The following is a 56690-nucleotide window of genomic DNA, read 5'->3' as shown; positions in this document are numbered from 1 at the left end:
GTGGAGAGGCCGTAGCCGGAGGTGTAGAAGACGGTGGGCCGGTCGGTCCCCTTGTGCAGCACGGTGATCCGCTGCTGGAAGGTCCCCTTGGAAGGGTGCCGGTGGTCCACCGGCTGCGTGTAGTTCAGGACGAAGAAGCGGTAGCCGGTGACCGGCTTCTCCTCGATCAGGCTCATCCCGGGTACCGCCAGGATGCGGTCCTTGATGTCCGGCTCGTCAGCGGTCGCGGTGGCGACTCCACCGCCGGCGGTGCCTATGAGCAACACCAGCGCCAGCAGCCATCTGAGCGCGTTGCGCATGCCCCCTCCTTCGGGGTTCGACGGGCGTCGCCCGTGAACCTATGAGGAGGAAGTGGCCCGCCGCCAGGGGGCGTTGGGCAAAGACCGGCGGCCCGGACCACCGGGGTCCGGGCCGTGGACGCGACAAGGGCGGCCGCCTAGGCGACTGCCTCGCTGCTCTCGTCCTCGCCGACGAAGGTGCGCCACAGCCCGGCGTACCGGCCGTCGGCGGCGAGGAGTTGCTCGTGCGTGCCGTCCTCCACGACCCGGCCGTGGTCGAGGACGACGACCCGGTCGGCGCGGGCGGCGGTGGTCAGCCGGTGGGCGACGACCAGGGTGGTGCGGCGTACGGCGAGCCGGTCGGCGGCGTGGTTGACCAGCGCCTCGGTGGCCAGGTCCAGGGCCGCCGTCGCCTCGTCGAGCAGCAGGACGTCCGGGTCGACCAGTTCGGCGCGGGCCAGGGCGATCAACTGGCGCTGTCCGGCGGAGAGGTTGCGGCCGCGCTCGGAGACGGAGTGCAGGTAGCCGCCGTCCAGCGTGGCGATCATGTCGTGGGCGCCGACGGCGCGCGCCGCGGCCTCCACCTCGGCGTCGGTGGCGTCCATCCTCCCGTAGGCGATGGCGTCGCGGACCGTCCCCTCGAAGAGGTAGGCCTCCTGCGGGACGACGCCGAGCCGCTGCCGGTAGGCGGTCAGGTCGAGTTCGCGGATGTCCTGGCCGTCGACGAGGACGGCGCCCGAGGTCGGGTCGTAGAACCGGGCGACCATCTTGACCAGGGTCGACTTGCCCGCGCCCGTCTCACCGACGAAGGCCACCGTCTGGCCCGCGGGGATCCGCAGGTCGATCCCGGAGAGCGCCTCGGCGCCCTCCTCGATGTAGCGGAAGTGCACGTCGCGGAAGGCGATCTCGCCGCGCAGCCGGCCGACGCCCCGCGGGGACTCGGCGGGCGGGGTGGCGGTCGGTGTGCGCAGCAGCTCGCGGATGCGGCCCAGGGACACGGAAGCCTGCTGGTAGCCGTCGAAGACCTGGGAGAGCTGCTGGACGGGCGAGAAGAACAGGTCGATGTAGAGGAGGTACGCCACCAGGGCGCCGGCGGTGAGCGTGCCCGCGCCGACCCGCTGGGCGCCGACGATCAGCACCAGGGCGGCGGCGACGCTGGACAGCAGCTGTACGAAGGGGAAGTAGACCGAGATCAGCCACTGGCCGCGCACGCGTGCCTGCCGGTAGGCGTCGCTGCGGTCGGCGAAGCGTACGGCGCCGCCGCGCTCGCCGCGGAAGGCCTGCACGACGCGGAGCCCGGCGACGTGCTCCTGCAGGTCGGCGTTGACGACGCTGACCCGTTCCCGGGCCAGCTCGTAGGCCTTGACGGACTTGCGGCGGAAGATCCAGGTGGCGACGAAGAGCACCGGCAGGGTGGCGAAGACGATCAGCGCCAGCTGCACGTCGATCACCAGCAGCGCGACCAGGATGCCGAGGAAGGTGAGCACGCTGACCAGCGCGGTGACCAGACCTGTCTGCAGGAACGTCGACAGCGCGTCGACGTCGGTCGTCATCCGGGTCATGATGCGGCCGCTCAGTTCGCGCTCGTAGTAGTCGAGCCCGAGCCGGTGCAGGTGGGAGAAGATCTTCACCCGGAGCGTGTAGAGCACCCGCTCGCCGGTGCGGCCGGTCAGCCGCGTGGAGCCCCACTGCGCCGCCCACTGCGCGCCGACGACGGCGAGGCCCAGCAGCGCGGCCGCCCAGACGGCGCCGAGCGCGGCCTGCCGCACTCCGGAGTCGATGCCGTGCCGGATCAGGACCGGCAGCAGCAGCCCGGCCAGCGCGTCCACGGTGACGAACACCAGGCTCAGCAGCAGGGGGCCGCGGAAGCCGCGCAGCAGACTGCGCAGGCCGAAGTCCTTCTCGACGGAGGCCGCCGCGTGCTCGTCGACGTCCGGGGTGTCCAGGGCCGGGGGCAGCGCCGCCACCTGCGCCAGCAGCTCGGGGGTCGCGGGCATACCCGCCATGGCCGAGGCCATGCCGCCCGGGCCGCCGCGCACGGCGGCCGGGGAGGGCGCCGCCTGCGACCGCCCGGTGTCCTCGTCGCGGTGCCGGCGGTCCTGCGGCCACAGGGCCGCGGTCACGCCGCCGTCCGCGGGCGCCGCGGCGGCGGGACGTGCCGCCGGGGCCGCGACCGCGCCCTCGCCGGGCCACTCGGCCAGGGGCACGACCTCGCCCGCCGGGTCGTGCGTGACGACGTCCGAGCCGAGCTCGTCGGGGTCGGTGAGCAGCCGCCGGTACAGCGGGCAGCGTGCCTCCAGCTCCTCGTGGGTGCCCACGTCGACCAGCCGGCCGGCCTCCAGCACGGCGATCCGGTCGGCGAGGGCGAGGGTGGAGCGCCGGTGGGCGATGAGCAGGGTCGTGCGCCCCGCCATCACCTCGCGCAGCGCGTCGTGGATCTCCGCCTCGACGCGGGCGTCGACGGCGGAGGTCGCGTCGTCGAGGACGAGCAGCCGCGGGTCGGTGAGGATGGCGCGGGCCAGGGCGACGCGCTGGCGCTGGCCGCCGGAGAGGGTCAGCCCCTGCTCGCCGACGACGGTGTCGTACCCCTCGGGCAGGGCGCTGATGAACTCGTCCGCCTGGGCGTGCCGGGTCGCGGTGAGGATCTGCTCGTCGGTGGCGTCGGGGTGGCCGTAGGCGATGTTGGCGCGGATGGTGTCGGAGAACAGGAAGCTGTCCTCCGGCACCAGTCCTATGGCGTCGCGCAGGGAGTCGAAGGTGAGGTCGCGCACGTCGCTGCCGCCGACGCGGACTGCGCCGCCGGTCACGTCGTAGAAGCGCGGCAGCAGCAGCGAGACGGTCGACTTGCCGCTGCCGGAGGCGCCGACGACGGCGACGGTCTCGCCGGGCTCGACGGTGAGCGAGAAGTCGTCCAGCACGGGGCGGGTGCGGTCGTAGCCGAAGCTGACGTGGTCGAACTCGACGGTGGCCGCGGCCTCGCGGGGCAGTTGCCCGGCGCCCTCCTCCAGGCTGGGGCGGGTGTCGATGAGTTCGGTGACCCGCTCGACGCCGGCCCGGGCCTGCTGGCCGACGGTGAGCATCATCGTGAGCATGCGCACCGGGCCGGTCAGCTGGGCGAGGTAGGTCGAGAACGCGACGAAGGTGCCCAGGGTGATCTGGCCCCGCACGGCCATCCAGCCGCCGAGCGCCAGCATGCCGACCTGCCCGAGCGAGGGCACGGCCTGCAGGGCGGGGCTGTAGCGGGCGTTGAGCCTGACGGTGCGCAGCCGGCCGGCGAAGAGCCGCTCGCTGACCGAGCGCAGCTTGGACATCTCCTGCTGCTCCTGGCCGAAGCCCTTCACGACGCGGACGCCGGTCACCGAGCCGTCCACGATCCCGGCGACGGCCGCGGCCTGGCCCTGCGCGTACCAGGTGGCGGGGAAGAGCCGCTTGCGGCTGCGGTCGGCGATGAACCACAGGGCGGGCGCGACGGCGAGGGCGATCAAGGTCAGCATCGGCGAGAGCACGAACATCACGACGATCGACAGGACGAACAGCAGGACGTTGCCGATCATCATGGGCGCCATGAAGAGCAGTCCCTGGATGAGCTGCAGGTCACTGGTGGCCCGGCCGACGACCTGGCCGGTGTTGAGCTCGTCCTGGCGCGCGCCGTCCAGCCGGGTGAGCGAGTGGAACATGTCGGTGCGCAGGTCGTGCTGCACGTCGAGGGCGAGCCGACCGCCGTAGAAGCGCCGCAGGAAGGTCATCAGGTAGACCACGCCCGCGGCGGCGATCAGCACGGCCGCCCAGGGGCCGAGCGGCTTGTCGTGCTTGACGATGACGTCGTCGATGATCAGCTTGGGGACGAGCGGCACGAGGGCCATCACGGCCATGCCGGCGAGCGAGGAACCGAGCGCGAGGCCCACGTTCCCCCGGTAGCGCCAGCAGTAGCGCATCAGCCGTCGGAGCCAGCCCTCGGCCGCCACGGCCTGCCCGGCCTTCGCTTCGTCCTTCGCCGCCACCCGGTGTCCTTCCGTCCCGTCCTTCTCGCCGGAGGATCACAACGCGCTGGAGTGCGGATTTCATCCTCCCGCAACAAAACTACGACGAGGGTCCGACAGCGCTCGGGCGGAGGTCCTACGACACAGCGCACCGAAACGTTTCGCCCGGTGGGACGGGCGGGCCCGGCCGGGGCCGGGCCCCGCCCGGTCACCCCAGGTGGGTCGGCGCGAACATCCGCAGGCACGCGGGGAGCACGACCACCGAGGGGCCTGGCGCCGCGAGGGCGTCCGCGAGGTCGTCCCGCAGCCGCTCGGGACTGGTACGGACCGCCGGGACGCCGAAGGATCCGGCCAGGGCGACGAAGTCCGGCCGGGCCAGTTCGGTCCCGGTGGCCTCGCCGAAGGCGTCCGTCATGTACTCGCGCAGGATGCCGTAGCCGCCGTCGTCGACGATCAGCCAGGTGACGGGCAGGCCGTACTGCCGGGCCGTGGCGAGCTCGGCGATCGAGTACATCGCGCCGCCGTCGCCCGAGACGGCCAGCACGGGCCGGGTGCGGTCCGCGGCGGCCGCGCCGAGCCCTGCCGGGAAGCCGTAGCCGAGGCCGCCCGCGCCCTGGGCGGAGTGCATCGGACCGGGCCACGCGGACCAGGCCCAGTAGGCGAGGATCGTCATGTCCCAGAAGCTGGGGGCGTCCTCGGGAAGGGCGTCCCGCACGGCGGCCAGCACGCTCCGTTCCAGGCCGAGGTCCTGGCTGTCGATCCGCTCCCGGACCCGCTCCAGCAGGGCCGCCACGGCCTCGGGCGCCGCTGCGTCGCGGCGTTCGTCGACGGCCGCGGCGAGCGCGCCGAGGGCGAGCCGGGCGTCGGCGTGGATGCCGAGCGCCGGGTGGTTGGACTCCAGCTTGCCGAGGTCGGCCTCGACCTGGATCACCCGGCCGCGCGGGCGGAAGGTGTGGTAGTTCGAGGAGAGCTCGCCCAGCCCGGAACCGACGACCAGCAGGACGTCGGCGTCCTCCAGGAAGTCGGTGGTGTGCCGGTCCTCCAGCCAGCTCCGCAGCGACAGCGGGTGCTCCCAGGGGAAGGCGCCCTTGCCGCCGAAGGTGCAGGCGACCGGGGCGTCGAGCCGCTCGGCGAGGGCACGCAGCTCGGCCTCGGCCCCCGCGCGCACGACCCCGCCGCCGGCCAGCACGACCGGCCGCGCGGCGTGGGACAGCAGCGCCGCCGCCTCGGCGACCAGCTCGGCACGCGGGCGCAGCGGCCGGGGCTCGGCCGCCAGCTCCCCGACCGGCGGGACGGTGACGGGGGCGAGCAGCACGTCCTGCGGGATCTCCACCCAGACCGGCCCGTACGGCGCGGTCAGGGCCGACTCCCAGGCGGCGGCGAGGGCCGAGGGGATCTGGGAGGCGGTGCGGACGGTGTGCACCGACTTGACGATGTCGCGGAACGACGCCTTCTGGTCGACGAGTTCGTGCAGGTGGCCGTGGCGGCCACCGCCGAGACCGGCGACCGGCACCTGGCTGCCGATGGCGACGACCGGCGCCGAGGCGGCGGCCGACTCCTGGAGCGCGGCGAGCGTCATCAGCGCGCCGGGGCCGGTGGAGACCAGCAGCGGCGCGGCGCCGCCCGTGACGCGGGCGTACGCGTCCGCGGCGAAACCCGCGTTGTTCTCCACGCGCAGGCCCACGTACTCCAGCTTCGAGCGCCGCAGCGCGTCGAAGGCGCCCAGTGCGTGCTGCCCGGGCAGCCCGAAGACGGTCGTCGCGCCGAGCGCCGCCAGGGACTCGACGACCAGGTCGCCGCCGTTCCGCTCGCTCATGCGCGGCCCGCCGCGATCTGCCGGGTCATGATCGTGGTCAGCTCGTACGCGGTGTGGGAGGCCGCGACGCTGGTGATCTCGGCGTGGTCGTAGGCGGGGGCGACCTCGACGACGTCGGCGGAGACCAGGTTGCAGGAGGCCAGGCCCCGCAGGATCTCCAGCAGCTCGCGGGAGGTGATGCCGCCGGCCTCGGGGGTGCCGGTGCCGGGGGCGTGGGCCGGGTCGAGGACGTCGATGTCGATGGAGATGTAGAGCGGGCGGTCGCCGATGCGCTCGCGCAGCTGCTGGGCGACCTCGTCGGCGCCGCGCCGGTAGACGTCGGCGGAGGTGACGATGCCGAAGCCCATCTTCTCGTCGTCGGTGAGGTCCTGCTTGCCGTACAGCGGGCCGCGGGTGCCGACGTGGGAGAGCGCGGAGGTGTCGAGGACGCCCTCCTCGACGGCCCGGCGGAACGGGGTGCCGTGGGTGTACTCGGCCCCGAAGTAGGTGTCCCAGGTGTCGAGGTGGGCGTCGAAGTGGAGCAGGGCGACGGGTCCGTGCTTGCGGGCCATGGCGCGCAGCAGGGGCAGCGAGATCGTGTGGTCGCCGCCGAGGGTCATCAGGCGGGCACCGGTGTCGAGCAGGTCGTCGGCGGCGGCCTGGATGGTCTCGACGGCCTCGTGGAGGTCGAACGGGTTGGCGGCGATGTCACCGGCGTCCGCGACCTGGGCGAGCGCGAAGGGCGAGGCGTCCTGCGCCGGGTTGTAGGGGCGCAGCAGGCGGGAGGCCTCGCGGATCGCGTTGCCGCCGAAGCGCGCGCCGGGGCGGTAGGAGACGCCCGCGTCGAAGGGCACGCCGACCACGGCGACGTCGGTGGTGCCGACCTCGTCGAGGCGCGGGAGCCGCGCGAACGTGGCGGGACCGGCGTACCGCGGGGTACGGGAGGAGTCGATGGGGCCGCGCGGCTCGGTGCTGCTCATGGGTAACTGCCTTCTTTCGTACGCTTCGTTGCGCTCTGCTGGCTTTGTGACTTTATCCGACCGGAACGGTCCCCTCGGCGGCCGGGACGGGGGTCCGTCCGGCCAGCCGCTCCCGCCAGGCCGCCAGCACGGCGGCGTCGGTCGGCTTGGTGGCGAGGCTCACCGCGACATAGGCGACCAGGGAGGCCAGCAGGCCGTAGTAGACGGGCTCGTTGGCGAGGATGCCCTTCCAGACCATCAGGCCGACGACGGCCACGCCTCCGACGACGACCGAGGACAGGGCGCCCGGTGCGGTACCCCGCCTCCAGAGCAGTCCGCCGAGGATCGGCACCAGCAGCCCGCCGACGAGCAGGTTGTAGGCCACGGTCAGCGCCTCGACGACGTTGTTCAGCGCGATGGCGATGCCGATGACGGCAACACCCATGATCAGGATGAAGGCGCGGTTGCCCGCCACCTCGTCGTGGGCGCCCTCGTCGTCCCGCCCGCGGGCGACCACGCCGCGCAGCCGCGACCAGATGTCGTTGTTGGCCACCGTGGCGCAGGCGATCAGCGCACCGGAGGAGGTGGACATCACCGCGGAGAGCGCGGCGGCCAGCACCAGGCCGCGCACGCCCACCGGCAGCGCGTCCTTGACGACGGTGGCGAAGGCGTCGTCGGCCGCGGCCAGATCGGGGTACAGCACCTTGGCGGCGGTGCCGATGACGGCGCCGGCGATGGCGTACACCAGGCAGTAGACACCGGCGACGGTGCCGCCGAGCTTGGCGACCCTGTCGCTGCGGGCGGTGAACACCCGCTGCCAGATGTCCTGTCCGATGAGCATGCCGAAGGTGTAGATCAGCACATAGGTGAAGATCGTCTGCCCGCCGATGCCCAGGGGGGCGAAGTACTCGGTCGGCAGCTGCGCCTTCATCTCCGCGAAGCCGCCCGCCTTGACCACCGCGATCGGCAGCAGCAGGACCAGCACGCCGAGGGTCTTGACCACGAACTGCACCATGTCGGTGAGCGTGATCGACCACATGCCGCCCAGCGTGGAGTACGCCACCACGACGGCGCCGCCCAGGATGATCGCCAGGGTGCGGTCCAGGCCGAACAGCACGTCGAAGATCGTCGCGTAGGCGATGGTCGAGGTGACCGCGAGCATCAGCGTGTACGCCCACATGACGACGCCGGAGATGACTCCGGCCGAGCCGCCGTAGCGCAGGTCGAGCATCTCGGAGACGGTGTAGACCTTCAGGCGGGCGATGCGGGCCGAGAAGAAGACGCTCAGCGCCAGCAGGCCGAGGCCGATGGTGAAGACCATCCAGGCGCCGGACAGGCCGTACTGGTAGCCGAGGCCGACGCCGCCGATGGTGGAGGCGCCGCCGAGGACGATCGCCGCCATGGTGCCGGAGTACATCGACGGGCCCAGCCGGCGGCCGGCGACCAGGAACTCGCTCTTGGACCTGGCGCGGCGCATGCCCCACCAGCCCACGGCGAGCATGCCGGCCAGATAGGCGATGATCACGGCGTAGTCGACGGCCATGAGCCCTCCTCCATCGGTAGCGCGGCGGAGCCGCTGGCTTCCTCTGCGGTGACGATAGGTGGCCGGGAAGAAGCGCTGAAGTGTACGTTTCCTCCATCGCTGCCGGCCTGGATGGAGGAAACGCACATGACTCCCCCGCGTCAGGACCTGGCGCCGGCCACCCCGCCCACCCCGCCGATCCCCCTTGCCGCCCTGCTCGCCCTGCCCGACCTCGGGCTGCGCCAGGTCGCGGGACCGTCCGCGGCCGAGAGGGACGTCCGCGTCCAGTGGGTGCACACCAGCGAGATGGAGGACCCCTTCCCCTATCTGCTCGGCGGGGAGCTGCTGCTGACCGCGGGGGTGCACTTCGCGTCGGCGGAGGGCGCCGGCGCCCACCTGGACCGCTACGTGGCCCGCACGGTCGAGGCGGGGGCGTCGGCGCTCGGCTTCGGCCTCGCCCCGGTGCACGACGAGACTCCGGCGGCGCTGCTCGCCGCCTGTGACCGGCACGGCCTGCCGCTGGTGGAGGTGCCGCCGCAGACACCCTTCACCACGGTCGCGCGCGCGGTATGGCAGGCCATGGGCGAGGCCAGGGTCCGCGAGCTGCGGCACGTCACCGAGGCGCAGCAGGCCCTCGCCGCGGCCGCCGCGCGCCCCGATCCCGTCCCCTCGGTGCTGCGCAGGCTCGCCGGCCGTCTGGGCGCCTGGGCCGCGCTGATCGCCCCGGACGGCTCCGAGGTGTACGCGGCGGGCACCGCCCCCGACCCCGGCGCGCGTGCGGCCGCGGTCCGGCTCGCCCGGGTGGTCCGCCCGGCGCCGGACGCGCACGCGCCGTCGTCGGCGACCGACTCCCACGCCGGGACGCGCCTGTCGGCGTACGCCCTCGCCGGCGGAGCCCCGAGCGAGCGGCCGGCGCTCGTCCTGGCGACGGGCCGTCCCGATCCGGGCGACCACGCGGTCGCCAACGTCGCGGCCGTGCTGCTCTCCCTGCTCACCGGGCCGCACCTGGGCAGCGCGGAGGCGGGCCGGTCCGCGGCACTGGTCCGGCTGCTGCTGGGCGCGGCCCCGGAGGAGGCCGCCCCGCTGCTGGGACCCGGATCCCGGTGGTCCGTCGTCCACGCGCGCAGACGCGGCGGCCCGGCCGGACCTCTGGCGGCCGCCGCCCTCGGTACGGCGCTGGGCACCGCGCTGGTAGAGCCGGACGACGCGGTCGTACGCCTGCTGCTGCCGGCCGGCCGCGAGGTGACCGCCCAGCCGGGGTGGACCCTCGGGGTGAGCGGGCCCGTGGCGGTGGCCGCCCTCGTCACCGGGGACGGACAGGCCGCGGCCGCGCTGCGCCGGGCGATCGGCACGCGTGCGCCGCTTGTGGTCCACCGCGGAGCCGGTCCCGGCATGACCGGACTGGTCACCCCGGACGACGCGCGGGCCAGGGCGGAGGACCTGCTGGCGCCGGTGACGGACTCGCCCGCCCTGGTGGAGACGCTGCGCACCTGGATCGGTCTGCACGGCAGCTGGGACCGTACGGCCGTCGCGCTGGAGGTGCACCGCAACACCGTGCGCCAGCGCATCGGGCGGGCGGCGGCCCTGCTGGAGGCGGACCTGGACGACCCGGACGTACGCATGGAGCTGTGGTTCGCGCTCCGCTGGCTGTGAACCCGTGCGCCCCGCGGCGGCGGGCTTCCTGACGCCCCGGCAGGAGGTAACGGACCGGCGTCGATCGGCGGCCCCCCGCACGCACGTCCGACAGCAGGCGACAATGGGGGTCATGCTGCCCCATGTCACCGCGCCGTCCCGCAAGGCCCTCGCCGACCACCTCGTACGCACGCGCATCGCGGGCGACGTCGCCACTCCCCGCGAGAACAACCGCTCGCACTACCGCAGACTCGCCGAGGGCGACCGCCACTACTGGTTCGGCCTGGAGTTCGGCGACCGCTGGACGGACGAGGAGGCGGTGCTGGCGGTCATGGCCGAGCGCTGCGGGGTCGTGGCCGACCCCGGCCACCTCCGCGGGCAGGACACCATCGACCCCGAGCTGACGATCAGCGCCCTGGACCGCGCCGCCCGGATGCTCTGCAAGGCCGTGGAGGGCGGGCAGCGGGTGCTGTTCGCCACCGGCCACCCCGGCGGTCTGCTGGACGTCCACCGGACCCTCGCGGCGGCCGTGGGGGCCGCCGGGGCCGAGGTCGTCGCGATCCCCGGCGGGCTGTCCACCGACGAGGGCGGCGTCTTCCAGTTCTGCGACGTGGCCATGCTGGAGCGCGGCGCCACGCTGTGGCACACCCACTCCCCCGGCCCGATGGCGGCGGTCCTGGACGGGCTGGCCGCGCAGGGCCGGCCGCTGCCCGACCTGGTCGTCGCCGACCACGGCTGGGCGGGGTGCGCCGGGCAGCGCGGCATCGACGCGATCGGCTTCGCCGACTGCAACGACCCGGCGCTCTTCCTGGCCGAGGCGGAGGGCACCGTCTCGGTGACCGTCCCGCTCGACGACCACGTCACCGACCCGCGCCACTACGACCCGATGACCGCCTACCTGCTGGAGGCGGCGGGCCTGACCGGCTCCGCTTGACAGCAGGGCCACGCCCCCGAGGAGGCGTGGCCCGCCGTTTCCGCACGGCCCCGGGGCCGCCGTCCTGCCGGCGCCCCGGGGCCCGATGCCGTCAGGCCGGGGCCTGCGCCCCGCCCTTGGTCCACGGCATGAGAACCCCCGTTCCCCGTGTTCCTCCGCGGGCCGCGTCGTCCCCCGTCGACCGACGGGCAGGGCACGGCCGCCCGGCATACGACCGACGGTGCGCTCATCGCGATCGCCGTCGATTCTCCCGGTCCGGCGCCGCCGGAGGACCACCCCCGGGACGGACATCGCGGTCCGCGGCCGGGCGGGGTACACGGCGACCTGCCCGCCCCGGGCCGTGCAGGATGCCCGCCGCCGGTGCAGCACGCGGCGTACCGCACCGTGCGGGAGGCCCTGCCCAAGGCGCGCAAGCACGCCCCCGGCGCGCGCACCGAGGTGACGGTGCGGCTCGCCGCCCCTTGCACGTCGCGGTGCGGAACACGTCTGACGGCGAGGAGGAACAGGGCCCGGCGCTGCCGTCCGGCGGAACGGCAGCGCCGGACTGCGCGAGCGCGCCGCCGCGCTGGGCGGCACCCTGGAGGCGGGCCCCGAGCCGGACGGCGGCTTCCTGGTGCGGGCGGCAATGCCGCCGGACGCCTGGCGGTGACCGCCCCGGCGACCTGCGACCCGGTGGATCAGTCCCGCGGTACGCGGACCACGCCCTCCTGGATGACGGAGACGGCGAGCCGCCCGTCCTGGGTGTAGATCCGTGCGGTGCCGAGCCCGCGCCCGCCGGAGGCGGAGGGGCTCTGCTGGTCGTACAGCAGCCATTCGTCGGCGCGGAACGGCCGGTGGAACCACATGGCGTGGTCCAGGCTGGCGCCCACCACGTCGCCGACCGCCCAGCCGCCGCGACCGTGGGCCAGCAGCACGGAGTCCAGCAGCGTCATGTCCGACACATAGGTGGCGAGGCAGACGTGGAGCAGCGGGTCGTCGGCGAGCTTGCCGTTGGTGCGGAACCACACCTGGGAGCGGGGCTCACGCGGCCCGGCCCCGGCGGCGAGGAACGGCGGGGCGTCGGCGTAGCGCAGGTCGACGGCGGCCCTGGCCTCCAGAAGGCGGTCCACGACCGAGGGGTCGGGGAACCGGTCCCGGTGCGGGCGCAACAGCTCCTCGCCCGTGGGCAGGGTCTCCGGGTCCGGCGCCGGCGGCATCGGCTCCTGGTGCTCCAGCCCGTCCTCGTACGTCTGGAAGGACGCCGAGAGGTGGAAGATCGGCTGCCCGTGCTGCACCGCGACCACCCGGCGGGTGGTGAAGGAGCGGCCGTCACGGATGCGGTCGACCTGGTAGACGATCGGCGCGCCCGGGTCGCCCATGCGCAGGAAGTAGGCGTGCAGGGAGTGGGCGTCGCGTCCTTCGGGGACCGTGCGCCCCGCCGCGACCAGCGCCTGTGCGGCGACCTGGCCCCCGAAGACTCGGGGGACGACGGCGGGGCGGCTGGCGCCGCGGAAGATGTCCTGCTCGATCCGCTCGAGGTCGAGAAGGTCGAGCAGGGACTGCAGTGCGTGGTTGGTCACGTGCGTCTCTCGGGGTCGGCGGACCGTCCGGTCACAGCCCCATCGACTTGGCGATGATCGACTTCATGACCTCGCTGGTGCCGCCGTAGATACGGTGCACGCGGTTGTCCGCGTACAGGCGGGCGATCGGGTACTCCAGCATGTAGCCGTAGCCACCGTGCAGCTGGAGGCAGCGGTCGATGACCTTGGCCGCGGTCTCGGTGCAGAACAGCTTGGCGCGCGCGGCGTCGGCGGCGGTGAAGTCGCCGTGCTCGTGGGCCTCCAGGCCGCGGTCGACGACGGCCTGCATGGCGTCGACGTCGGAGGCGCACTCGGCGAGCACGAACTTGGTGTTCTGGAACTCGGCGACGCTCTTGCCGAAGACCTTGCGGTCGCGCACGTACTGGGTGGCGAAGCGGACGGCGGCGTCGGCCTGGGCGTAGGAGCCGACGGCGATGGCGAGGCGCTCGACCGGCAGGTTGTGGGCCAGGTAGGAGAAGGCCCTGCCCTCCTCGCCGAGCAGGTCCTCGACGGGGACCTTGACGTCGCTGAAGGACAGCTCCGCGGTGTCGGAGGTGCGCAGGCCGATCTTCTCCAGCTTGCGGCCGACGGCGTAGCCCTCGCTCGTGGTGTCCACCACGAGGATCGACAGGCCGCGGCGGCGGTCCTCCGGGGTGGCGGGCGAGGTGCGGCAGACGACCAGCACGCGGTCGGCGACCACGCCGCCGGTGATGAAGGTCTTGGCGCCGTTGAGGACGTAGTGGGTGCCGTCCTCGGAGAGCCTGGCGGTGGTGGTCATGCCGGCCAGGTCCGAGCCGGTGCCGGGCTCGGTCATGGCGATGGCGGTCATCATGTCGCCGCTGATGAAGTCCGGCAGCCAGCGCTTCTTCTGCTCGTCGCTGGCGAACTCGAGGAGGTACGGGAGCACCAGGCCGGTGTGCACGCCGCTGCTGCCGAAGCTGACGCCCGCGCGGGCGCACTCCTCGGTCACCACCGCGCTGAACTTCCAGCCCGTGATGCCGGCGCCGCCGTACTCCTCGGGCACCTCGATGCCGAAGATGCCCAGCTCGCCCAGGCGCCGGTAGAAGTCGCGCGGCGGGTACCCCGCCTCCTCCCACTCGGGGTAGACGGGCACGACCTCGTTGGCGATGAAGTCCCGGATCGTCTCCCGGAAGGCCTCGTGGTCCTCGTTGAATACCGTGCGACGCACTTGGCGCCTCCTCTGCACCCGAAGCGATAAGCAAGCGCTCAGTAAGTTACTTCCCGGTTGTGCGCGCTGTCCAGAGCGGCGAAGGCGCCCAGGGCCAGCCGGTGCAGCAGCACGGCGGTCGCCGCACGGCCGGGCAGCCCCCCGTGCGGGCCGAGGTGCGGGGTGGAGTTGAGCAGGCCGAAGACGGCGTGCACGGCCGCGCGGACCTCGGACTCGGCCGCCCCGGGATGGACCTCGCGGACGACCGCGACCCACTGCTCGACGTACTGGCGCTGCAGCTGGCGCACGAGCTTGCGGTCGGAGTCGCGGAGCCGGTCCAGCTCCCGGTCGTGCAGGATGATCAGCGCCCGGTCGTCGAGGGCGAAGTCGATGTGCCCGCGGACCAGGGCGTCCAGCGCCGCGGCCGCGCCGTCGGCCTCCGCGACGCGCATGCGGCCCGCCGAGTGCAGCCGGCCGCTGATCCCGACGAGCAGCTCGGCGAGCATCGCGTCCTTGCCCGCGAAGTGCCGGTACAGCCCCGGGCCGCTGATGCCGACCGCCGCCCCTATCTCGTCCACGCCGACCCCGTGGAACCCGCGCTCGGCGAAGAGCCGCGCGGCCTCCCTCAGGATCTGGTCGCGCCTGCCGCTGGCCGCCCTGGCAGCCGTCCTCGTGGGCTCCACACCGCACCTTTCCGCGAGGCGTCCGGCCTGTGGACGCCCCCCGCGATCTCATGGTCCTACCATTCTAGACAGCCGTGTTAACGACCGCTAACGTGGTGGACAACACGTTAACGACCGCTAACTCCTCCGGGGGCCCGTGACATGGAAGCACCCGTCCTCGCCAGCGCCGCGGATCCGGCGGGCGAGGCCTACCGCGCCAACGAGAAGGCGCACGCCGAGCTGTCCGCGCGGCTGCGCGAGAAGCTCGCCGCGGCTGCCCTCGGCGGCGGCGAGAAGGCCCGCGCCCGGCACACCGCGCGCGGCAAGCTGCTCCCCCGCGACCGGGTGGACGGGCTGCTCGACCCCGGCTCCCCCTTCCTGGAGCTCGCCCCGCTGGCCGCCGACGGCATGTACGACGGCCAGGCCCCGGCCGCCGGTGTCGTCGCCGGGATCGGCCGGGTCTCCGGCCGCGAGGTCGTGATCGTCGCCAACGACGCCACCGTCAAGGGCGGCACGTACTACCCGATGACGGTCAAGAAGCACCTGCGCGCCCAGGAGATCGCCCTGGACAACCGGCTGCCGTGCGTCTACCTGGTCGACTCCGGCGGCGCCTTCCTGCCGAAGCAGGACGAGGTCTTCCCCGACCGCGACCACTTCGGGCGGATCTTCTTCAACCAGGCCACCATGTCCGCGCGCGGCATCCCGCAGATCGCCGCCGTCCTCGGCTCCTGCACGGCGGGCGGCGCCTACGTCCCCGCGATGAGCGACGAGGCGGTGATCGTCCGCGGCCAGGGCACGATCTTCCTCGGCGGCCCGCCGCTGGTGAAGGCCGCCACCGGCGAGGTGGTCACCGCGGAGGAGCTCGGCGGCGGCGAGGTGCACTCCCGCACCTCCGGCGTCACCGACCACCTCGCCGAGGACGACGCCCACGCGCTGCGCATCGTGCGGAACATCGTGGCGACCCTGCCCGCCCGCGGCGAACTGCCGTGGACGGTCGGGCCCGTCGAGGAGCCCGCCGTCGACCCGGCCGGGCTCTACGGCGCGGTCCCGGTGGACTCGCGCACCCCCTACGACGTCCGCGAGGTGATCGCCCGCCTCGTCGACGGCAGCCGCTTCGCGGAGTTCAAGGCCGAGTACGGCACGACGCTGGTCACCGGCTTCGCCCGGATCCACGGCCATCCGGTGGGCATCGTCGCCAACAACGGCATCCTGTTCTCCGAATCGGCCCAGAAGGGCGCCCACTTCATCGAGCTGTGCGACCAGCGGGGCATCCCGCTGCTCTTCCTGCAGAACATCTCGGGCTTCATGGTGGGCCGCCAGTACGAGGCGGGCGGCATCGCCAAGCACGGCGCCAAGATGGTCACGGCCGTGGCCACGACCCGGGTGCCCAAGCTGACCGTCGTCATCGGCGGCTCCTACGGCGCGGGCAACTACTCGATGTGCGGCCGCGCCTATTCGCCGCGTTTCCTGTGGATGTGGCCCAACGCCAAGATCTCCGTCATGGGCGGCGAGCAGGCCGCCTCCGTGCTGGCCACCGTCAAGCGCGACCAGATCGAAGGCGCCGGCGACACCTGGGCGGCGGAGGACGAGGAGCGCTTCAAGGCCCCCATCCGCGCCCAGTACGAGGAGCAGGGCAACGCCTACTACGCGACGGCCCGGCTGTGGGACGACGGGGTCATCGACCCCCTGCAGACCCGTCAGGCGCTCGGGCTGGCCCTGACCGCCTGCGCCAACGCGCCGATTCCGCAACGCGATCCGCAGGCGCCGGGCTTCGGCGTCTTCCGGATGTAGGGGAGCACTGTGATGTCAGCGATGTTCGACACCGTCCTGGTGGCCAACCGCGGCGAGATCGCCGTCCGCGTCATCCGCACCCTGCGGCGGCTCGGGATCCGTTCGGTGGCCGTCTTCAGCGACGCCGACGCCGGCGCCCGCCATGTACGCGAGGCCGACACCGCCGTGCGCATCGGCCCGGCGGCCGCCACCGAGAGCTATCTGTCGATCGAGCGCCTGCTGGAGGCGGCCGCCCGCACCGGCGCCCAGGCCGTCCACCCCGGCTACGGGTTCCTCGCCGAGAACGCCGCCTTCGCCCGCGCCTGCGCGGACGCGGGGCTCGCCTTCATCGGGCCGCCGGCCCGGGCCATCGAGCTCATGGGCGACAAGATCCGCGCCAAGGAGACCGTCCGCGAGGCCGGGGTCCCGGTGGTGCCGGGCAGCAGCGGCAGCGGCCTCACCGACGAGCAGCTGACGGCCGCCGCCCTGGAGATCGGCACCCCGGTGCTGCTGAAGCCGTCGGCGGGCGGCGGCGGCAAGGGGATGCGCCTGGTGCGCGACACGGCTCTGCTCGCCGAGGAGATCGCCGCCGCCCGCCGCGAGGCGCGCGGCTCCTTCGGGGACGACACCCTGCTGGTGGAACGGTGGATCGACCGGCCCCGGCACATCGAGATCCAGGTGCTGGCCGACGCCCACGGCAACGTGGTGCACCTCGGCGAGCGCGAGTGCTCGCTGCAGCGCCGCCACCAGAAGGTGATCGAGGAGGCCCCCTCGGTCCTCCTGGACGAGGCGACCCGGGCCGCCATGGGTGCCGCCGCCGTGCAGGCCGCGCTGTCCTGCGGCTACGTCGGCGCGGGCACGGTGGAGTTCATCGTCCCGGGCGCCGATCCGTCCGCCTACTGCTTCATGGAGATGAACACCCGCCTCCAGGTCGAGCACCCCGTCACCGAACTGGTCACCGGGCTGGACCTGGTGGAGTGGCAGTTGCGGATCGCCGCGGGCGAGCGGCTGTCGTTCGGGCAGGAGGAGATCGCTCTGACCGGGCACGCCGTCGAGGCCCGGATCTGCGCCGAGGTGCCCTCGCGCAACTTCCTGCCGTCGGCGGGCACCGTGCTGGCGCTGGACGAGCCCGACGGTGAGGGCGTGCGCGTCGACTCCGGGCTCAGCGCCGGCAGTGAGATCGGCACGTCCTACGACCCCATGCTCGCCAAGGTCATCGCGTACGGTCCCGACCGCCCGACGGCGCTGCGCCGGCTGCGGGCCGCTCTCGCCGGGACGACCGTGCTGGGCCTGGAGACCAACACCGGGTTCCTGCGCCGCCTCCTGGCCCACCCCGACGTCGTCTCCGGCGAGATGGACACCGGCCTGATCGACCGGGAGCTGGCGGGCCTGGTGCCCGCCGAGGTGCCCGCCGAGGTGTACGCGGCGGCCGCGCTGCTGCGCCGGTCCGCCCTGGAGCCGGCGGCCGGCGGCTGGACCGACCCCTTCTCCGTGCCGAGCGGCTGGCGGCTCGGCGGGGAGCCCGCCTGGACGGACCACTGGCTGCGCGTCTCCGGTACCGACGCCGTGCGGGTGCGCACGCGCGGCCCCGCGGGCGACGCCGAGGTCCGCGTCGGCGACGACGCACCGCTGCGGGCCCGGCTTCTGCCGGAGACCGGGCAGCGGATCACCGTCGAGTGGGACGGCGTCACGCACGCCTTCGACCACGCCGGCGACTGGCTCGGCAGGGACGGCGACGGCTGGCACCTGCAGCCGTACGACCCGGTCGAGGCCGCGCTGCGCGGCGGTGCCGGCGCGGGCGGGGTGGACACCCTGGCAGCGCCCATGCCGGGCACGGTGACCGTGGTCAAGGTCGCCAAGGGCGACGAGGTCACCGCGGGCCAGAGCCTGCTGGTGGTGGAGGCGATGAAGATGGAGCACGTCATCACGGCCCCGCACGACGGCACCGTCACCGAGATCGACGTGAGCCCGGGGAGCACGGTCGCCATGGACCAGGTGCTCGCCGTCGTCACCCCGCACCAGGAGGAGGCGGAATGACGGCCGTCGAGCGAACCCCCGGGCTGCCCATGTCCGTGCCCCTGGACGGGCTGCCGCAGCGGGTGCGCATCCACGAGGTCGGCGCACGCGACGGGCTGCAGAACGAGAAGGCCACGGTGCCCACCGAGGTCAAGGCGGAGTTCGTGCACCGCCTGGCGGACGCCGGCCTGACGACCATCGAGGCGACCAGCTTCGTGCGCCCCGAGTGGGTGCCCCAGCTCGCCGACGCCGAGCAGCTGATGCCGCTGCTGGACGACCTGGGCGACGGGGTCCGGCTGCCCGTGCTGGTGCCCAACCGCCGCGGGCTGGAGCGGGCGCTGGCCCTGGGGGTGCGCGAGGTCGCCGTCTTCGGCAGCGCGACCGAGTCCTTCGCGAAGGCCAACCTCAACCGCACGGTCGAGGAGTCCCTGGAGATGTTCGCGCCGGTCGTCACCGCCGCCAAGGAGGCGGGGGCGAGGGTGCGCGGCTATCTGTCGATGTGCTTCGGCGACCCGTGGGAGGGCGCGGTGCCCGTCCCGCAGGTCGCCGGGGTGGCCCGCCGGCTGTACGACCTGGGCTGCGACGAGCTCAGCCTCGGCGACACCATCGGCGTCGCCACCCCGGGCCACGTCGTGGCGCTGCTGGACGCCCTCGGCGGCCTGGACCTGCCCGTCGAGCGGCTCGCCGTCCACTTCCACGACACCTACGGCCAGGCGCTGTCCAACACCCTGGCCGCCCTCCGGCACGGCGTGACCGTCGTCGACGCCTCCGCCGGCGGCCTCGGCGGCTGCCCCTACGCCAAGAGCGCCACCGGGAACCTCGCCACCGAGGACCTGGTCTGGATGCTCGACGGCCTCGGCGTCGAGACCGGGGTCGACCTCAGCCGCCTCACCGCCACCAGCGTGTGGATGGCGGAGCAATTGGGCCGACCGAGCCCGTCCCGTACCGTCCGCGCCCTCTCCCACCAGGAGTGACCACAGCCATGACGACCGCCCACCGGCTCCCCGCCGAGTACGAGGAACTCCGCCGCACGGTGGAGGAGTTCGCGCACGACGTCGTCGCGCCGAAGATCGGCGAGTTCTACGAGCACGACGAGTTCCCCTACGAGATCATCCGCGAGATGGGCCGCATGGGCCTGTTCGGCCTGCCCTTCCCCGAGGAGTACGGCGGCATGGGCGGCGACTACTTCGCCCTCTGCATCGCCCTGGAGGAGCTCGCCCGGGTGGACTCCTCCGTGGCGATCACCCTGGAGGCGGGCGTCTCGCTCGGCGCCATGCCGGTCTTCCGCTTCGGCACCGAGGAGCAGAAGCGCGCCTGGCTGCCGCAGCTGACCTCGGGCGAGCAGCTGGGCGCCTTCGGGCTGACCGAGCCGGACTGCGGCTCCGACGCCGGCGGCACCCGCACCACGGCCCGGCTGGACGAGGCGACGAAGGAGTGGGTGATCAACGGCACGAAGAGCTTCATCACCAACTCGGGCACCGACATCACCGCGCTGGTCACGGTCACGGCCGTCACCGGCCGGAAGGAGGACGGCCGCCCGGAGATCTCCTCGATCATCGTGCCGTCCGGCACCCCCGGCTTCACGGTCTCGAAGAAGTACAGCAAGGTCGGCTGGAACGCCTCCGACACCCGGGAGCTGTCCTTCTCCGACTGCCGTGTGCCGGCCGCCAACCTGCTCGGTGAGCAGGGCCGGGGCTACGCCCAGTTCCTGCGCATCCTGGACGAGGGCCGGATCGCCATCGCGGCGCTGGCCACCGGTCTGGCGCAGGGCTGCGTGGACGAGTCGGTCGCCTACGCCAAGGAGCGCACCGCCTTCGGCCGTCCGATCGGGAGCAACCAGGCGGTCGCCTTCAAGCTCGCCGACATGGAGATGCGCGCCCACACCGCCCGGCTGGCCTGGCGGGACGCGGCGTCCCGGCTGGTCGCCGGCGAGCCCTTCAAGAAGGAGGCGGCGATGGCCAAGCTCTACTCCTCGGAGATCGCGGTCACCAACGCCCGCGAGGCCACCCAGGTGCACGGCGGCTACGGCTTCATGAACGAGTACCCCGTCGCCCGCATGTGGCGGGACTCCAAGATCCTGGAGATCGGCGAGGGCACCAGCGAGGTGCAGCGCATGCTGATCGCGCGCGAGCTCGGCCTTCCGGCGTAGTTTTCGCCGCCTTCCTGCCCGAAATCGGGCAGAGATCTTGCGATCAGCCTCCTCCGTCCCTCAGTATCGACCGGTGCTCGAACGCCGGACGACCCACGACGACCTCGTCGACCACCTGGTGCGGACCACGCCGCTGCAACGCGGCGAGGCCGCCCGGGTGGTCCTCGACGTCCTGGCGTACTTCGACGAGACAGCCGAGGACTTCGTACGGCGCCGCCACCGCGAGCTGCAGGCCAAAGGTCTGCAGAACGCGGAGATCTTCGAACGGATCACGGCCGAGCTGCCGCACCGGGCGGTCACCCCGCCCGCGTTCTCACTGCGGCAGCTGCGCCGCATCGTCTACGGCTGACAGCGAGACCGGGCCGCCTCGAGCGACCGGGAGGGACGGAAACATGTGTGGAATCGTCGGCTACATCGGGAAGCGTGATGTCGCCCCGCTGCTGCTGGAGGGCCTGCAGCGACTGGAGTACCGCGGTTACGACTCCGCGGGCATCGTGATCGCCGGCAAGTCCGGCGGGCTCAAGGCCGTCAAGGCCAAGGGCCGGGTCCGTGAGCTGGAGGCACGGGTCCCCAAGCGCTTCGCCGGTACGACCGGCATAGCCCACACCCGCTGGGCCACCCACGGCGCCCCCAGCGACGAGAACGCGCACCCGCACCTCGACACCGAGGGCAAGGTCGCCGTCGTCCACAACGGGATCGTCGACAACGCCTCCGAGCTGCGCGCCAAGCTGGAGGCCGACGGAGTGGTCTTCGCCTCCGAGACCGACTCCGAGGTCATCACCCACCTCATCGCCCGCTCCCAGGCCGCGTCCCTGGAGGAGAAGGTCCGCGAGGCGCTGAAGGTCGTCGAGGGCACGTACGGCATCGCCGTCATGCACGCCGACTTCCCCGACCGGATCGTCGCGGCCCGCAACGGCTCGCCGGTGGTCCTCGGCATCGGCGAGAAGGAGATGTTCGTCGCCTCCGACGTCGCCGCGCTGATCTCGCACACCCGCCAGGTCGTCACGCTCGACGACGGCGAGATGGCCACCCTGAAGGCCGACGACTTCCGCACGTACACGACCTCGGGCACCCGCACCACCGCCACCCCCGAGACCGTGGAGTGGGAGGCCGCCTCCTACGACATGGGCGGTCACGACACGTACATGCACAAGGAGATCTGCGAGCAGCCCGACGCGGTCGACCGTGTGCTGCGCGGCCGCATCGACGACAAGTTCTCCACCGTGCACCTGGGCGGCCTGAACCTCGACGCCCGCGAGGCCCGCGGCATCCGCCGCGTGAAGATCCTCGGCTGCGGGACCTCCTTCCACGCCGGGATGATCGGCGCCTCGTTGATCGAGGGCCTGGCCCGTATCCCGGCCGACTCGGAGCCCGCCTCCGAGTTCCGCTACCGCAACCCGGTGGTGGACCCCGACACCCTCTACATCGCCGTCTCGCAGTCCGGAGAGACGTACGACGTGCTCGCGGCGGTGCAGGAGCTCAAGCGCAAGGGCGCCCGCGTCCTCGGCGTGGTGAACGTCGTGGGTTCCGCGATCGCCCGGGAGACCGACGGCGGCGTGTACGTGCACGCCGGCCCGGAGGTCTGCGTCGTCTCCACCAAGTGCTTCACCAACACCGTCGTCGCCTTCGCGCTGCTCGCCCTGCACCTGGGCCGCATCCGCGATCTGTCGGTGGCCGACGGCAAGCGGATCATCGAGGGCCTGCGTGCGCTGCCCGAGCAGATCCAGGAGATCCTCACGCAGGAGGAGGACATCAAGAAGCTGGCCGCCGACTACGCGGAGGCCAAGTCGATGATGTTCATCGGCCGGGTGCGCGGCTACCCGGTCGCGCTGGAGGCGTCCCTGAAGCTGAAGGAGATCTCCTACATCCACGCCGAGGCGTACCCGGCCTCCGAGCTCAAGCACGGCCCGCTGGCCCTGATCGAGCCCGCGATGCCGACGGTCGCGATCGTCCCGGACGACTCGCTGCTGGAGAAGAACCGCGCCGCGATGGAGGAGATCAAGGCCCGCAGCGGCCGGATCCTGGCGGTCGCGCACCGGGAGCAGGAGAAGGCGGACCACACGATCGTCGTCCCGAAGAACGAGGACGAGCTCGACCCGATCCTGATGGGCATCCCGCTCCAGCTGCTGGCCTACCACACGGCGCTGGCGCTGGGCCGGGACATCGACAAGCCGCGCAACCTGGCGAAGTCCGTCACCGTCGAGTAGCCCCGCCGGGGACCCGCAGACGGACGACGAGGCCCCCCGCGCCCGAAGGCGCGGGGGGCCTCGTTGCCGTGTTCCCCGCCGGTCAGGCCGCGTGCCCTCGGTGCGGCATGGACAGCCGCCAGCCGTCGGCGAGGGCGCGCCGGCCCCATGCGGCGTTGGTGAGCAGTGCGGTCCCGCCGTACCAGGCCACCGCGCCGGCCGCGAGGCCGACCCAGCCGCCCACCTTGCCGAGACCTCCGTTGGAGGCGAGTGCCGCTACGCCGGACAGGGCCGTGGACACGGTCAGCAGCCCGAAGACGGCCTGCGCCACGCCGCCCATCTGCCAGGCGGCCATCGTCAGGCTGAGCGCCAGCAGCGCCCACAGGAGCATGAAGAGCCCGGCGGCCTCCTTGCTCGCACTCACACCGGACCCCGCCGACCAGGTCACCCAGAAGGCGCCCAGCGAGGCGAAGGCGGTGCCGGTGAAGCCGTTGCCGCCGTAGAACTCCCACATGCCGGCGACGAATTGCGTGACGCCGCCGACGACCAGCGCGAGCCGGGCGGCGTCCGCCGCCGCGGTGCCGTCGAATACGCCGGTGCTGAGCAGCCCGTAGGCGATCAGCGTCAGGCCGAGTGTCAGATATCCCAGAGCCGTCGCGCCGGCTCCTGCGGTCCGTGCCGTGGAGACGTCGTTGTCCACCGCGGGCCCCCTTCGGGTACGAGGGAAGAAACTGCAGATGAGATACCCTTCACAAGGGCACAAGCAATCCCGTGGAGGCCGGATTCACGGCGTCGTGCACCGAATCGTTATGGAATGACCACGACAGGCCGCTGAGCGCGGCGGGCAAGGCGCCCGGCGACCGATCCGAAGATCTTGCCGATGATCCCGTGCGTCCCGCCCACCACGATGGCGTCGGCCTCGTACTCCCGGCCGACCTCCTCCAGCTCGTGGCAGATGTCGCCCCCGCGCTCGACCAGGATCCACGGCACTTCCGACAGGTGGTCGGCGCAGGCGAGTTCCAGGCCGAGCACCTCGGTCCGGTGGTCGGGGACGTCGACGAAGACGGGCGGCTCGCAGCCCGCCCACACGGTCGCCGGCAGCCGGTTCGCGACGTGCACGATGATCAGTGCGGAACCGGAACGGCGTGCCATGCCGATGGCGTAGGACAGGGCCCGTTCACTCGACACGGAGCCGTCGAAACCGACGACCACGCCGTGCCGGAAGGCGGGATCACAGGAAGTGCGCGCCTCGCAGTCCGCCTCCGGCACCGCCGCCGGTTCGGCGAGCGGCTTTCCGTCGGCGGGCTCGGGGAGCTCGTAACCGGCCATGATGCGGTTTCTCGGCAAGGTCGGCGCCGGGGGCGCCGAGTGGGCGGACAACAACAGTGCGGGGGCCGCGGGACCGGCCTGATTTCGACCGGTAAGGGGCTGCCCTTCCCGCTGACTCCAGAGTACGGCGAGTGCGGGCCCCTGCACAGATGCGCAGGCGCCCTCACAGCGTCCCCCTACCCCGGAGTTTCCAGGAGAATGCCGGAGCCGGCGGCCGAGCGCAACGCCCCGTCGCCAATCGGACAAGTCACCCCGCGCCCGGCCCACTCCCGCTGTCCGCCTCCGGCCATATCCGGAATCGTCCTCCCGGCCGCACGGGGCAACGGGGGCGCACTCACTCCCCGGCCACCCAAGGGGCGTACGACGGAGCGCTGACCAGGGGTGCGTACCATACTTCCCATCATTTTCGGCCAACTTCCCCATGAGCGGCGGGACTTGGGATCATGTCCCACAACCCCCGCCGCCACCAGGGTGGAAGCGGAATGAGGGGGCGCACGGACGCTGTGCGCCGGTTCCACTCCCGGAAGGCACACTTCACGAAGGGAACGCTTCGTGATCGAATGCTTCACGCCACGTGGTCATGTCGACATACCGGCAGGTGGTGAACTTGCCACTGCGGGAACAGCGGAACCAGTAGATTCGATCTTGAGCGACAACGGCGGGGGACCCGTGCAGGACCGAGAGGACCAGACGACCGAGGGGGGCTTGAGCTCCATGACACAGGAGTCCAGGACCGGCACCATGGCGGAGATCCAGTCGGCCGCCGGCATGTCCACCGCACCGTCCGCACCGACGGGGACACCGGCCGTCCCGCACGTCCCGGGAGCGTCCGGCGCCCCGGTGAGCACCTCTGTTCCGACAGGCCCGGCCGCCACCGCCCAACAAGGCCGCGGGCCGCGCAAGTTGTCGGCGCGACGCCGTCAGGAGGTCGTCGCCGTACTGCTGTTCAGCGGCGGCCCCATCTTCGAGAGTTCCATCCCGCTCTCCGTGTTCGGCATCGACCGCCAGGACGCGGGCGTACCGCGCTACCGGCTGCTGGTCTGCGCCGGCGAGGACGGCCCGCTGCGCACCACCGGCGGGCTGGAGTTGTCGGCCCCGTACGGACTGGAGGCGCTGTCGCGGGCCGGCACGGTCGTCGTCCCCGCCTGGCGCTCGATCTCGCAGCCGCCGCCCGCCGAGGCGCTGGACGCGCTGCGCCGTGCCCACGAGGAGGGTGCCCGCATCATCGGGCTGTGCACCGGCGCCTTCGTGCTCGCCGCCGCGGGGCTGCTGGACGGCCGTCCCGCCACCACGCACTGGATGTACGCGCCGACGCTCGCCAAGCGCTACCCGTCCGTCCACGTCGACCCGCGCGAGCTGTTCGTCGACGACGGCGACGTCCTCACCAGCGCCGGCACCGCCGCCGGCATCGACCTGTGCCTGCACGTCGTACGGAGCGACCACGGCGGCGAGGCCGCCAACGCGCTCGCCCGCCGGCTGGTCGTGCCGCCCCGGCGCGGCGACTGGGGCGGCCAGCCACGGCACCTCGACCGCTCTTTACCCGAGGAGATCGGCGGCGATCCGCTCGCCGAGGTCGTCGCCTGGGCGCTGGAGCACCTGCACGAGCAGTTCGACGTGGAGACCCTCGCCGCCCGCGCCTACATGAGCCGCCGCACCTTCGACCGCCGCTTCCGCACGCTGACCGGCAGCGCGCCCCTGCAGTGGCTGATCACCCAGCGCGTCCTGCAGGCCCAGCGGCTGCTGGAGACCTCCGACTACTCGGTGGACGAGGTCGCCGCGCGCTGCGGCTTCCGCTCGCCCGTCGCGCTGCGCGGCCACTTCCGCCGCCAGCTCGGCTCCTCCCCCGCCTCGTACCGGGCCGCCTACCGGGCCCGGCGCCCGCAGGACGAGCCGGACTCCAACGCGCTCGCCGCCGCCCGGGAACCGCGCGGCGCCGAGGCGGGCGGCGTCCCGGTCCCGCGCCGCGGCCCCGCGGCCACCGCGGACCGCGGTCACGGCGGGGTGCTGCAGATCCCCGGCCAGTCCGGTGCCGGCGCGGGCGCGGGCGCGGCCTCGCTCAAGACCGAGGGCGAACCGCCCTACGCGGCACGCATCCCGGAGCAGGCGGGCAGCCGTTTCGAACCCCGTGAACCGCACGGTTCCCGGCGTCCGCGGGGTGAGCGGGACGGCCGTGACGGGCGCAGTCGCAGCGCGACCATGCCTGCTCCACGGGATCGCCCCGTAGGGTGAGACGTATGAACGACCGGATGGTGTGGATCGACTGCGAGATGACCGGGCTCTCCCTGGCCCAGGACGCTCTGATCGAGGTGGCGGCGCTCGTCACCGACTCGGAGCTCAATGTGCTCGGTGAGGGGGTGGACATCGTCGTCCGTCCGCCGGCCGAGGCCCTGGAGAGCATGCCGGAGATCGTCCGCACGATGCACACCAACTCCGGCCTGCTGGAGGAGCTCGACGGCGGCGTGACCCTGGAGGAGGCGGAGAAGCTCGTCCTGGACTACATCCGCCAGTACGTGGCCGAACCCCGCAAGGCACCGCTGTGCGGCAACTCGGTCTCCACCGACCGCGGCTTCCTCGCCCGGGACATGCCCACGCTCGAACAGCACCTGCACTACCGCATCGTCGACGTCTCCTCCGTCAAGGAGCTGGCCCGGCGCTGGTACCCGCGCGCCTACTTCGCCAGCCCGGAGAAGAACGGCAACCACCGCGCCCTCGCCGACATCCGGGAGTCCATCGCGGAGCTGCGCTACTACCGCGAGGCCGTCTTCGTGCCGCAGCCGGGACCCGACACCGACACGGCGCGCTCGATCGCCGCGAAGTACGTCCTGCCTGCGGAAACGGTGGAGTGAGCGACCCACGGAAAAGGTGGCAGCGAGCACCCCTCCGGACCCTGTACACTTTTTCTCGGCCGGTGGGAAGCAGTAACGGACACCGGTCATGGTGGGTGTAGCTCAGCTGGTAGAGCACCTGGTTGTGGTCCAGGATGCCGCGGGTTCGAGTCCCGTCACTCACCCTGATCGACGAGGGGCCGGTCCGTGAAAACGGACCGGCCCCTCGTCGTGTACCCGGAGGCCGGGACCCCCGGCCCCGGCCCCGGCCCCGGCCCCGGCGCGTCAGCCGGCGACCGCCTCGGCCGCGGCGAGCGCCGGCTGCCAGGGGTACTCGGGGCCGGCCCCGGCGTCCGCGAACAGCACCGTGACCCCGGCGGTGCGCAGGGTCTCCAGCGAGCGCTCGAACTGCGGGTGCTGCATGAGCGCGGCGTTCACGGACGGCATCGCCACCATCGGGACGCGCTTGCCGATGCCCTCGGCGAGGGTGCCGGTCACGAACGTCTCCGTGAGGCCCAGCGCCCATCCGTTGATCGTGTTGAAGGTGGCCGGGGCCACCAGGATCACGTCGGCCGGGGGCCAGACCTCGGGACGGCCGGGCAGCGGGTACTCGTGGCGCACGGGGCGGCCGGTCAGCGCGGCCAGCCCGTCCAGACTCGGCTCCAGCCAGCGGGCCGCGGTGGGCGTCAGGCCGAGGCAGACGTTCCAGCCGCGCACCTGGGCGTCCTCGATGACCCGCGCGACGTCGAAGACGGGCGGGGCGGCGCCGGCGAAGAGGTAGAGGGTCCGAGTCATGCGGACCACCCAACCGTGGGAAGTGGATCTTACGCAACCGTATGCGGGACCAGAGGTCCGGCGGGCCTCACGGGGACCAGTGGTACTTGCCCCCGCCGAGCCAGCGCACGGCCTGCGGGTCGTCGAAGTCGACGTGCTTCCGGCCGGCGTCGTGAGCGATGCGGACGACGTCGAGCAGGTCATGGGCGATGCCGACGGGTTGCCCGTCGATCTGCACGATGCGGAAGGGCGGGTCCCCGGCCTGGACGGGGGACACGACGATCGGGGTGGTGCTCACCCGTCCAGCTTGCGGCACCCCGGCGCACGGCGCACCTGAAGTGGCCCCGTCTCGCAAGGAGTGAATGACCCTCGGCGGGCCGGGGCCCGCGCTCGTAGCGTGGAGGGCATGAGCACCGAGCCTTCCCGTACCGCCCTCGCCTCCCGGCTGCGCGCCCTGCACGTGCCGGGTGACCCGCTGGTCCTGCCGAACATCTGGGACTGCGCCTCGGCCCGCGCCGTGGCCGACGCGGGCTTCCCGGCGGTCGCCACCGGGAGCGCGGCCGTGGCGCCCGCCCTGGGGTACGAGGACCAGGAGGACACGCCCGCGGACGAGATGCTCGCCGCGGTCGCCCGTATCGCCCGGGCCGTCCCCGTACCGGTGACGGCCGACATGGAGCGGGGGTACGGGATGGGGCCCGCGGAACTCGCGGAGCGGCTGGCCGCGACCGGCGCCGTGGGCTGCAACCTGGAGGACACCGACCACCGCACGGGGCTGCCGGCCGACGCCGGGGAGCAGGCGGAGTACCTCGCGGGCCTGCGCGCGGCGGACCCCGATCTGGTGATCAACGCCCGGACGGACCGCTTCGTCCGCGGTGCGGGCGGCCCGGCGGAGCGGCTGGCGGACACGGCGGACCGGATGCGGGCGTACCTGGAGGCCGGCGCGGACTGCGTCTACCCCATCGGGGCGCTGGACGAGACGGCCGTCAGGGCCGTCGTCGAGGCCGTGGACGGCCGCCCGGTGAACGTGCTGTCCTGGCCCGGCGGCCCCTCACCGGCGCGACTGGCGGAGCTGGGGGTGGCGCGGATCAGCTTCGGACATCAGCTCCACCAGTTGGTCCAGGGGTACTTCACCGGGCTCCTCGCGGCCGTGGCGCGCGGAGACAGCCCCTTCCCCAAGGACTGACGATGCGTCAGCCGTCCGTGCGCGGGGGCGACTCGTCGTTGCCGCGGCGGATCGTGCGCAACGGGCCTCCGGGCCGCCACGCCTGCAGGACGAGGTCGGGATCCTCGACGTAGGTGCGTACGACCTCGGCGATCTCGGCGCGGAAGAGGTGGAAGGGCCCCTCGGGCACCGTCACCTCGCCGGTGAAGCGGGCGATCGCCGCCGGGTCGGTGACCTCGACGGCGCGTCCGGAGATCCGCACGTCGCCGCCGTCCATGGAGGTGCCGGGGCCGGGGTTGACGTGGAGCGCGAAACGCGGGTCGCGCCGCAGGTCGAGGGCCTTGCGGGAGCCGGGCATCATGCCGAGCCACAGCTCGCCGAGCCGGAACTCGGCCTCGATGCCGCTGAGCCTCGGTGAGCCGTCGGCCCGGAGGGTGCCGAGGACGTGGTGCTTGTAGCCGCCGAATCGGGTGCGCACGGCCTCGGCGAGGCCGGGCTGTGCTGCCTCTAGGTCTGTCCAGCTGGTCGTCATGCCGCCATGCTCCCCGGCATACCCGACATCTTCTGTCGGCATTGCCGGGGCGGGATCACTCCTCGCCCGGAAGGCGGCGGGCCGGGGCGTCGCCCTGGCCCTGGCGGGCGGCCTGCCAGATCCCGCGGAGGCGGTCCAGCTCGGCCAGTTCGGCGCGCGACCAGGTGCGCCGGCCCGCGACGTACCGCCGTATGGCCTCATTGGCGGCTTCGACGGATCGGCGGTCCAGAACGGTCGGTGGCATGCCTTGATTTTAGGAGAGGGGTGTGACAAAGAGCCGTGGTTGAAGCCCTCGTGGGCCCATGTCACACCGTGAGCCTCCTCACTTGTCATCCTCCCCGTCCTAATGGACGGGGATTCCTGGCTCACGTTGGCTGGGGACCAGCGGTCCTTCAGCGCTTACACGAACGGCACCAGCCGGGTTGAGACCAGCCCGGACCAGCATCACGCGGGCGGAGTTCTTGTCCCTGGGGGACACGGCTCCGCAAGGGGTGCAGGTGCAGGTACGTTCCGAGAGTGGGAGTGCGTGCTTGGTTCTCGCTCCGCACGACGCGCAGTCCATGGTGGTGTGCGCGGGATGCACCAGGCGGACGTCCCGCCCGTGCTTGCGGCCCATCTCGATCAGCGCCGCCTTCGTGGCGCCGATCGCGGCGTCGGCCGCCTTGCGCGCCATGGTGGTCCTCGCGAGGAACTTCGGCCGGAAGTCCTCCACCGCAATCGCGTCATGGTCGCGCACAACGCGCTTGGCCCACTTGCGGGCCGTGTCCTGCCGCCGACGGGCGATCTTCTTGGACACCTTCGCAGCGGCCCGTCGAGCCATGCCGTAGCCCCTGGACGCGGCCTGTCCACGAGCAGGCTTACGGCGAGCCATCATCCGCTGATACCGCGCGAGGCGCCGCGCGGCGGTCTTGCCGTGCTGGGCGGGCGGCAGGTCGTGGGCGTCGCTGGTCGTGGTGGCGGTCTCACGCACGCCCCAGTCGATACCGATCACGGCGCCGGTCGCGGGCAGCGGCTCTGTGGCTGTGGCGACGACGAACGAGGCGTACCAGTGGCCGAGGCTGTCCCGGTACACCCGTACCGAGGATGCTGCGGACGGAAGGTCTCGGGACCACACCACCGTCACGACGATGCCGCCGACCAGATGCAGGCGTCCGTCCTTGAGCCTAAAGCCGCGGGTGGTGCAGTTCAGCGACGCGGCGGCGTCGCGCTTGCGCTTGATCCGGGGCATCCCGGCCCGCTGCCGCATCGGCAGCCGCGCCGCGATGTCCTTCAACGCCTTGGCACGGGATTTCGCGAAGTCCCGGATGACCTGCTGCTGCGGCATCGAGCTGCCCTCCCGCAGCCACGCCATCGACCGCCTCGCCTCGGTCAGCATCCTGTCCAACTGCGCCGGGCCGCACGTGACCTTCTGTACGACGGTCCTGTTCAGGCGGTGGACCTTGCGAGACACCGCCACGCACTCGTTCCACACCCACCGGCACCGCGCCCACTCCGCCTCCAAACCGGCACGCGCGGTGGACGACACCCGCAGCCGAAAGGTGAACCGGGCATGCCCGGACCCCTGCCCGGCCATCGCCGTCGACGTCACACCCCGGAACCTGACAGCCCCCACCGACAACGAAAGGGAGCACAGGTCATAACGGGCGTACAGAGAGCTCCGCCGCTTCGCGGCTCCGACTCAAGGACCCATTCCTCCCCGGCCTGAAGACCGGGGCATCCTGGGAGAAATCACGTGACGGGGCTCACTCCCCCGGCCGGCGCTCCGGCCCCGCGGCGGTCAGGCGGACTCGCGGCGCACGAGCTCGGTCGACAGCACGACGTGCCGGCGGGTGGCGGTGCTCGCCGCGATCTCCTCCAGCAGCACTCGCGCCATCGTGCGGCCCATCTCCTCGATCGGCTGCCGCACGCTGGTGAGCGGCGGGTCGGTGTGGCGGGCGATGGCGGAGTCGTCGAAGCCGATCAGCGCCACGTCGTCGGGCACGCGCCGGCCCTTCTCGCGCAGCACCTGCAGCGCGCCGCCGGCCATGACGTCCGAGGCCGCGAAGACCGCGTCGACGTCGGGTCGGCGCTCCAGCAGCGCCCGCATCGCGGCGCGGCCGCCCTCCTCGGTGAAGTCACCGGCCGCGACCAGCGCGTTGTCGTGGAGCAGCCCCGCGCCCTCGACCGCCTGGCGGTAGCCGTCGAGGCGGCAGCGGGCGACGTACATGTCCAGGGGACCGGTGATGGTCGCGACGCTCCTGCGCCCGAGCCCCAGCAGGTGCGCGACCGCCGAGCGGGCGCCGCCGACGTTGTCGGAGTCGACGTAGGACACCGACTCCAGGTCGGAGCGGCGGCCGCTCAGCACCGTCGGCATCTCCAGCTGCTCCAGCAGGTCGGGCAGCGGGTCGTCCTCGTGCACCGAGGCCAGCAGGACGCCGTCGACGCGGTGGGCGGTGAGGTACTGGGCGAAGCGCTGCCGTTCCTTGGGCGTGCGCAGCAGGGTGAGCAGCAGCTGCATGTCGGTGTCGGCGAGCTCGGCGCCCACGCCCCGGATGATGTCGGAGAAGTACGGCTCGGCGAAGAGCCTGGTCTCGGCCTCCGGGATGACCAGGGCGATCGCGTCCGTCCGGTTGCCCGCCAGGGCGCGCGCCGCGCGGTTGGGGACGTAGCCGAGCTCGGCGATGGCGGCCTCGACCGCGGCCTTGGCATGGTCGCTCACCCGAGGTGATCCGTTGATCACCCGGGAGACGGTGCCCCGGCCCACTCCGGCCCGCGCGGCGACCTCCTCAAGCGTCGGCCTGCCGCTGCGCCGTCCGCCCAACACCATTACGGCCTCCCAATCACGAGGTGGTAACTGCGCCAACTTAGAGCGTCTGCTCCCTTGACACCTCATCGGGGAACGGAGACTCTTCAACACATCACATGTGGGAGCGCTCCCACACTATCGAACACGTACACTTCCCGCACGTACCCGGAGGACCCGAATGCGCACGACAAGGAAGTCGTCCCGGCCACGAGGCCGTACCGCGGCCGTCGCGATAACCGCGGTGGCAGCGCTGGGAGTGAGCCTGCTCGCCGGCTGCTCGAAGGACAGCGACGGGCCTGCCAAGGCCGGTGGCTCGGAGGGTGACGGCAAGGGCAAGATCACCCTCACGGTCGGCACCTTCGGTGTCTTCGGCTACAAGCAGGCCGGTCTGTACGAGGAGTACGAGAAGGCGAATCCGAACATCACGATCAAGGAGAACGTGATCGAGCGGAACGACGCCTACTACCCGCAGCTCCTCACCCACCTCGCCGCCGGCAGCGGCCTGAGCGACATCCAGGCCATCGAGGTCGGCAACATCAACGAGATCGTCACCACCCAGGCGGCGAAGTTCGAGGACCTCTCCAAGGCCGCCGGCGTCGAGAAGTCGAACTACCTCGACTGGAAGTGGGCCCAGGCCAGCACCTCCGACGGCAAGACGATCGGCCTCGGCACCGACATCGGCCCGATGGCCATCTGCTACCGCACCGACCTGTTCAAGAAGGCGGGTCTGCCCACCGACCGCGCCGAGGTCGGCAAGCTGTGGGCCGGTGACTGGAGCAAGTACCTGGACGCGGGCAAGACCTACACCGAGAACGCGCCCAAGGGCACGACGTTCCTGGACTCGTCCGCCGGCCTCTACCAGGCGATCAGCAACTCCGCCTCCGAGCGCTACTACGACAGCAGCGGCAAGGTCATCTACAAGACCAGCCCCTCCGTGAAGGAGGCCTGGGACCTGGCCATGGAGGCCACCACCGGGAAGATGACCGCCAAGCTGAAGCTGTTCGACAAGGCCTGGGACCAGGGCTTCGCCAACGGCCGCTTCGCCTCGCTCCCCTGCCCGTCGTGGATGCTCGGCTACATCCAGGAGAAGGCCGGCGACGCGGGCAAGGGCAAGTGGGACGTCGCCGCCGCGCCTAAGCCCGCCAACTGGGGCGGCTCCTTCGTGGGTGTGCCCTCGGCCGGCAAGAACAAGGAAGAGGCCGTCAAGCTGGCCGCGTGGCTGACCGCCCCCGCCCAGCAGGCCAAGGTCTTCGCCAAGCAGGCGAGCTTCCCGAGCGCCCCGGGCTCCTATGACCTGCCCGAGGTCAAGGACGCCAAGCACGAGTACTTCAACAACGCGCCGATCGGCCAGATCTTCGCCGACGCCGCCAAGAGCATCCCGACCCTGGTGATCGGTCCGAAGGACCAGCAGATCTACACGGCCATCACCGACGTCGGCATCCTGCAGGTCGAGCAGCAGGGCAAGTCCCCTGCTCAGGGCTGGGCGGCTGCCGAGAAGGAAATCGACAACGCACTGGACCAGTGACCCGCATGGCTTCGGAGATCTCCGACATGACCGCAGTGACCGCGCCCCCCTCCGAGGGGGGCGCGGCCCCGCGCGGCGGCTCCGGCCGTCCGCGCGACGCACGTGACGAGCGACGCGGCCGCTGGCGCAGCCGCCGCTACCGGTGGGACGTCAAGGCGATGCCGTACGCCTTCGTCTCGCCCTTCTTCCTGTTCTTCGCCGCCTTCGGCCTCTTCCCGCTGATCTACACGGGCTGGTCCTCCTTCTACCGGGTGGAGCTGACCAACCTCGACGCGCGCGAGTTCGTCGGTTTCCACAACTACACCCGTCTGCTGGAGGACGAGTTCTTCTGGAACGCCCTGAAGAACACGTTCACCATCGGTGTGATCTCGACCGTCCCGCAGCTGCTGATCGCGCTGGGCCTGGCCCACCTGCTCAACTACAAGCTGCGCGGCTCGACCTTCTTCCGGGTCGCGATGCTCACCCCGTACGCCACCTCGGTCGCCGCCGCGACGCTGGTCTTCACGCTGATGTTCGGCACCGACTACGGCATGATCAACTGGGCGCTGGAGCACCTCGGGTTCAGCAACCACATCGACTGGCGGGCGGGCACCTGGTCCTCGCAGATCGCCGTCTCGTCGATCGTGATCTGGCGCTGGACCGGTTACAACACCTTGATCTACCTGGCCGCCATGCAGGCCGTGCCACACGACCTGTACGAGTCCGCCGCCCTGGACGGCGCCTCGCGCTGGCAGCAGTTCCGCCATGTGACCATCCCGATGCTGCGGCCGACGATCCTCTTCACGATCGTGGTCTCGACGATCGGTGCCACCCAGCTGTTCGGCGAGCCGTTCCTCTTCGGCGGCCCCGGCGGCGAGAAGGGCGGCTCCTCCCACCAGTTCCAGACGCTGGGCCTCTACCTGTACGAGCAGGGCTGGACGAACTACCACCTCGGGCGGGCCTCGGCCATCGCCTGGGCGATGTTCCTGCTCCTGCTGCTGATCGCCGCCGCCAACGGGCTGGTCGCCCGATGGCTGCGCAAGAACCACGAGGGGTGACGACGATGGCCACCATCTCGACCAACCCGGCGGATCAGGCGGCCGGCGCAGCGGACGCGCCCCGCAAGGCGAAGCGCCGCACCCCCGGGGCGCCCAAGGCCGGACGGCAGCTGCACGCGGGCCCGTTCACCTACATCGTGCTGATCGTCTTCACGGCGATATCGCTCTTCCCCCTGGTGTGGACCGCGATCGCCGCCTCCCGGACGAACTCGCGGCTGGCGCAGACGCCGCCACCGTTCTGGTTCGGCTCGAACCTCTTCAGCAACCTGCAGACCGCGTGGACCGAGGCCAACCTCAGCACGGCGCTGCTGAACACGGCCATCGTCGCCGGCAGCATCACCATCGGCACGGTCCTGTTCTCGACGATCGCCGGCTTCGCCTTCGCCAAGCTGCAGTTCAAGATGAAGAACTTCCTGCTGATGCTGACCATCGGCACCATGATGGTGCCGCCGCAGCTGAGTGTGGTGCCGCTGTTCCTGTGGATCGCGGACCTGGACTGGACGAACCACCTCCAGGCGGTCATCCTGCCGACCTTCGTCAGCGCCTTCGGTGTCTTCTTCATGCGGCAGTACCTCTCCCAGGCCCTGCCCACCGAGATCATCGAGGCCGCCCGCGTCGACGGCGCCAGCAGCCTGCGGATCGTCTGGCACGTGGTCTTCCCGGCCGCCCGGCCCGCGATGGCGGTCCTGGGCATGCTGACCTTCGTCGCGGCCTGGAACGACTTCTTCTGGCCGATCATCGCGCTGACCCAGGAGAACCCGACCGTGCAGGTCGCGCTCACCAGCCTCGGCCGCGGCTACATCCCCGACGAGTCCGTCATCATGGCCGGCGCGCTGCTCGGCACGCTCCCGCTGCTGCTGGTCTTCGTGATCTTCGGCAAGCAGATCGTCGGCGGCATCATGCAGGGCGCGGTCAAGGGCTGATCCCCTCCCCCGGCCGCGGCCGCGCCCCTCCCCCCTTTACTCCTCTTGTTCACTCGTTCCGATGGGAGCGCTCCCGTATGACAGCGTCCGACATTCGTCCCGCAGCGAGCGGCACCGCCGCAGTAGGCGGTCACCAGTTCCCGCCCGGCTTCCTGTGGGGTGCGGCCACCGCCGCGTACCAGATCGAGGGCGCCGCTGCAGAGGACGGGCGCACCCCGTCGATCTGGGACACCTTCAGCCACACCCCCGGCAAGGTCTTCGAGGGCCACACCGGCGACGTCGCCGCGGACCACTACCACCGGTTCCGTGACGACGTGCGCCTCATGGCCGACCTCGGCCTGAGCGCCTACCGGTTCTCGGTCTCCTGGTCCCGCGTCCAGCCCACCGGCCGCGGGCCCGCGGTGGAGCGCGGCCTCGACTTCTACCGCGCGCTCACCGACGAGCTGCTGGAGCACGGCATCCAGCCCGCCGTCACCCTCTACCACTGGGACCTGCCGCAGGAGCTCGAGGACGCCGGCGGCTGGCCCGCTCGCGACACCGCGGAGCGCTTCGGCGAGTACGCGCGGATCGTCGGCGAGGCACTCGGCGACCGCGTCCAGCTGTGGACGACCCTCAACGAGCCCTGGTGCAGCGCCTTCCTCGGCTACGGCTCCGGCGTCCACGCCCCGGGCCGCACCGACCCGGTCGCCGCCCTGCGCGCCGCCCACCACCTCAACCTGGGCCACGGCCGCGCCGCCGAGGCGCTGCACTCGGTCCTCCCGGCCCGCGCCCAACTCGGCATCACGCTCAACCTGCACCAGGTCCGCGCGCTCACCGGCTCCCCCGCCGACGTGGACGCCGCGCGCCGCATCGACGCCGTCGGGAACCGGGTCTTCACCGGCCCCCTGCTCAAGGGCGCGTACCCGCAGGACCTGCTGGAGGACACCCGCGGCCTGACCGACTGGTCCTTCGTCCAGGACGGCGACCTCGCCGCGATCAAGCGCCACCCGCTGGACGTGCTCGGCATCAACTACTACACGCCCACCCTCGTGTCGTCCGCCGACTCCGCCGACGGGCCGCGCAGCGACGGACACGGCTCCAGCGAGTTCTCCCCCTGGCCGGGCGCGGACGACGTCGCCTTCCACCAGCCCCCCGGCGAGCGGACCGCGATGGGCTGGTCCGTCGACCCCACGGGCCTGTACGACCTGCTGATGCGGATGAACCGCGAGTTCCCCGACCTGCCGCTGCTCATCACGGAGAACGGCGCGGCCTACGAGGACTCCGTGGGCCCCGACGGCGCCGTGCACGACCCGGAGCGGGTGGAGTACCTGCGCGTCCACCTGGAGGCGGTCCACCGCGCCATGCGCAACGGCGCCGACGTGCGGGGCTACTTCCTGTGGTCCCTGATGGACAACTTCGAGTGGGCGTACGGGTACGACAAGCGCTTCGGCGCGGTCTACGTCGACTACGAGACGCAGGAGCGCATCCCGAAGTCCAGCGCACTCTGGTACGCGGGCGTCGCCCGCACGGGCGCGCTCCCCGACGCGGCGGAGGCGGACTCCGCGTCCTGACGGACCGGCGGGACGCGGCGCACTATTCGGAGGGGGGCGCCGCGTCCCGTCCCACGCCGCGGAGGAACTCCGTCCAGGCGGCGGGGGTGAAGGAGAGGGCGGGGCCGTCCGGGTCCTTGCTGTCCCGGACGTGCACGCGGTGCGGGGTGGTGGCGACCTCGACGCAGTTGCTGCCTTCCGTGTCGCTGTGCGTCGACTTGCGCCAGGACAGTCTGCCGCTCATGCCTCACCCGCCATCCGCTTGATGAATCGCGCCGACTCGTCGGCGCCGAGGGCCTCCGTGCGGATCATGCCATGCCGTTGCGTCAGCGCACCCACTTGTTCCGGGTCCGCGGTCAGCAAGCTGAGTGACTGCCCCTCCGTGAGGGCCAGCCGTTCGTGCTCCCGGGTCTCCAGCAGCACGATGGGCCCGTTGAGTCCGGGGTGAGCGCCGGCGGCGAACGGCAGTACCTGCAACGAGACGTTGCGCAGGCCGGCCACGTCCAGGAGGTGCAGAAGCTGCCGCCTCGCCGTGTCAGGGCCGCCCACCGGACAGCGCAGGGCCGCCTCGTACACCACGAAGCTGAACTCCACGGGTGGAGTGCGCCGCAGCAGGGCCTGGCGTTCCAGCCGTGCCCGGACCCGCTCCTCCAGAACCTCGTCGCCGAGCGGCGGCCGATGCGCGCCGAGCAGGGCGCGCACGGTGGCTTCGATCTGGAGCAGGCCGGGGATCAACAGCGGTTCGTACGACCAGAGGCTGACCGCCTCCGACTCGTAGCGGAAGAAGTCCTGCGACCTCGCCGGGAATCTCTCCGGCTTGAGGTAGGCCTCCGCTGCGGCAAGCTTCCCCTGGGCACCGCACAGCTGATCCGCGATCTGCAGGAAACGGGAACTGGGGCGGCGGCGGCCCTGCTCCATGGACTTCACCGTCTCGTAGCCGTAGGCCGCCTCGCGGGCCAACTGATCGCGCGTGACGCCCGCTTGCTCACGCCAGAGCTTGACCTGGTTGCCGCAGTACCGCCACGCCATCGGCGGCCGGGTCGCCTCGCCGTTCATCCGCACCCACCCCCGCACTCTCCGTGCCCACAAGACTACGGAAGGGCACCGTCAGCCGCGTCCGAAGCTGTGGAAGCGGCCGACGACGGTGAAGCCGCGGCGGCCGTACCAGTGCCGGGGCCAGTCGTCCGCGTCGGCGATCAGGAAGCGGGTGGCGCAGCCGGCGTCGACGGCCTGGCGCAGGGCCGTGGACAGGACGGCGTCCGCGTAGCCGTGCCCGAGGTGGGCCTCGGCGGTGATCAGGTCCTCGACCTGGGCGATGCCCGACGCGCGGTCCATGTAGAGGTCCGCCCAGGACGCGACGTCGCCCTCGGGCGTCCGCGCGCCGATGAATCGGACGACGGCCGCGCCGCGGTGACGGACCTCGCGGCGGTCGACGAGCTGGCGGACGACGTCCTCACCGGCCTCCGGGAGGAAGCCGCGCCAGCGCCGGGCGAGGGGTTCGCGGAAGGCGTCGAGGTCCACTTCCTCCGCGGGGCCACCGTCCGGGACCGGGCCGGTGTGCAGCATGACGAGCTCGGCGGAGTGGCTGTAGCCCGCGCGCACCATGGGCCCCGCGCAGGCGGTGCCCGTCGCGTCGTCGAGGACGGTGACGGCCCGGTGCGCGAGGTGGCCGAGCGCGTCGTCGGCGAGGGCGGGCAGCGTCTCCGGGTCGACGCCGCCGTCGACGACCACATGGTTGTTGCCGTGGGAGTGCGCGTAGGCGTCGTCGAGGACGGCGAAGCCGCCGGGGAGCTCGACGGTGCGCGCGGCCTGGCGGCGGGCGAAGGCGGCGACGAAGGCGCGGATCCGCCGCAGTTCCGGTCCGGTCATGAGGTGCAGCCTAGGCGGGGCGCTAGGGTCGTGGGCCATGGCGATGCAACTCTTCCAGGCCGACGGTGACTTCGTCGACCGGATGATCGCGCTGGCGGGCCTGCCGTGGAGCCGTCGGTCGGTCGAGGACGCGTTCGTGGCCAACGGTTGGGAGGTCCCGGAGGACGAGGAGGAGGGACCCGTCATCGGCTGGTGGGAGGTCCAGTTCCTCCCCGGGCGTGAGGAAGGCGTCGACGACTGGTGGCTGGAGCTCGGCGATCCTCCCGGCTGCGTGGACGACGGCTCCCCCGACGCCGTGTGCGCCCACACCGGGTGCCGTGCGGGCAGCTACGTCCTGCACCCCTTCGCGTACTTCGCCGACCCCGACGACCCGGCTGAGTGGGACAACGAGTTCGGGCCCTGGCACAGCCGCCCCGACGTGCGGGGCGAGGCGACGTCAGCGGACTACGACGCCGAGTATCTGCGTGTGGCGGCGCTGCTGCGCGACCGCCTCGGGGAGCCGGAACCCGCGGGCCCCTGGCCGTACGAGGACATCGACGCCACCCGGCACGTCCGCTGGGCGCGGGGTGAGGCGTACGTGATCCTGCTCGACGGGAACGACGCCCTGTCGTACGGCGCCTACCGCCGCGGGGGCGTCGCCGTCCGGCCGAAGCGTTAGGTACGCCGTCATGGCCGTGCAACTCCGAGACGTCGACGACGATCTGCTGGACCGGATCATCGAACTGGCGGACCTGCCCTGGAGCTACCGGGCCTTCGGGGACGCGTTCGTGCGCAACGGATGGCACCACGTCGGCGACGACGGGGCGACCGTCATAGGCTGGCTCGACGCCTGGCCCATCGGGGAGGACGGGCGGGGCTCCGGCGGGCACTGGCTGGAGCTCGGCGAATACCCGGGCTGCGGCGACGACCCCGAGGCCGTGTGCGCCCACCCGGAGTGCCGTACGGACTGCTCGATCGTGCTGCCGTTCGCGTACTTCACAGAAGGCGAGACCCCCGAGGGCTGGAACGGGGATGCCGGCCTCGACGGCTACGACGCCGCGTACGACCGGATGGCGGCGTTGCTGCGCGCCCGGCTCGGCGAGCCCGAGCCGCCAGGGCCGGGAGTCCACGTGCCCGAGTTCGCGTCCCGGGCCCTCGTGTGGCCACGCGGCGAGTCCCGGGTCGTTCTGCTCGACGGCGACGACGCGTTCTCCTACGGCTCCTGCCGGCGCGCGGGCATCGAGGTCCGCCCCGGGACGAGCGACCGGTAGGCGCCCGTGACCGCCGCGGGAAACGGGGAGGCACAGCGCGATACGCGTCGCCAGGGTCACTGCGGAACGGGTTGCGGAGCAGGCGTGCCCGGGTGTCACGCATTCCCCGGGGCGGCCGGACGGACGGCGAGCGCGGCACGGCGGCACGGCGGCACGTGGCCTGTCGGACACGACGACGCGGAGATCACCGTCCGCCGGATGTCCGGTCATCCGTCACAGGTGTTCTCCCGGGGACAGCCGGTCGATTTCAGTCCAGTTGAGGAACCTCTGCCACTCGCGTAGCGTCAAAACCCCTGCTGCCGCAGTCAATCGGAGACACGGGGGTGTCCGCGGTGGGCGTCGTGCTGCCCGACGAGCTGGCGTACGTGCTCGACCTGATCGGCGTCGCCTGGCCGAACGTCGACGAGGACGACTACCGCGAGATGGCCACGTCGCTGCGGGACTTCGCAGACGACATCGACGGCGGCGCGATGGACGCCCACTCCGCCGTACAGGAGTTGCTGGGCGCGAACGCGGGCGCCGCCATGGACGCCTTCGAGGCCCACTGGGGCAAGGTCAGGGGCACGCACCTGGCCAATCTCGCCGAAGCCGCGCGGATGGGCGCCGTCGCGCTGGACGGGGTGGCGATAGCCATCGAGGTCGCCAAGGGCGCCGCGATCATCCAACTGGGCATCCTGGCCGTGGAGATAGCCGCGACCATCGCCTCCGCCCCGATCACGCTCGGGCTGTCGAGCTTCGCCGGAGCCGCCGCGACCCAGGCGACCCGGATGATCGTGAAGAAGATCTTCCGTGAGGTCATCAACCAGGTCGTCGACCAGTTGATGTCCCTCGCCACCGCCCCGATCTACGCCGCCTTGGAGTCGATGGCGGCCGACCTGGTCATCCAGGTCGGCTCGAACGCCCTCGGCCTGCAGAAGGGCGTCGACCTGCGCCGGACGGCCGACGCCGGCAAGGAGGGCTTCGGCGAGGGTGTCGACGGCGCCAAGAAGCAGGCCGACAGCTTCACCCTGGCGAGCGCCGGAGGCGGCGGAGGAGGCGGCGGCGGCACCAGTGGCGGCGGCAGCGACCACTTCCAGAGCGACGAGGACAGCTTCGCCCGGGTCGACACCCGACTCGACGGCATCACCGGCTCGATGCGCGGCAGGTCCAGGGGACACATGGGCCGGGCCCGCAACGCCAAGGGCCGCACCGGCGGCCGGGGCGAGATCGCGGAGCACATCATGCCGATCGCCACGAAGATCGTGGACGGCATCGGCGAGGCGGCCGAGAAGGCCGTGGGCCACATGCGCAACGACATGCGCAAGGGCCTGAAGCAGATGCACGCCAACCACCGCGACAACGACGAGAAGATCGCGGACCAGTTGAAGGGCATCAGCAAGTCCCACGGCAGGCCGTCCTCACCCGCGGCCGGCTACTCCACCGGGTCCGGATCCGGCAGCGGCGGCTCGGGCGGGCCCAGTGGCGGAGGCCCCAAGGGCCCCGGCGGCGGGGGACCCGGCCAGGGAATCGGGGGGCCGTCGGGCGTTCCGCTCAACCCGCAGCCCGGCTGGCACGGCAAGAGCGCGGGAAAGATGAAGTGTCACCGCCGTGACGCCGTGGACGTGAGCCACCTCAGCCCGGAGGACCGGATCAAGGTGCTGGAGGACGAGGCCGGTTCCCTCGCCGACGACGCCAACGACAGCGCCCTCCCCGCGCACAACCAAGTCGGCGGAAACGACTACATCAAGACCGGGTGCGCCGGCAGTCTGCTGCACGACGGAGTCGTCACGTCCCACACCAGCGCCACGGGACGGCACGGGCAGAAGGTTCCCGAGGCCCATCCCGTTCTGCAACAGGTCTACGACGACATCAAGGCCGAGAGCGATGCTTCGGACCGCCCATTCACGGGGGCCGGCCACGGAAAGTGCGCCGAAGTGGCACTGATCTCGGACAGACTCCATCAACTTGATCCGACCGGCCGGTCGATTCGCACTGTGGACGACGCACGAGACGCCCTGGCGGGAAGTATCATCCATTCGCGGCAGATCGGAAACCTCACCGACAAGGACGGTAACGTGGAGATGGCACACGGCGAGTACAAGCCTCCTTGCCGCTCCTGCGCTCGGGCACTCCCCATACTCGGAGTACACGCACACCAGTGACGTGGGACACGCAAGAGGACGTTGAAATGCCTTCAGACATCTCGCGGGCCGAAGTCGACGCCTGGCTCGCACAGAACGGATGGTTCCCGGGCCGGGACGTCGCGGACCAGGTCCGGGAACACGTCGCCTTCAGACTGCGGAATGCCGAGGAGCAGGGATTCCCACTCGCCCGCTTGGAAAGCGCCATGCGGTTCGTGAATTCCTTCGGCCTGCTGACGCTCCCGTATCCGGCCGCGCCGGAGATCGCCATGGTGATCAAGCCTGACGTGGGATACCGAGGCGATGCCGAGGATTTCGCCGAACTTGCCGGCGACATCGGCCGGTCCGTATTTCCCGTCGGGTACGAGACATCGGAGCGCGGCATCGTCCTCGTGGATGAAACGGGGCGGTTCTTCTATCTCCACGAAACCGGCCCCTACTTCCTCGGCGACAACGAATTCGAGGCGTTCGCATGGCGGCTGAGCGGCCGTCAACTGCGTGACGCGGAGGATTACTATGTCTGACGCGGTACCCGGGGTGGCGTCCTCGTTGCTCGTACAGGGCACCGTGGTGAGCCAGACGAACCTGCGCGGTGACGGGGTCCCGGAACTGCATCCCGCCGTGAGTCGTTTCTTCGACGCCCTTCCGCCCGAATCGAAGGCTCCTTTCCTCGGCCGTTGCGCCGAATCCGCACTGGTCTCCGATCAGTTGTGGCTCATCGACTCCCGCCGGACGGACGGTCTGACCACCACGCTTCAGGAGGCGGCGGACCACTTCAGCGGTTCCGCGATGGTGTCCAAGCTGATCCGCGAGTCGGGCGATCCCCGGCACGGGCAGAAGACGACGCCCTGCCCGGCCTGTGGAGCGCTGCTGGACGAGTTGGGAATCAGGTTTCTCGGGCCGTGAATGTCCAGAAGGAACACGCGACGAACGCCGCCGCCCGGTCGTCGGCGGGAGACCCCGCACGCCTTGCTCAGCAGTGGGTGCTCGAGACCGTCACGACGGTCAGCCCCGCCGGCGGGCTGCGGTGGGAATTCTTCCCGGTCGCCGACGAGGCGCTCCGGCGGTATTGCGGGATGTCGGCCGCGCCCCCGGCCGTGGCCTCGCCCGGAGCCGAGGTGGCCCCACGGGGGTTCACCATCGATCCGCGCGCGGGGCGCTTCGCGATCCACACGTTCCGTGCGCAGGGTGAGCGCATCGGGGCCAGGCTCTTCCCCTTCGGACAGGTCGACGGTGACGGCCTCCTCGCGGTGGACGAGGCAGGAAGACTCTTCTGCGTCGATCACGGCGGCTGGTGGCACCTGGGGGACACCGCGACCGCGGGTCTGACAACGCTGATCGAGGGCCGTGCACCGCTGAGGGTCGGCGACGACGGCATATGGGCGACACGGGAAACGGAGGTGTGGTCCTGCAGCGGGCCCGGGCTCCGGACCGCCGACGCCACGACGGACGTGGTGCGCGGCGCCATGACCATGGCGTGGATCCTGCACAAGCACGGCGTGCTGTCGACGGCTTCGGTGCACATCCCCGCGCTTCGACGCGACTTCGACCTCCGCGCCGGTTCGCTGGAGGACAACGCGATGCTGCTCACCGAGCAGGTCCCACCCGGCCTGGAGGGCGTGGGCGACCTCAGCCTGGTGCTCACCGCGCCCTCCTCCCCCTTCACGTGCCGGGTGGCACGCGAGACCACGGGCGCACTCGACGTCCGGCTCTGCCGGAGGGGCTCCGAGGTGGCGGTCCCAGGGCTGCAGGCGGCCGTTTCCGAAGCGGAGGGCTTCCTCGGACGCCGTTTCCCGGCCTCGTGACGGACCGAGGGCCGTCCTCCGCCGGCGCGGGGAGATTCTTCGGCTCACTCGGGCACGTGCGAGGACATCCGGGCGAATTCGGCGGTTGCGTGTTCGACGAGAGGGTCCCGGCTGCTCGAACCGGGGAAGGCACATCCGCGAGGCGCTGCCGGGGCACACACCGTCACGCCGGCCGTGACTGCGCCTGTCCCCGCAGGAATTCGGCGACGTCCGGGCGCCGGGAGTACGGCTGGAGGGTCTGCGCGGCGGAGGAGAGCATGCCCCGCACGCGCGGGGACTGGACGCCGCCCAGGAGGTCGAGGACGCGGATGCCCGCATCGGTGGCCTCGTCGACCCGGCGGGCGGAGGCAAGGTTGTTGGCGAGTTCCGCTGTGTACAGCGCGGCGTTGCGCGTGAAGTGCGGGGCCTGCAGGCCGACCGCGCGCCGGGCGTGCTCGGCGGCACGGTGGTGGTCGCCGAGGGCGGACCAGGACTGGGCCTCCAGACCGGAGAGTTCGGCCTCGCCGTAGAAGGTCATCCACTCCGGGTCCGCGGCGCAGGGGCCGCGGCCGAACAGCGTGTGGGCGCGGGCGAGAGCGCGTTCGCAGCCGGGGCGGTCGCCGAGGCCGGCCCAGCCGCCCGCCTCGCGGAGGGCGAGCAGCGAGAGCAGGCGGGGCGAGCCGAGGTGGCGGGCGGCCTGCTGGGCGGCCTGGGCGGCGCGGACGGCCTCGCGGAAGCGGCCGGCGTCGCGGGCGAGGAAGGAGGCGTTGCAGAAAGCGTGCGACTCCAGGGCGCGGTCGCCGGCCATGCGGGCGGTGGCGAGGGCCTCGCCGTAGAAGGAGCGGGCGTCGGCGAGGCGCCCGGAGTCGTGGGCCAGCCAGCCGACGGAGATGGCGAGTTCACCTGCGCCGCCCATCAGGTCCTCGGCGACGGCCTGGCTGTAGGTGCCCTCGTCGAGAAGGCGGTACGCGGCGCCGAGGGAGTGGCCGGCCTGACGGTAGAGCGCGCCGGCGCCGTGCCGGTCGTCGTGCAGGCGGATCTCGCGGACGGCCGCGCGGACGGCCCTGGCCTGAGGTCTGCCGACCTTGTGCACCGTCTCCGCCGCGGCGGCGGGCCCCAGCATCAGGGTGGTGGCGATGGCGGCCGGGCCGCCGGTCATGAACGCGCGACGCAGCACGTCGCTCTCCTCGTCGGTTTCGGTCTCGTACGGGCTCGGCCGCGGGACCGGCCGGGGCGCCGCCGTCGCCGGGACGCGCCGGCCGCGGACCAGTTCGCGCGGTTCGAAGCCCATGTCGGCGAGGTCGCGGCCGGGGAACATGTGCCGGAAGACCCGCTCGTAGGCGTAGTTGGGGCAGCGGATCTCGCCCGACTCCACGCGGCCGATATAGCGCGCGTCACAGCTGACCTGCTCGCCGATGTCCCGCCCCGCGCGGCGTACGGCGGCGGCGAACTCACCGGGGGACCGGTCTCCGCGCAGGCGCCGGAAGGCTGTGTTGGGGGTGGAAGGTGACGAGTGCATCGCCGGGCTCCCGTTGGACGGTCGGTGCGGTGCCGGGTGGCGGCGCGACGACCGTACTCGCTGTGAGCGTCCGAGTACCGGGAGTTTGGCTACAAAAGGGATATCTCACCCTCCATTCGCCATGAAACGCCACCCCTGACGGCGTCAAGGAGGCGTAGCTGTTGACGTCCGCGCGCGTTGGACACCGTGCAACCCACCGTGCAACCCACCGTCCGACCCCAAGGAGGATTCGCCTTGTTGGACGAGCCATGGGACCTGGTCACCGTCCCCTCCCGGCAGGGGCTGGAGGCCGTGGACATCCTGCGCATGCGGACCGGCCTCGGGCCCGTGCTGCACAACAGCTCGGGTGACAGCCTCGGCTTCCTGGTGCCGCCGGGCACCGCCGACGGCTGGGACCTGCCGGGCAGCGCCTGCACGCAGACCGAGGGCGGCGGCCTCACCGTCCCCGGCGAGCTGCGGGAGCCGCCGGTGGCGGGCACCGGCTGGCTGGTGCCGCCGCGCAACGACACCGCCGTGACGGACCCGGCGGTGCTGCGTGACGCCCTCGGCGAGGCGGCCCGGATGATCGAGCTGGCCGACCGGCTCTGAGTCCGCCCTCCGGCCGCCGCCCATACTGGGTGGCATGGCACCGCGCAGGACGAGGACGACGAAGGCACCCGAAGGCATACGCGAGCAGGTCGGCGGGGGTCTCGCCGAGCTCGTGCCGGACCGGGACCGGCCGCGGGGCTGGTCGCTGCTCATCGACGGGGCGCCGCAGTCGCACGTCGACCTCGACGACCCGGAGCACCTGGACTTCTCCTACCAGCGCAGGCTCGGCCACGTCGTCGACCTCGCCGCCCCGCCCGGCCGCCCGTTGCGCGTGCTGCACCTCGGCGGCGGCGCGCTGACCCTGGCCCGCTACACCGCGGCGACCCGGCCGCGCTCGACGCAGCAGGTGGTGGAGCTGGACACGGCGCTGGTCGACCTGGTGCGGCGGGAGCTGCCCTGGGACCGCACCTGGCGCATCAAGGTGCGCGGCGGCGACGCCCGCGAGGGCCTGGCCAAGGTCCCGGAGGCCTGGGCGGACCTGGTGATCACGGACGTCTTCGGCGGGGCCCGTACGCCCGCCCACCTGACCAGCACGGAGTTCCTCGCGCAGGTGCGGCACACGCTGGCGCCCGGCGGGCTCTACGCCGCCAATGTGGCGGACGGCGGACGGCTGGAGTTCCTGCGGGCGCAGATCGCGACGGTACGGGCGTCCTTCCCGCACGCGTGCCTGGCGGCGGATCCCGCCGTGCTGCGGGGGCGGCGCTTCGGCAACGTGATCCTTGTTGCCGCGGACGGCGAGCTGCCCGTCGCGGAGTTCACCCGGCGCGTGGCCTCGGACCCGCATCCGGGGCGGGTCGAGCACGGCAGGGAGCTGGAGGCCTTCGCGGGCGGCGCGGCGGCGGTCACGGACGCCACGGCGGCGGCCTCCCCCGTACCCCCGGAGTCGGTGTTCCGCTAGGGCTGCCAGGACCGGGGCGGGTCGGGGGCCCTAACCCCCGGTGTTCTGCGCCTTGTAGGTGTCGACCGTGGGCGGGTGCCCGTTCCAGGTGCAGAAGAGCGAGGAGGTCGTGGTGGCCGAGACGAAGTCGACCCGGATCCACTCCGGTTGCTTCCAGACCTTCATCTCCCAGCCGGAGTCGGGCGTCGCCGAGACCAGGGTCGCGGAGGCCTCGCCGAGGTCGAGCACGACCCGTCCTCCCTCGACCGTGTAACCGTGCACGTTGCCGGTGTCGGCGGAGGAGGTCCTGGCGGGGGTGGCCGAACCGCGCGGGCGGGCCGGGGCGGTGGAGGGGCCGGTGCGGGGCGTGGCCGGCGCGGTCCGGTCCGGGCTGCCCGTGGCCCCGGGCTCGGCGGCGCGGTGCGTGGCGCCGCCGTCCGGTGTCTGCGTGGGGGCAGGGACCTTCTCGGCGACCGGCTCGGAGATCGGCAGGGCCCGGGGCGGGTCGTAGGCCGTGCCGGCCAGGACGTGGTGGACGCCGAACCACGACAGCGCGACGGCGGCGCTCGTGGCGAGCGTCCACGCTCCGGCGTGCGCCAGTCCTTTTAGCATCCGCCCATGGTGCCGGACGCACCCCCGAAACGGAGCCGGGGGTTGCGCTTCCCGTTCTGACGTGCTCGCGCCCACCCGGCATCCCCCCGATGGGCTAAGTTGCGGGCCATGGCAAGTGTGCTCGTGGTCGAGGACGACCAGTTCGTGCGCTCCGCCCTCATCCGGCACCTCACCGAGGCCGCGCACACCGTACGGAGCGTGGGCACGGCCCTGGAGGCACTGCGGGAGGTCGCGCAGGTCGGTTTCGACGTGGTGATCCTGGACCTCGGCCTGCCGGACCTGGACGGGGCCGAGGCGCTGAAGATGCTGCGCGGCATCACGGACGTGCCGGTCATCATCGCGACGGCGCGGGACGACGAGTCGGAGATCGTGCGGCTGCTCAACGCCGGCGCCGACGACTACCTCATCAAGCCGTTCTCGGTCGAGCACCTGTCGGCCCGCATGGCGGCGGTGCTGCGCCGCTCCCGCACCCACGAGGCGGACCGGGTGCTGCGGGTGGGCGGGCTGCAGATCGACGTCCTGCGCCGCCAGGCCGTCCTGGACGGGACCGCGCTGGACCTGACCCGCCGTGAGTTCGACCTGCTGTCCTTCCTGGCGGCCCGGCCGGGCGTGGTGGTGGCGCGGCGCGAGCTGCTGTCCGAGGTGTGGCAGCAGTCGTACGGCGACGACCAGACCATCGACGTCCACCTGTCCTGGCTGCGCCGCAAGTTGGGCGAGACGGCGGCCCGGCCGCGCTATCTGCACACACTGCGCGGGGTGGGAGTGAAGCTGGAGCCACCGCGGTGAGGTGGGCGCTGGTCAAGGTCTGCGTCGCGGTGACGGCCATGGTCGTCGTCGCCTTCGCGGTGCCGCTGGCGCTCACCGTCAAGGAGATGGCCCGGGACCGGGCCATCGGCAACGCGGAGCGGCAGGCCGCGGCGATAGGCCCGGCGCTGGCGATCACCACCGACCGCACCCAGCTGGAGCGGGCGGTGGCGTCCACCCAGGCGGGCGCCGACGGGCGGATCGCGGTGCGGGTGCCGGCGACCGAGGGCACGGCCGGGGTGCAGATCGGCGACCCGCACGCGCCGGACGCCGACCTGGAACGCGCCTCGGAACTGGGCCGGGCCTCCACCGTCCCGGTGGCCGGGGGCTACGCCCTGCTGCAGCCGACCGCGGTCAGCTCCGGGTCGGTGGCGGTGGTCGAGGTGTTCGTGCCGGACGGCGAGGTCAGCCGCGGGGTCACCGCCGCCTGGGCGGTGCTGGCGCTGGTCGGCGTGGGCCTGATCGTCGGTGCGGTGGCCGTGGCGGACCGGCTGGGCACCCGCATGGTGCGCCCCGCCAAGCGCCTCGCGGAGGCCGCGCACGGCCTGGGACGCGGGGACCTGACCGTACGCGTCCCGGAGGACGGCCCGGCCGAACTGCGCTCCGCCGCAGTGGCGTTCAACGCGATGGCGGACCAGGTGGTGCAACTGCTCGCCAACGAGCGGGAGCTGGCCGCCGACCTGTCGCACCGGCTGCGCACCCCGCTGACGGTGCTGCGGCTCAACGCCGCCTCGCTCGGCGACGGTCCGGCCGGGGAGCAGACCCGGCACGCGGTGGCCCAGCTCGAGCGCGAGGTGGACCAGATCATCCGCACCGCCCGGGCGCAGCAGGCGCAGAGCCAGCCGGTCACGGTGGGATGCGACGCGGCCGAGGTGATCCGGGAGCGGATGGCCTTCTGGTCGGCGCTCGCCGAGGACCAGGGACGCGAGGTGAGCACCGCCGGCGTCGAACGCCCCGTGCGGGTGCCGGTGGCCCGGAGCGACCTGGTGGCGTCGCTGGACGCGATGCTCGGCAACGTCTTCCGGCACACCCCGGAGGGCACGGCCTTCGCGGTGGACGTGCACAGCAGCCAGGAGGCGGTGATCGTGCTGGTCTCCGACGCCGGCCCGGGCATCACGGACCCGGCGGCCGCGATGCGGCGCGGCCAGGGCGCGGGCGGGGACGGTTCGACGGGCCTCGGGCTGGACATCGTGCGGCGCCTCGCGGAATCGACCGGGGGCGACGTGCGCCTCGGCGCCTCGGTGCTGGGAGGCGCGGAGATCCGGGTGTGGATCGCGCTGCGGCCCCTCGCGACGGGCGGGAAGCGGAACCACCGGGTGGTGCGCCGCAGGCGGCTGAAGCGCCCCGCCGCGGCCACGGAGGCCTGAACCGCGGCGGGCCGCGGTGGTCCCCCGCCCCCGGGATCCGGCCGGGGCTCCGGCCGGATCCCGCGACCGGCGGGTCATCCCCGGTAGACGTCGCAGTAGTCGTAATAGACGTAGTGGGCGTCCTCCCCGGCGTAGCAGTAGTCGTCGGTGACGTATCCGTTCACGGCGCCGGCCCGTGCCGATGCCGGAGCCGCGAACGCGGTGGTGGGGATCAGCGCGCCTCCCGCGGCCAGGCGGCGGAAGCGGCGAGGACCAGCGGGCGCCGTGTGCGAGGTGTGCGAGTCGTGGGATGTCTCCTTCGGTGTGCGGTTGCGGTGAGAGGAAGGGGCCGAAGACCGATGAGTTTCGGGTCCGGTCCCCGTCTACCGTGCGGCAACCCCACAAGAGCGAGACATGGAGCATGAGATGACCGCGGAACAGACGACGGCCGAGGGCTACTCCTACACGTTGCAGCGGATGTTGGAGAGTCCGGTGGCGGCGGTGTGGAACGCCTGGACGACTGCGGAGTCGTACGCGCAGTGGTCCTACGCCGCCCCCGGATCCGTCGAGATGGACGTGCGGCCGGGTGGGACGTGGAAGGCGACGATGGTCACCCCGGACGGCGGGGAGTTCCCGTTGACCGGCTCGTACTCCGAGGTCGACGAGAACCGGCGTCTGGTGATCGGCATGGACGTGCCCGGGAGGGCCGAGCCGGTGCTCATGACCGTCGAACTCGCCGAGCAGGGCGCCCACCGGACTCGCATCGTGGTCGCCCAGACCTGCGACACCGCCGCGGATCGCGACCTCGCCGAGCAGGGCACCACCATGCTCCTGGACAGCCTGACGGCATTCCTCAGGACGGCCCGCTGACCCATGTCCCGTCAGGCTTCGCGCCCGCGGTGCTCGCGCCCCACCTGATCACACGCTTAGCCTGATCTTAAGCCCGCCATAAGAAATCGAACGCCCGCGCAGCTCTGGGCATTTGTCCGAATCGGCAGCGCTAGCGTGCCGTTCCATGAGGAACTCACATCGTCGTCGTCCCACCCGCGGGGTCGCCCTCCTCGGGGGTGTGACCGCGGGTGCGGTCGTCGCGGCCGGGGCCTTCGCGGCCCACGGCGGCTGAGGCCGCACCCGACCATCCCCCTCCCCCCACACGGGCGCCCCGGCCGGCAGTTCAGCACCCCCGCCCCGGCCGGGGCGTTCCCGTGTGCGCGGGATCACGTGCGGATCAGGCCGTCCAGCAGCGCGGACAGCCCGGCCTCGTACTGCGCCTGGCCCGACTGCTGGGCCGCGACGAGTTCGGGGGCCAGGCCCACGAGCGAGGGGTAGCTGTCCGGCGGCAGATCGGCGAGCCGGCTGCGGATCTTCTCGCGCAGCCCGGCCTCGGCCTCCTCGCACTCCGCGCGTTTGCGGCGCACCACCCACAGGGCGGCGCCGACCGTGTACTGCATCAGCGCCACTTGGGCGCGCGCGGCGGCGGACGGGTCCAGTCCCGCGGTGATCAGCAGGCAGAGCATGCGGTCGATGACGGCGATGGGCTCGTCGCCGCGCAGCGGGCGGCTCGTGAGCAACTGGAGCGCGGAGGGATGCTCACTGAGAAGCCGGTACACACCGACACAGAGTTCAATAAGCTGCCCGCGCGGCAGGCCGGTGCCGGAGGGCAGCTCGATCTCGCCGAGCAGTCGTTCGTTGACCGCGTCGATGATCTCGTCCTTGCCCTTGAAGTGGGAGTAGACGGCCATGGTGCCGACGCCGAGCTCCTGGGCGAGAGCGCGCATGGTGAAGGCCTCGGGCCCGTGGCGGTCGAGGAGCGCGACGGCGGCGTCGAGGATGCGGTCCGGGTTCAGGGTGTTACGGGGGACGCGGCGCCGTGGGGAGCGGGCCGGCGGGGTGACAGTCATGAGGGATGCGTGTCCGGTCGGGGGGAATCGTGCGCGAGCGGGCGGGAGGTTGAGCGGTTTCCTTGATTCTCCCGCGTTCCGGAGCAACCCGGGGAGGTGGCGGGGCGTCTTTTCGCACGTCTTCCCGAGCACGGCTGTTTGAATCCAGGACGAATCGGAGGTGAAGGGAATAGGCGGGGCCGGTGCCCGGGTTGGTTAGCGTACGTCGTACGGTAGTCCGATGTGACTCTCAAAGGGAGAGATGGGGGGAGAACGGCCGGATGACCATGAGCATGACCGCCCCGCGGGCGTCCGCCTACCGGGGCGGGCTCCGCTGGTGGACCGAGCTGCCGCTGATCGCGGTGGTCTACGGCCTCTACACCGCGGGCCGCCTCCTCGTACGCGGCGACGTGGGCCGGGCAGTCGACCACGGCATCGCCGTACTCCACCTCGAAAGCGCGCTCAGCATCGACCCGGAGCGCTGGCTCAACTCCCTCTTCAGCCGCTACCGGGCGCTCGGTGTTCCCGCCGACTTCTGGTACGCCTCACTCCACTACCTGGTCACCCCGCTGGTGCTGGTCTGGCTCTGGCGCCGGCGGCCGACCGTCTACCGCGTCGCCCGCACCTGGCTGCTGGTGTCCACCCTCATCGGGCTGATCGGCTTCACCCTCATGCCCACCGCCCCGCCGCGACTGCTGGCCGCCGGCCACGGCTTCGTCGACACCATGGCGCAGTACGGCTCGTACGGCTGGTGGGGCGCGGAGGCGAGCGCGCCGCGCGGACTGGGCGGGATGACCAACCAGTACGCCGCCATGCCGAGCCTGCACGTCGGCTGGTCCCTGTGGTGCGGCATCATGCTCTGGCGCCACGGACGCACGTCCTTCGTCCGCGCCCTGGGCGTCCTCTACCCCCTCGGCACGACCCTGGTGGTCATGGGCACCGCCAACCACTACCTGCTGGACGCCCTGGCCGGCATCGCCGTGATGGGCGTCGGACTCCTCCTGGCGCGCCCCGCGCTGCGTGTGGTGGACCTCACACGGGACGCCGCGCGCACCCGGCTCGCGGCACCGCGGCACGTCTCCTCCACGGTCGTCGCGACCTCCCGCGACGTCGCCCCGGCGGACGTGGGGATCCTGCCGGCACCTGCGGTCGAACCGCGGCGCTGACGACGGGTCCGGGGCCGCGGACCGGCGGCGTCCGCATTGTGGCCCACGTTGTCGGTGGGTGGTGCGAGACTTGCGCGGGTGAGCACTACGCACGATCTGCGAGAGCGGCTGGCCGCGCTGCGTGGCCCGACGACCGTGCCGCGCCCGATGGACGCGCGCGCCCTGGCGGCGCTCGCCGCGAACCCCGGGTGCCGGCGCCGGGCACTGATGGACGCCGCGGGGGTGGACAAGGCGGCGGTGGCCCGCGTGCTGGGCAACCCCGCGCCCTTCGGGCAGTCCCAGTTCGCTTTCGTACGGGGCCATGCCTTCGAGGCACGGGTGAAGGCCGAGGGGTGCGCCGAACTGCTGCGCCTGCTGGGCGCGCCCGAGAGCACGGAGGCCGTGCTGCCCGACCTGTCCGCCCCGGGCCCCGAGGGCAGGGTGGCCCGTACCCGCCTCGCGCTCAAGGAGGCGACCGCGGCGGGCCGGTGGACGCTGCTCGACCACCCCCTGCTCGTGCTCGAGGTGGCGGACTCCCCCGTCTACCTCGAGCCGGACGCCATCGCCGTGCGGCCGGACGGCTCGTGGACGGTGGTGGAGGTCAAGTCCTTCCCGATCCTCGACGGTTCCGCGGACGCGGTGAAGGTCGGCGCCGCCGCCCGGCAGGCCGCGGTGTACGTCCTGGCCCTGGAGCGGCTGGGATTCGGCGCGCCGGAGCACCGGGTGCTGCTGGTCTGCCCCAAGGACTTCTCCAACCTGCCCGCCGCGGAGTTCGTCGACGTCCGCAAGCAGCTGTCGGTCACCCGGCGGCAGCTGACCCGGCTCACGCGGATCGAGGAGATCGCCGCCTCCCTGCCCGAGGGCACCACCTTCGACCTGCGGCTCGCCGACGACGGACGGACGGCGACCCGTCCCGCCGCGGAGCTCTCCGACGCGGTGGACCTGCTGCCCGCGGCGTACGCGCCCGAGTGCCTGGCCAGTTGCGAACTGTCCTTCCACTGCCGCGAACAGGCCCGGGGCTGCGGCGCGGTGGAGGTCCTCGGCCGCGGCGTGCGCGGTGAACTGGGCGCGCTGACCGAGGTGGAGCAGGTGCTGGCGGCCGCGCTGGGCACCGAGGGCGATCCCGACGACCCCGCGGTCGCCGCGCTGCGGCGGGCGCACGCCCTGCGGGCGGAGGCGCTGGGATGTCGCTGATCTCGGTGCTGGCCCGGGCGGAGGCCATGGCGACCGGCCGGGCGACCCCGCTGGCGACGGTGCGCCACCGCCATCTGTCGGACCGGCCGCTGGTCTTCGTCCCGCTGACCACCGCGGGCGAGGTGGGCGCTCCGCTGGGCGCCCTGGTCGGCACGGACCGGGACGAGCCCCGGCTGCTGGCGGTGCCGCAGCCGCGCGACCGCGATCTGCGCTTCGCCTTCCTTGCCGAGCTTGCGCAGGTGGTGCTGCCCTACCTGGAGTCCTACGCGGACGACACGGAGACCGAACCGGCGACCCGCAACAGGGAGGAGTCGGAGGTCTGCGCCGACGCGCCCCAGATCGTGGTCGCGAACACCTCCGCGGTGGAGTACGTGCGCCTGCTCGGGCGCTCCACCCGCTTCCGCCGCACCGCCGAGGACGACCCCGACGAGCCGCACCCCGTGCCGGCCCGGGTGCCGTTGCTCGGCCGCTGGCTCACCCACTACGGGGAACGCGCCCGCACCCCCGGCTCCGCGCTGCTGCTGTCCGCGACCGAACTGCTGACCCGGCACTGGGCGACGGGCCAGAGCAACCTCGAGGACCAGCACCTGGGCGCCCTGCTGGCCTGGATCGACCGCCCTCCGGCGCCGCCGGGGGAAGCTCCGCCCGAGGGCATGACGGGCATCGAGGCCGCCCGACGGGCGGAGTCCCACCGCGGACCGGACGGCCTGCTGGTGTTCCCGCCGGCCGGCCCCGCGACCGACCCCGTCTTCGACAACACGGTGCTCGCCCCGGCCACCGCCCGCTACGACGCCGGGATCACCGGGGCCGGCGAGGAGATCGCCCGTCTGCTGGGCGCCCAGATGCGCCCGACCTGGGACGCGGTGTGGCGGTCGATGGACCTGCTGCGCGAGCTTCCCGAGGGCTCCCACGTCGCGGACCGCTGGAAGCGCGACCGCTGGTCGTACACCTCCCACCGGGACCGGGTGCGCGCCGGGGAGCCGCCGCAGCCCCGCCGCGACGACGCCGTGTCGGCGGCGCAGAAACTCGCCGGCCGGGAGACCGCGCAGGTGCGGCTGGAGGCCCAGGAGGCACTGGACGACCCGCTGGTGATGGCCGGGCGGCGGCTGGCCGGGGAGGCCTTCGCGGGCCGGGTCGACCGGGTGGAGATGGCGATGAGCGAGGGCAAGGTGCCCAAGCCGCGCCCGCTGGTGACGGTTCTCACACAGGACCGCCCGCATCTGGACGAGGACGCGAAGCTCCACCGCGCGCTGCCGGACGGCCGCACGCAGCAGGCCCGGTTCGTGGAGTGGGCCGGGTCCGGGGCGGTGCTCCTGCGGGTGGTGAACGGCATGGGCCGCGGCAAGGTCCCCGACCCCGGCACGGTGCCGGAGGAAGGGGACGAGGTGTGCTGGACGTTGTTCGAGCACGCGCCGCGCGGCGGCGCCGGGCTGCCGGAGCCGGAGGACACCCCGTGGACCCACGGCGGGCCCCCGGGCGCCGCGGCCGCGACCGCGGATACGCCCGCGGCCGCCGTCGCCCTCGCCGAGAGCCCCGACCCCGCGACCACGGAGGACTATCTGTGAGCCCGGTGAGCGACGCCGCCCGTGCGGCCGGCACCGCGACCGAGCGGATCCTGCACGACACCCTGCACGGGACGCACCGCGGCGTCGTCGTGGACTCCCCGCCCGGCGCGGGCAAGTCGACGCTGGTGGTGCGCGCCGCGCAGGAGCTGGTCGCGGCCGGCGAGTCCCTGATGGTGGTCGCCCAGACCAACGCGCAGGTGGACGACCTGGTGGACCGGCTGGCGACCGCCGACCCCGGGCTGCCGATCGGCCGGCTGCACGGCAGCGACTCGCCGCCGGACCCGTTGCTCGACCGCCACGAGGCGGTGCTGAAGTCGGCCAAGGCGGCCGACCTCGCCGGGGCCAAGGTGGTGATCGCGACCGCCGCGAAGTGGGCCTTCGTCAAGGACGTGGAGCCCTGGCGGCACGCCATCGTCGACGAGGCGTACCAGATGCGCTCGGACGCGCTGCTGCAGGTGGCCGGGTTGTTCGAACGGGCGCTGTTCGTCGGCGACCCCGGCCAGCTGGACCCGTTCAGCGTGGTCGGCGCCGAGCAGTGGGCGGGGCTGAGCTACGACCCGTCGGCCAGCGCGGTGGTCACCCTGCTGGCCCACAACCCGGGGCTGCCGCAGCACCGGTTGCCGGTGTCCTGGCGGCTGCCGGCCTCCGCCGCGCCGCTGGTCTCGGACGCCTTCTACCCCTACACCCCGTTCCGCAGCGGCACCGGCCACGGGGACCGGCGGCTCTCCTTCGGCGTGCCCGGTGACGGCTCGGGCCCGGACCGGGTGGTGGACGAGGCCGCCGCGTCGGGCTGGGGGCTGCTGGAACTCCCCGCACGGCGCACGCCGCGGACCGACCCCGAGGCGGTGCGCGCGATCGCGCTGGTCGTCCGGCGGCTGCTGGACCGCGGCGGCGTGGCCGTCTCCGAACGGGGCACCGCCCCGGTGGGCCCGGACCGGATCGCCGTGGGCACGGCCCACCGCGACCAGGCGGCGGCGGTCCGCGCGGCGCTGGCCGACCTGGGTGTGACCGGGGTCACCGTGGACACCGCCAACCGGCTGCAGGGCCGGGAGTTCGACGTCACCGTGGTGCTGCACCCGCTGTCGGGGCGCCCCGACGCCACCGCG

52 protein-coding genes and 1 tRNA gene (2 of these 53 only partly in view) are annotated in these 56690 nt (G+C 72.6%); 31 read left to right on the top strand and 22 right to left on the bottom strand.

All coding sequences use genetic code 11. The features are described 5' to 3' along the window. The 5 genes from OIE69_RS25465 to OIE69_RS25445 form a co-directional block, all read right to left on the bottom strand. Nucleotides 1-299: the 5' portion of a S28 family serine protease gene (locus OIE69_RS25465; protein WP_326575951.1), read on the bottom strand. It extends 1111 nt beyond the left edge of the window; 299 of the gene's 1410 nt are visible here — the first part of the coding sequence; its start codon is at nt 297-299; its stop codon lies off the left edge, out of view. Between the two features lie 137 nt (nt 300-436). Beyond that, a complete protein-coding gene (locus OIE69_RS25460; RefSeq protein WP_326581410.1) occupies nt 437-4213 on the bottom strand; it encodes an ABC transporter ATP-binding protein in 3777 nt (1258 codons plus the stop codon). A gap of 253 nt (nt 4214-4466) precedes the next feature. Continuing rightward, entirely contained in the window at nt 4467-6074 is a 1608-nt protein-coding gene (locus tag OIE69_RS25455; RefSeq protein ID WP_326575949.1) for a thiamine pyrophosphate-binding protein, read from the bottom strand. Then, a complete protein-coding gene (gene speB, locus OIE69_RS25450) occupies nt 6071-7033 on the bottom strand; it encodes an agmatinase (RefSeq protein WP_326575947.1) in 963 nt (320 codons plus the stop codon). Before speB ends, OIE69_RS25455 begins: the two co-directional genes overlap by 4 nt. Nucleotides 7034-7085: 52 nt before the next feature. After that, nucleotides 7086-8555: a sodium:solute symporter gene (locus OIE69_RS25445; RefSeq protein WP_326575945.1), complete on the bottom strand. Its 1470-nt coding sequence runs from the start codon at nt 8553-8555 to the stop codon at nt 7086-7088. A 126-nt stretch (nt 8556-8681) separates the two neighbouring features. Here OIE69_RS25445 and OIE69_RS25440 point away from each other — a divergent pair, with 126 nt between their 5' ends. Both OIE69_RS25440 and OIE69_RS25435 read left to right on the top strand, forming a co-directional pair. Next, nucleotides 8682-10187: a PucR family transcriptional regulator gene (locus tag OIE69_RS25440; RefSeq protein WP_326575943.1), complete on the top strand. Its 1506-nt coding sequence runs from the start codon at nt 8682-8684 to the stop codon at nt 10185-10187. Nucleotides 10188-10290: 103 nt separating this feature from the next. Next, the gene (locus OIE69_RS25435) at nt 10291-11100 is read left to right on the top strand and encodes a phosphatase (RefSeq protein ID WP_326575941.1); all 810 of its coding nucleotides are present in this window, start codon (nt 10291-10293) and stop codon (nt 11098-11100) included. 677 nt (nt 11101-11777) lie between these two features. Here the strand turns inward: OIE69_RS25435 and OIE69_RS25430 are convergent. From OIE69_RS25430 to OIE69_RS25420, 3 genes are read right to left on the bottom strand one after another with little or no spacing between them, the layout of a single operon-like run. After that, nucleotides 11778-12659, bottom strand: a complete 882-nt coding sequence (locus OIE69_RS25430; RefSeq protein ID WP_326575939.1) for an acyl-CoA thioesterase — start codon at nt 12657-12659, stop codon at nt 11778-11780. A gap of 31 nt (nt 12660-12690) precedes the next feature. Continuing rightward, a complete protein-coding gene (locus OIE69_RS25425; protein ID WP_089225911.1) occupies nt 12691-13848 on the bottom strand; it encodes an acyl-CoA dehydrogenase family protein in 1158 nt (385 codons plus the stop codon). A gap of 38 nt (nt 13849-13886) precedes the next feature. Beyond that, nucleotides 13887-14510: an SACE_7040 family transcriptional regulator gene (locus OIE69_RS25420; RefSeq protein WP_326575937.1), complete on the bottom strand. Its 624-nt coding sequence runs from the start codon at nt 14508-14510 to the stop codon at nt 13887-13889. 141 nt (nt 14511-14651) lie between these two features. Here OIE69_RS25420 and OIE69_RS25415 point away from each other — a divergent pair, with 141 nt between their 5' ends. The 6 genes from OIE69_RS25415 to glmS all read left to right on the top strand — a co-directional run bounded on the left by OIE69_RS25415 (nt 14652) and on the right by glmS (nt 22631). Beyond that, complete coding sequence (locus tag OIE69_RS25415) at nt 14652-16280, top strand: carboxyl transferase domain-containing protein (RefSeq protein ID WP_326575935.1); 1629 nt, start codon at nt 14652-14654, stop codon at nt 16278-16280. Nucleotides 16281-16301: 21 nt separating this feature from the next. Next, a complete protein-coding gene (locus OIE69_RS25410; protein WP_326581409.1) occupies nt 16302-18296 on the top strand; it encodes an acetyl/propionyl/methylcrotonyl-CoA carboxylase subunit alpha in 1995 nt (664 codons plus the stop codon). After that, nucleotides 18293-19249, top strand: coding sequence for a hydroxymethylglutaryl-CoA lyase (locus OIE69_RS25405; protein WP_326575933.1), 957 nt, complete (start codon nt 18293-18295; stop codon nt 19247-19249). The genes OIE69_RS25410 and OIE69_RS25405 overlap by 4 nt, the downstream gene beginning before the upstream one ends. Nucleotides 19250-19257: 8 nt before the next feature. Continuing rightward, a complete protein-coding gene (locus tag OIE69_RS25400; RefSeq protein WP_326575931.1) occupies nt 19258-20424 on the top strand; it encodes an acyl-CoA dehydrogenase family protein in 1167 nt (388 codons plus the stop codon). 73 nt (nt 20425-20497) lie between these two features. After that, entirely contained in the window at nt 20498-20773 is a 276-nt protein-coding gene (locus OIE69_RS25395; protein WP_326575929.1) for a hypothetical protein, read from the top strand. A gap of 43 nt (nt 20774-20816) precedes the next feature. Continuing rightward, complete coding sequence (gene glmS, locus OIE69_RS25390) at nt 20817-22631, top strand: glutamine--fructose-6-phosphate transaminase (isomerizing) (protein ID WP_326575927.1); 1815 nt, start codon at nt 20817-20819, stop codon at nt 22629-22631. 82 nt (nt 22632-22713) lie between these two features. Here the strand turns inward: glmS and OIE69_RS25385 are convergent, their stop codons facing one another. Then, nucleotides 22714-23310, bottom strand: a complete 597-nt coding sequence (locus OIE69_RS25385) for an acetate uptake transporter (RefSeq protein ID WP_018563951.1) — start codon at nt 23308-23310, stop codon at nt 22714-22716. 107 nt (nt 23311-23417) lie between these two features. Next, nucleotides 23418-23939, bottom strand: coding sequence for a universal stress protein (locus tag OIE69_RS25380; RefSeq protein ID WP_018563952.1), 522 nt, complete (start codon nt 23937-23939; stop codon nt 23418-23420). A 714-nt stretch (nt 23940-24653) separates the two neighbouring features. On the opposite strand from OIE69_RS25380, the gene OIE69_RS25375 reads away from it, so the two are divergent. The 3 genes from OIE69_RS25375 to OIE69_RS25365 all read left to right on the top strand — a co-directional run bounded on the left by OIE69_RS25375 (nt 24654) and on the right by OIE69_RS25365 (nt 26949). Beyond that, the gene (locus tag OIE69_RS25375; protein WP_326575923.1) at nt 24654-26168 is read left to right on the top strand and encodes a helix-turn-helix domain-containing protein; all 1515 of its coding nucleotides are present in this window, start codon (nt 24654-24656) and stop codon (nt 26166-26168) included. Between the two features lie 5 nt (nt 26169-26173). Beyond that, complete coding sequence (gene orn / locus OIE69_RS25370; RefSeq protein ID WP_018563954.1) at nt 26174-26785, top strand: oligoribonuclease; 612 nt, start codon at nt 26174-26176, stop codon at nt 26783-26785. Nucleotides 26786-26876: 91 nt separating this feature from the next. Beyond that, nucleotides 26877-26949: transfer RNA gene (locus OIE69_RS25365), tRNA-His, on the top strand. 100 nt (nt 26950-27049) lie between these two features. Here the strand turns inward: OIE69_RS25365 and OIE69_RS25360 are convergent. Both OIE69_RS25360 and OIE69_RS25355 read right to left on the bottom strand, forming a co-directional pair. Further along, nucleotides 27050-27559: a flavoprotein gene (locus OIE69_RS25360; protein ID WP_326575920.1), complete on the bottom strand. Its 510-nt coding sequence runs from the start codon at nt 27557-27559 to the stop codon at nt 27050-27052. Between the two features lie 67 nt (nt 27560-27626). Then, nucleotides 27627-27836: a hypothetical protein gene (locus OIE69_RS25355; RefSeq protein ID WP_018563956.1), complete on the bottom strand. Its 210-nt coding sequence runs from the start codon at nt 27834-27836 to the stop codon at nt 27627-27629. 108 nt (nt 27837-27944) lie between these two features. On the opposite strand from OIE69_RS25355, the gene OIE69_RS25350 reads away from it, so the two are divergent. Further along, nucleotides 27945-28721, top strand: a complete 777-nt coding sequence (locus tag OIE69_RS25350; protein WP_326575917.1) for an isocitrate lyase/PEP mutase family protein — start codon at nt 27945-27947, stop codon at nt 28719-28721. 7 nt (nt 28722-28728) lie between these two features. On the opposite strand, the gene OIE69_RS25345 is transcribed toward OIE69_RS25350, so the two are convergent. From OIE69_RS25345 to OIE69_RS25330, 4 genes are all read right to left on the bottom strand, one after another. Further along, nucleotides 28729-29232: a pyridoxamine 5'-phosphate oxidase family protein gene (locus OIE69_RS25345; protein ID WP_326575916.1), complete on the bottom strand. Its 504-nt coding sequence runs from the start codon at nt 29230-29232 to the stop codon at nt 28729-28731. 55 nt (nt 29233-29287) lie between these two features. After that, on the bottom strand, nt 29288-29476 hold the full coding sequence (locus OIE69_RS25340) for a hypothetical protein (protein WP_326575914.1): 189 nt from the start codon (nt 29474-29476) through the stop codon (nt 29288-29290). 99 nt (nt 29477-29575) lie between these two features. Next, nucleotides 29576-30805 carry an RNA-guided endonuclease InsQ/TnpB family protein gene (locus OIE69_RS25335; protein ID WP_326581408.1) on the bottom strand — a complete coding sequence of 410 codons (1230 nt, stop codon included), beginning with the start codon at nt 30803-30805 and terminating at the stop codon, nt 29576-29578. A gap of 204 nt (nt 30806-31009) precedes the next feature. Continuing rightward, nucleotides 31010-32038, bottom strand: coding sequence for a LacI family DNA-binding transcriptional regulator (locus tag OIE69_RS25330; protein WP_326575912.1), 1029 nt, complete (start codon nt 32036-32038; stop codon nt 31010-31012). 157 nt (nt 32039-32195) lie between these two features. On the opposite strand from OIE69_RS25330, the gene OIE69_RS25325 reads away from it, so the two are divergent. From OIE69_RS25325 to OIE69_RS25310, 4 genes are all read left to right on the top strand, one after another. Continuing rightward, a complete protein-coding gene (locus OIE69_RS25325) occupies nt 32196-33542 on the top strand; it encodes an ABC transporter substrate-binding protein (protein WP_326575910.1) in 1347 nt (448 codons plus the stop codon). Between the two features lie 5 nt (nt 33543-33547). Next, the gene (locus OIE69_RS25320; RefSeq protein WP_392567567.1) at nt 33548-34579 is read left to right on the top strand and encodes a carbohydrate ABC transporter permease; all 1032 of its coding nucleotides are present in this window, start codon (nt 33548-33550) and stop codon (nt 34577-34579) included. Nucleotides 34580-34584: 5 nt separating this feature from the next. Beyond that, entirely contained in the window at nt 34585-35502 is a 918-nt protein-coding gene (locus OIE69_RS25315) for a carbohydrate ABC transporter permease (RefSeq protein WP_326575906.1), read from the top strand. Between the two features lie 77 nt (nt 35503-35579). Continuing rightward, nucleotides 35580-37052, top strand: coding sequence for a GH1 family beta-glucosidase (locus OIE69_RS25310; protein WP_326575904.1), 1473 nt, complete (start codon nt 35580-35582; stop codon nt 37050-37052). Between the two features lie 22 nt (nt 37053-37074). Here OIE69_RS25310 and OIE69_RS25305 read toward each other — a convergent pair whose 3' ends face one another. Genes OIE69_RS25305 through OIE69_RS25295 form a run of 3 tightly spaced genes read right to left on the bottom strand, consistent with a single transcriptional unit; the run spans nt 37075 to nt 38900 of the window. Beyond that, nucleotides 37075-37275: a DUF397 domain-containing protein gene (locus tag OIE69_RS25305; RefSeq protein WP_326575902.1), complete on the bottom strand. Its 201-nt coding sequence runs from the start codon at nt 37273-37275 to the stop codon at nt 37075-37077. Further along, the gene (locus OIE69_RS25300; RefSeq protein ID WP_326575900.1) at nt 37272-38087 is read right to left on the bottom strand and encodes a helix-turn-helix domain-containing protein; all 816 of its coding nucleotides are present in this window, start codon (nt 38085-38087) and stop codon (nt 37272-37274) included. Before OIE69_RS25300 ends, OIE69_RS25305 begins: the two co-directional genes overlap by 4 nt. A gap of 51 nt (nt 38088-38138) precedes the next feature. Further along, entirely contained in the window at nt 38139-38900 is a 762-nt protein-coding gene (locus tag OIE69_RS25295; protein ID WP_326575898.1) for a GNAT family N-acetyltransferase, read from the bottom strand. A gap of 37 nt (nt 38901-38937) precedes the next feature. Between OIE69_RS25295 and OIE69_RS25290 the strand changes: the two genes are divergently transcribed. From OIE69_RS25290 to OIE69_RS25265, 6 genes are all read left to right on the top strand, one after another. Next, nucleotides 38938-39558 carry a hypothetical protein gene (locus OIE69_RS25290; protein ID WP_326575896.1) on the top strand — a complete coding sequence of 207 codons (621 nt, stop codon included), beginning with the start codon at nt 38938-38940 and terminating at the stop codon, nt 39556-39558. 10 nt (nt 39559-39568) lie between these two features. Beyond that, complete coding sequence (locus tag OIE69_RS25285) at nt 39569-40150, top strand: hypothetical protein (protein WP_326575894.1); 582 nt, start codon at nt 39569-39571, stop codon at nt 40148-40150. Between the two features lie 323 nt (nt 40151-40473). Then, a complete protein-coding gene (locus OIE69_RS25280) occupies nt 40474-42291 on the top strand; it encodes a YwqJ-related putative deaminase (protein ID WP_326575892.1) in 1818 nt (605 codons plus the stop codon). A 26-nt stretch (nt 42292-42317) separates the two neighbouring features. Then, nucleotides 42318-42794, top strand: coding sequence for an SUKH-3 domain-containing protein (locus tag OIE69_RS25275; protein ID WP_326575890.1), 477 nt, complete (start codon nt 42318-42320; stop codon nt 42792-42794). Next, complete coding sequence (locus OIE69_RS25270; protein WP_326575888.1) at nt 42787-43176, top strand: YwqJ-related putative deaminase; 390 nt, start codon at nt 42787-42789, stop codon at nt 43174-43176. Before OIE69_RS25275 ends, OIE69_RS25270 begins: the two co-directional genes overlap by 8 nt. Then, nucleotides 43173-44075 (top strand): SUKH-3 domain-containing protein, encoded by a 903-nt coding sequence (locus tag OIE69_RS25265; RefSeq protein WP_326575886.1) that lies wholly within the window; start codon nt 43173-43175, stop codon nt 44073-44075. Before OIE69_RS25270 ends, OIE69_RS25265 begins: the two co-directional genes overlap by 4 nt. 163 nt (nt 44076-44238) lie before the next feature. On the opposite strand, the gene OIE69_RS25260 is transcribed toward OIE69_RS25265, so the two are convergent. Further along, complete coding sequence (locus OIE69_RS25260) at nt 44239-45573, bottom strand: tetratricopeptide repeat protein (protein ID WP_326575884.1); 1335 nt, start codon at nt 45571-45573, stop codon at nt 44239-44241. A gap of 186 nt (nt 45574-45759) precedes the next feature. On the opposite strand from OIE69_RS25260, the gene OIE69_RS25255 reads away from it, so the two are divergent. Both OIE69_RS25255 and OIE69_RS25250 read left to right on the top strand, forming a co-directional pair. Beyond that, nucleotides 45760-46161, top strand: a complete 402-nt coding sequence (locus OIE69_RS25255) for a hypothetical protein (protein WP_392567566.1) — start codon at nt 45760-45762, stop codon at nt 46159-46161. Nucleotides 46162-46195: 34 nt separating this feature from the next. Beyond that, nucleotides 46196-47059 (top strand): spermidine synthase, encoded by an 864-nt coding sequence (locus tag OIE69_RS25250; protein WP_326575880.1) that lies wholly within the window; start codon nt 46196-46198, stop codon nt 47057-47059. Between the two features lie 30 nt (nt 47060-47089). On the opposite strand, the gene OIE69_RS25245 is transcribed toward OIE69_RS25250, so the two are convergent. Then, entirely contained in the window at nt 47090-47650 is a 561-nt protein-coding gene (locus OIE69_RS25245; protein ID WP_326575878.1) for a hypothetical protein, read from the bottom strand. A 108-nt stretch (nt 47651-47758) separates the two neighbouring features. On the opposite strand from OIE69_RS25245, the gene OIE69_RS25240 reads away from it, so the two are divergent. From OIE69_RS25240 to OIE69_RS25230, 3 genes are all read left to right on the top strand, one after another. Beyond that, entirely contained in the window at nt 47759-48436 is a 678-nt protein-coding gene (locus OIE69_RS25240; RefSeq protein WP_326575876.1) for a response regulator transcription factor, read from the top strand. Next, nucleotides 48433-49821 (top strand): sensor histidine kinase, encoded by a 1389-nt coding sequence (locus tag OIE69_RS25235; RefSeq protein ID WP_326575874.1) that lies wholly within the window; start codon nt 48433-48435, stop codon nt 49819-49821. The genes OIE69_RS25240 and OIE69_RS25235 overlap by 4 nt, the downstream gene beginning before the upstream one ends. A gap of 405 nt (nt 49822-50226) precedes the next feature. Then, a complete protein-coding gene (locus OIE69_RS25230; RefSeq protein ID WP_326575873.1) occupies nt 50227-50670 on the top strand; it encodes an SRPBCC family protein in 444 nt (147 codons plus the stop codon). Nucleotides 50671-51017: 347 nt separating this feature from the next. On the opposite strand, the gene OIE69_RS25225 is transcribed toward OIE69_RS25230, so the two are convergent. Further along, nucleotides 51018-51701 (bottom strand): TetR/AcrR family transcriptional regulator, encoded by a 684-nt coding sequence (locus OIE69_RS25225; protein ID WP_326575871.1) that lies wholly within the window; start codon nt 51699-51701, stop codon nt 51018-51020. Between the two features lie 260 nt (nt 51702-51961). On the opposite strand from OIE69_RS25225, the gene OIE69_RS25220 reads away from it, so the two are divergent. The 4 genes from OIE69_RS25220 to OIE69_RS25205 all read left to right on the top strand — a co-directional run. Beyond that, a complete protein-coding gene (locus OIE69_RS25220; RefSeq protein WP_326575869.1) occupies nt 51962-52846 on the top strand; it encodes a phosphatase PAP2 family protein in 885 nt (294 codons plus the stop codon). A gap of 147 nt (nt 52847-52993) precedes the next feature. Beyond that, entirely contained in the window at nt 52994-54019 is a 1026-nt protein-coding gene (locus OIE69_RS25215) for a hypothetical protein (protein WP_326581407.1), read from the top strand. Beyond that, nucleotides 54010-55584, top strand: a complete 1575-nt coding sequence (locus OIE69_RS25210; RefSeq protein ID WP_326575867.1) for a hypothetical protein — start codon at nt 54010-54012, stop codon at nt 55582-55584. The genes OIE69_RS25215 and OIE69_RS25210 overlap by 10 nt, the downstream gene beginning before the upstream one ends. Continuing rightward, nucleotides 55581-56690: the 5' portion of an AAA domain-containing protein gene (locus OIE69_RS25205; protein ID WP_326575866.1), read on the top strand. Its footprint extends 216 nt past the window's final position; 1110 of the gene's 1326 nt are visible here — the first part of the coding sequence; its start codon is at nt 55581-55583; its stop codon lies off the right edge, out of view. Before OIE69_RS25210 ends, OIE69_RS25205 begins: the two co-directional genes overlap by 4 nt.

The organism is Actinacidiphila glaucinigra, assembly GCF_035918135.1.
GTDB classification, from domain to species: Bacteria; Actinomycetota; Actinomycetes; order Streptomycetales; family Streptomycetaceae; genus Actinacidiphila; species Actinacidiphila glaucinigra.
The sequence above is the reverse complement of the archived record's forward strand: the minus strand, read 5'-3'. Positions and strand labels throughout refer to the sequence as shown.

Coding starts and splice junctions, on each gene's coding strand:
- OIE69_RS25460 (WP_326581410.1), bottom strand. CDS start 4,213: ATGCGCTACTGCTGGCGCTACCGGGGGAACGTGGGCCTCGCGCTCGGT.
- OIE69_RS25455 (WP_326575949.1), bottom strand. CDS start 6,074: ATGAGCGAGCGGAACGGCGGCGACCTGGTCGTCGAGTCCCTGGCGGCG.
- speB (WP_326575947.1), bottom strand. CDS start 7,033: ATGAGCAGCACCGAGCCGCGCGGCCCCATCGACTCCTCCCGTACCCCG.
- OIE69_RS25445 (WP_326575945.1), bottom strand. CDS start 8,555: ATGGCCGTCGACTACGCCGTGATCATCGCCTATCTGGCCGGCATGCTC.
- OIE69_RS25440 (WP_326575943.1), top strand. CDS start 8,682: ATGACTCCCCCGCGTCAGGACCTGGCGCCGGCCACCCCGCCCACCCCG.
- OIE69_RS25435 (WP_326575941.1), top strand. CDS start 10,291: ATGGGGGTCATGCTGCCCCATGTCACCGCGCCGTCCCGCAAGGCCCTC.
- OIE69_RS25415 (WP_326575935.1), top strand. CDS start 14,652: ATGGAAGCACCCGTCCTCGCCAGCGCCGCGGATCCGGCGGGCGAGGCC.
- OIE69_RS25410 (WP_326581409.1), top strand. CDS start 16,302: ATGTTCGACACCGTCCTGGTGGCCAACCGCGGCGAGATCGCCGTCCGC.
- OIE69_RS25405 (WP_326575933.1), top strand. CDS start 18,293: ATGACGGCCGTCGAGCGAACCCCCGGGCTGCCCATGTCCGTGCCCCTG.
- OIE69_RS25400 (WP_326575931.1), top strand. CDS start 19,258: ATGACGACCGCCCACCGGCTCCCCGCCGAGTACGAGGAACTCCGCCGC.
- glmS (WP_326575927.1), top strand. CDS start 20,817: ATGTGTGGAATCGTCGGCTACATCGGGAAGCGTGATGTCGCCCCGCTG.
- OIE69_RS25380 (WP_018563952.1), bottom strand. CDS start 23,939: ATGGCCGGTTACGAGCTCCCCGAGCCCGCCGACGGAAAGCCGCTCGCC.
- OIE69_RS25375 (WP_326575923.1), top strand. CDS start 24,654: ATGACACAGGAGTCCAGGACCGGCACCATGGCGGAGATCCAGTCGGCC.
- orn (WP_018563954.1), top strand. CDS start 26,174: ATGAACGACCGGATGGTGTGGATCGACTGCGAGATGACCGGGCTCTCC.
- OIE69_RS25360 (WP_326575920.1), bottom strand. CDS start 27,559: ATGACTCGGACCCTCTACCTCTTCGCCGGCGCCGCCCCGCCCGTCTTC.
- OIE69_RS25350 (WP_326575917.1), top strand. CDS start 27,945: ATGAGCACCGAGCCTTCCCGTACCGCCCTCGCCTCCCGGCTGCGCGCC.
- OIE69_RS25345 (WP_326575916.1), bottom strand. CDS start 29,232: ATGACGACCAGCTGGACAGACCTAGAGGCAGCACAGCCCGGCCTCGCC.
- OIE69_RS25340 (WP_326575914.1), bottom strand. CDS start 29,476: ATGCCACCGACCGTTCTGGACCGCCGATCCGTCGAAGCCGCCAATGAG.
- OIE69_RS25335 (WP_326581408.1), bottom strand. CDS start 30,805: ATGGCCGGGCAGGGGTCCGGGCATGCCCGGTTCACCTTTCGGCTGCGG.
- OIE69_RS25330 (WP_326575912.1), bottom strand. CDS start 32,038: ATGGTGTTGGGCGGACGGCGCAGCGGCAGGCCGACGCTTGAGGAGGTC.
- OIE69_RS25325 (WP_326575910.1), top strand. CDS start 32,196: ATGCGCACGACAAGGAAGTCGTCCCGGCCACGAGGCCGTACCGCGGCC.
- OIE69_RS25320 (WP_392567567.1), top strand. CDS start 33,548: ATGGCTTCGGAGATCTCCGACATGACCGCAGTGACCGCGCCCCCCTCC.
- OIE69_RS25315 (WP_326575906.1), top strand. CDS start 34,585: ATGGCCACCATCTCGACCAACCCGGCGGATCAGGCGGCCGGCGCAGCG.
- OIE69_RS25310 (WP_326575904.1), top strand. CDS start 35,580: ATGACAGCGTCCGACATTCGTCCCGCAGCGAGCGGCACCGCCGCAGTA.
- OIE69_RS25305 (WP_326575902.1), bottom strand. CDS start 37,275: ATGAGCGGCAGACTGTCCTGGCGCAAGTCGACGCACAGCGACACGGAA.
- OIE69_RS25300 (WP_326575900.1), bottom strand. CDS start 38,087: ATGAACGGCGAGGCGACCCGGCCGCCGATGGCGTGGCGGTACTGCGGC.
- OIE69_RS25295 (WP_326575898.1), bottom strand. CDS start 38,900: ATGACCGGACCGGAACTGCGGCGGATCCGCGCCTTCGTCGCCGCCTTC.
- OIE69_RS25290 (WP_326575896.1), top strand. CDS start 38,938: ATGGCGATGCAACTCTTCCAGGCCGACGGTGACTTCGTCGACCGGATG.
- OIE69_RS25285 (WP_326575894.1), top strand. CDS start 39,569: ATGGCCGTGCAACTCCGAGACGTCGACGACGATCTGCTGGACCGGATC.
- OIE69_RS25275 (WP_326575890.1), top strand. CDS start 42,318: ATGCCTTCAGACATCTCGCGGGCCGAAGTCGACGCCTGGCTCGCACAG.
- OIE69_RS25270 (WP_326575888.1), top strand. CDS start 42,787: ATGTCTGACGCGGTACCCGGGGTGGCGTCCTCGTTGCTCGTACAGGGC.
- OIE69_RS25260 (WP_326575884.1), bottom strand. CDS start 45,573: ATGCACTCGTCACCTTCCACCCCCAACACAGCCTTCCGGCGCCTGCGC.
- OIE69_RS25250 (WP_326575880.1), top strand. CDS start 46,196: ATGGCACCGCGCAGGACGAGGACGACGAAGGCACCCGAAGGCATACGC.
- OIE69_RS25245 (WP_326575878.1), bottom strand. CDS start 47,650: ATGCTAAAAGGACTGGCGCACGCCGGAGCGTGGACGCTCGCCACGAGC.
- OIE69_RS25240 (WP_326575876.1), top strand. CDS start 47,759: ATGGCAAGTGTGCTCGTGGTCGAGGACGACCAGTTCGTGCGCTCCGCC.
- OIE69_RS25230 (WP_326575873.1), top strand. CDS start 50,227: ATGACCGCGGAACAGACGACGGCCGAGGGCTACTCCTACACGTTGCAG.
- OIE69_RS25225 (WP_326575871.1), bottom strand. CDS start 51,701: ATGACTGTCACCCCGCCGGCCCGCTCCCCACGGCGCCGCGTCCCCCGT.
- OIE69_RS25220 (WP_326575869.1), top strand. CDS start 51,962: ATGACCATGAGCATGACCGCCCCGCGGGCGTCCGCCTACCGGGGCGGG.
- OIE69_RS25215 (WP_326581407.1), top strand. CDS start 52,994: ATGGACGCGCGCGCCCTGGCGGCGCTCGCCGCGAACCCCGGGTGCCGG.
- OIE69_RS25210 (WP_326575867.1), top strand. CDS start 54,010: ATGTCGCTGATCTCGGTGCTGGCCCGGGCGGAGGCCATGGCGACCGGC.